General features: G+C 66.3%; 51 protein-coding genes (2 of these 51 only partly in view). 39 read left to right on the forward strand and 12 right to left on the reverse strand.

The annotated features are described in order from the left end of the window. Window positions 1-1,158 carry the 5' portion of an RIP metalloprotease RseP gene (gene rseP, locus NET02_RS08285; RefSeq protein WP_284056922.1) on the reverse strand. The gene continues 168 nt to the left of window position 1, outside the view, so only the first 1,158 of its 1,326 coding nucleotides appear in the window; it begins with the start codon at window positions 1,156-1,158; the stop codon falls past the left edge of the window. A 224-nt stretch (window positions 1,159-1,382) separates the two neighbouring features. Here rseP and ald point away from each other — a divergent pair, with 224 nt between their 5' ends. From ald to NET02_RS08300, 3 genes are all read left to right on the forward strand, one after another. Then, complete coding sequence (gene ald / locus NET02_RS08290; protein WP_284056923.1) at window positions 1,383-2,495, forward strand: alanine dehydrogenase; 1,113 nt, start codon at window positions 1,383-1,385, stop codon at window positions 2,493-2,495. Between the two features lie 175 nt (window positions 2,496-2,670). Further along, entirely contained in the window at window positions 2,671-3,615 is a 945-nt protein-coding gene (locus tag NET02_RS08295; protein ID WP_284056924.1) for a tyrosine-type recombinase/integrase, read from the forward strand. A gap of 108 nt (window positions 3,616-3,723) precedes the next feature. Then, window positions 3,724-5,130, forward strand: a complete 1,407-nt coding sequence (locus tag NET02_RS08300; protein WP_284056925.1) for a glycine--tRNA ligase — start codon at window positions 3,724-3,726, stop codon at window positions 5,128-5,130. A gap of 44 nt (window positions 5,131-5,174) precedes the next feature. Here the strand turns inward: NET02_RS08300 and NET02_RS08305 are convergent, their stop codons facing one another. Continuing rightward, window positions 5,175-6,035, reverse strand: coding sequence for a ParB/RepB/Spo0J family partition protein (locus NET02_RS08305; RefSeq protein ID WP_284056926.1), 861 nt, complete (start codon window positions 6,033-6,035; stop codon window positions 5,175-5,177). A gap of 126 nt (window positions 6,036-6,161) precedes the next feature. Between NET02_RS08305 and NET02_RS08310 the strand changes: the two genes are divergently transcribed. Then, window positions 6,162-7,103: a CPBP family intramembrane glutamic endopeptidase gene (locus NET02_RS08310; RefSeq protein ID WP_284056927.1), complete on the forward strand. Its 942-nt coding sequence runs from the start codon at window positions 6,162-6,164 to the stop codon at window positions 7,101-7,103. 81 nt (window positions 7,104-7,184) lie between these two features. Here the strand turns inward: NET02_RS08310 and NET02_RS08315 are convergent, their stop codons facing one another. Both NET02_RS08315 and NET02_RS08320 read right to left on the reverse strand, forming a co-directional pair. Beyond that, window positions 7,185-8,753, reverse strand: a complete 1,569-nt coding sequence (locus NET02_RS08315) for a zf-HC2 domain-containing protein (RefSeq protein ID WP_284056928.1) — start codon at window positions 8,751-8,753, stop codon at window positions 7,185-7,187. Between the two features lie 20 nt (window positions 8,754-8,773). Then, entirely contained in the window at window positions 8,774-9,364 is a 591-nt protein-coding gene (locus NET02_RS08320) for an RNA polymerase sigma factor (RefSeq protein WP_284056929.1), read from the reverse strand. Window positions 9,365-9,608: 244 nt separating this feature from the next. On the opposite strand from NET02_RS08320, the gene NET02_RS08325 reads away from it, so the two are divergent. From NET02_RS08325 to hisIE, 18 genes are all read left to right on the forward strand, one after another. Further along, window positions 9,609-11,501, forward strand: a complete 1,893-nt coding sequence (locus tag NET02_RS08325; RefSeq protein ID WP_284056930.1) for a bifunctional homocysteine S-methyltransferase/methylenetetrahydrofolate reductase — start codon at window positions 9,609-9,611, stop codon at window positions 11,499-11,501. Between the two features lie 134 nt (window positions 11,502-11,635). After that, complete coding sequence (gene rplS, locus NET02_RS08330) at window positions 11,636-12,007, forward strand: 50S ribosomal protein L19 (protein ID WP_284056931.1); 372 nt, start codon at window positions 11,636-11,638, stop codon at window positions 12,005-12,007. A gap of 386 nt (window positions 12,008-12,393) precedes the next feature. Continuing rightward, entirely contained in the window at window positions 12,394-13,074 is a 681-nt protein-coding gene (gene rnhB, locus NET02_RS08335) for a ribonuclease HII (protein WP_284056932.1), read from the forward strand. Continuing rightward, the gene (locus tag NET02_RS08340; protein WP_284056933.1) at window positions 13,071-13,442 is read left to right on the forward strand and encodes a YraN family protein; all 372 of its coding nucleotides are present in this window, start codon (window positions 13,071-13,073) and stop codon (window positions 13,440-13,442) included. The genes rnhB and NET02_RS08340 overlap by 4 nt, the downstream gene beginning before the upstream one ends. A 47-nt stretch (window positions 13,443-13,489) precedes the next feature. Beyond that, entirely contained in the window at window positions 13,490-14,713 is a 1,224-nt protein-coding gene (locus NET02_RS08345; RefSeq protein ID WP_284056934.1) for a M20/M25/M40 family metallo-hydrolase, read from the forward strand. Continuing rightward, a complete protein-coding gene (locus tag NET02_RS08350; protein WP_284056935.1) occupies window positions 14,710-15,219 on the forward strand; it encodes a MogA/MoaB family molybdenum cofactor biosynthesis protein in 510 nt (169 codons plus the stop codon). The genes NET02_RS08345 and NET02_RS08350 overlap by 4 nt, the downstream gene beginning before the upstream one ends. 23 nt (window positions 15,220-15,242) lie before the next feature. Beyond that, a complete protein-coding gene (gene hisS, locus NET02_RS08355) occupies window positions 15,243-16,610 on the forward strand; it encodes a histidine--tRNA ligase (protein ID WP_284056936.1) in 1,368 nt (455 codons plus the stop codon). Window positions 16,611-16,766: 156 nt separating this feature from the next. Continuing rightward, on the forward strand, window positions 16,767-17,462 hold the full coding sequence (locus NET02_RS08360) for a PIG-L deacetylase family protein (RefSeq protein WP_284056937.1): 696 nt from the start codon (window positions 16,767-16,769) through the stop codon (window positions 17,460-17,462). 508 nt (window positions 17,463-17,970) lie between these two features. Further along, window positions 17,971-19,614: an anthranilate synthase component I gene (gene trpE / locus NET02_RS08365; RefSeq protein WP_284056938.1), complete on the forward strand. Its 1,644-nt coding sequence runs from the start codon at window positions 17,971-17,973 to the stop codon at window positions 19,612-19,614. After that, window positions 19,611-20,234, forward strand: a complete 624-nt coding sequence (locus NET02_RS08370; RefSeq protein ID WP_284056939.1) for an anthranilate synthase component II — start codon at window positions 19,611-19,613, stop codon at window positions 20,232-20,234. Before trpE ends, NET02_RS08370 begins: the two co-directional genes overlap by 4 nt. Next, window positions 20,231-21,277: an anthranilate phosphoribosyltransferase gene (gene trpD, locus NET02_RS08375; RefSeq protein WP_284056940.1), complete on the forward strand. Its 1,047-nt coding sequence runs from the start codon at window positions 20,231-20,233 to the stop codon at window positions 21,275-21,277. Before NET02_RS08370 ends, trpD begins: the two co-directional genes overlap by 4 nt. Further along, window positions 21,277-22,080, forward strand: a complete 804-nt coding sequence (gene trpC / locus NET02_RS08380; protein WP_284056941.1) for an indole-3-glycerol phosphate synthase TrpC — start codon at window positions 21,277-21,279, stop codon at window positions 22,078-22,080. The genes trpD and trpC overlap by 1 nt, the downstream gene beginning before the upstream one ends. Continuing rightward, on the forward strand, window positions 22,071-22,799 hold the full coding sequence (locus tag NET02_RS08385) for a phosphoribosylanthranilate isomerase (protein WP_284056942.1): 729 nt from the start codon (window positions 22,071-22,073) through the stop codon (window positions 22,797-22,799). The genes trpC and NET02_RS08385 overlap by 10 nt, the downstream gene beginning before the upstream one ends. Next, window positions 22,796-24,016, forward strand: a complete 1,221-nt coding sequence (gene trpB, locus NET02_RS08390) for a tryptophan synthase subunit beta (protein ID WP_284056943.1) — start codon at window positions 22,796-22,798, stop codon at window positions 24,014-24,016. The genes NET02_RS08385 and trpB overlap by 4 nt, the downstream gene beginning before the upstream one ends. Then, the gene (gene trpA, locus NET02_RS08395; RefSeq protein WP_284056944.1) at window positions 24,013-24,834 is read left to right on the forward strand and encodes a tryptophan synthase subunit alpha; all 822 of its coding nucleotides are present in this window, start codon (window positions 24,013-24,015) and stop codon (window positions 24,832-24,834) included. The genes trpB and trpA overlap by 4 nt, the downstream gene beginning before the upstream one ends. Before the next feature lie 24 nt (window positions 24,835-24,858). Then, on the forward strand, window positions 24,859-25,230 hold the full coding sequence (gene aroH / locus NET02_RS08400) for a chorismate mutase (RefSeq protein ID WP_284056945.1): 372 nt from the start codon (window positions 24,859-24,861) through the stop codon (window positions 25,228-25,230). A gap of 33 nt (window positions 25,231-25,263) precedes the next feature. Next, window positions 25,264-26,328: a 3-deoxy-7-phosphoheptulonate synthase gene (aroF, locus tag NET02_RS08405; RefSeq protein WP_284056946.1), complete on the forward strand. Its 1,065-nt coding sequence runs from the start codon at window positions 25,264-25,266 to the stop codon at window positions 26,326-26,328. Window positions 26,329-26,341: 13 nt separating this feature from the next. Continuing rightward, complete coding sequence (gene hisIE / locus NET02_RS08410; protein ID WP_284056947.1) at window positions 26,342-27,016, forward strand: bifunctional phosphoribosyl-AMP cyclohydrolase/phosphoribosyl-ATP diphosphatase HisIE; 675 nt, start codon at window positions 26,342-26,344, stop codon at window positions 27,014-27,016. Here the strand turns inward: hisIE and rimM are convergent. Genes rimM through rpsP form a run of 3 tightly spaced genes read right to left on the reverse strand, consistent with a single transcriptional unit; the run spans window position 26,995 to window position 28,225 of the window. Beyond that, window positions 26,995-27,552 (reverse strand): ribosome maturation factor RimM, encoded by a 558-nt coding sequence (gene rimM, locus NET02_RS08415; RefSeq protein ID WP_284056948.1) that lies wholly within the window; start codon window positions 27,550-27,552, stop codon window positions 26,995-26,997. The genes hisIE and rimM overlap by 22 nt on opposite strands. Next, window positions 27,509-27,865, reverse strand: coding sequence for a KH domain-containing protein (locus NET02_RS08420; protein WP_284056949.1), 357 nt, complete (start codon window positions 27,863-27,865; stop codon window positions 27,509-27,511). The genes rimM and NET02_RS08420 overlap by 44 nt, the downstream gene beginning before the upstream one ends. 15 nt (window positions 27,866-27,880) lie before the next feature. After that, window positions 27,881-28,225, reverse strand: coding sequence for a 30S ribosomal protein S16 (rpsP, locus tag NET02_RS08425; protein WP_284056950.1), 345 nt, complete (start codon window positions 28,223-28,225; stop codon window positions 27,881-27,883). Between the two features lie 278 nt (window positions 28,226-28,503). Between rpsP and moaA the strand changes: the two genes are divergently transcribed. The 3 genes from moaA (at window position 28,504) to NET02_RS08440 (ending at window position 32,233) form a co-directional block, all read left to right on the forward strand. Continuing rightward, window positions 28,504-29,553 carry a GTP 3',8-cyclase MoaA gene (gene moaA, locus NET02_RS08430; RefSeq protein ID WP_284056951.1) on the forward strand — a complete coding sequence of 350 codons (1,050 nt, stop codon included), beginning with the start codon at window positions 28,504-28,506 and terminating at the stop codon, window positions 29,551-29,553. A 289-nt stretch (window positions 29,554-29,842) separates the two neighbouring features. Next, window positions 29,843-31,036, forward strand: coding sequence for a M24 family metallopeptidase (locus tag NET02_RS08435; protein WP_284056952.1), 1,194 nt, complete (start codon window positions 29,843-29,845; stop codon window positions 31,034-31,036). Window positions 31,037-31,045: 9 nt separating this feature from the next. Further along, window positions 31,046-32,233 carry a M20 family metallopeptidase gene (locus NET02_RS08440; protein ID WP_284056953.1) on the forward strand — a complete coding sequence of 396 codons (1,188 nt, stop codon included), beginning with the start codon at window positions 31,046-31,048 and terminating at the stop codon, window positions 32,231-32,233. Here NET02_RS08440 and NET02_RS08445 read toward each other — a convergent pair. Continuing rightward, complete coding sequence (locus NET02_RS08445) at window positions 32,202-32,579, reverse strand: winged helix-turn-helix transcriptional regulator (RefSeq protein WP_284056954.1); 378 nt, start codon at window positions 32,577-32,579, stop codon at window positions 32,202-32,204. The two genes, NET02_RS08440 and NET02_RS08445, sit on opposite strands and share 32 nt — an antisense overlap. A gap of 298 nt (window positions 32,580-32,877) precedes the next feature. Here NET02_RS08445 and NET02_RS08450 point away from each other — a divergent pair, with 298 nt between their 5' ends. The 5 genes from NET02_RS08450 (at window position 32,878) to NET02_RS08470 (ending at window position 42,315) form a co-directional block, all read left to right on the forward strand. Further along, complete coding sequence (locus NET02_RS08450) at window positions 32,878-34,329, forward strand: O-antigen ligase family protein (RefSeq protein ID WP_284056955.1); 1,452 nt, start codon at window positions 32,878-32,880, stop codon at window positions 34,327-34,329. A 62-nt stretch (window positions 34,330-34,391) separates the two neighbouring features. Beyond that, a complete protein-coding gene (locus NET02_RS08455) occupies window positions 34,392-36,131 on the forward strand; it encodes a CocE/NonD family hydrolase (protein WP_284056956.1) in 1,740 nt (579 codons plus the stop codon). A 147-nt stretch (window positions 36,132-36,278) separates the two neighbouring features. After that, a complete protein-coding gene (locus tag NET02_RS08460; protein WP_284056957.1) occupies window positions 36,279-37,373 on the forward strand; it encodes a pyridoxal-phosphate-dependent aminotransferase family protein in 1,095 nt (364 codons plus the stop codon). Between the two features lie 769 nt (window positions 37,374-38,142). Further along, window positions 38,143-39,492: a 30S ribosomal protein S1 gene (rpsA, locus tag NET02_RS08465; protein ID WP_284056958.1), complete on the forward strand. Its 1,350-nt coding sequence runs from the start codon at window positions 38,143-38,145 to the stop codon at window positions 39,490-39,492. 369 nt (window positions 39,493-39,861) lie between these two features. After that, complete coding sequence (locus NET02_RS08470) at window positions 39,862-42,315, forward strand: ATP-dependent Clp protease ATP-binding subunit (RefSeq protein WP_284056959.1); 2,454 nt, start codon at window positions 39,862-39,864, stop codon at window positions 42,313-42,315. 115 nt (window positions 42,316-42,430) lie between these two features. On the opposite strand, the gene NET02_RS08475 is transcribed toward NET02_RS08470, so the two are convergent. Further along, window positions 42,431-43,111: a hypothetical protein gene (locus NET02_RS08475; protein ID WP_284056960.1), complete on the reverse strand. Its 681-nt coding sequence runs from the start codon at window positions 43,109-43,111 to the stop codon at window positions 42,431-42,433. Window positions 43,112-43,324: 213 nt separating this feature from the next. Between NET02_RS08475 and radA the strand changes: the two genes are divergently transcribed. Further along, entirely contained in the window at window positions 43,325-44,746 is a 1,422-nt protein-coding gene (gene radA, locus NET02_RS08480) for a DNA repair protein RadA (protein ID WP_284056961.1), read from the forward strand. On the opposite strand, the gene murG is transcribed toward radA, so the two are convergent. Beyond that, the gene (gene murG, locus NET02_RS08485; protein ID WP_284056962.1) at window positions 44,694-45,851 is read right to left on the reverse strand and encodes an undecaprenyldiphospho-muramoylpentapeptide beta-N-acetylglucosaminyltransferase; all 1,158 of its coding nucleotides are present in this window, start codon (window positions 45,849-45,851) and stop codon (window positions 44,694-44,696) included. The genes radA and murG overlap by 53 nt on opposite strands. A 298-nt stretch (window positions 45,852-46,149) precedes the next feature. On the opposite strand from murG, the gene lspA reads away from it, so the two are divergent. The 3 genes from lspA to NET02_RS08500 are packed head-to-tail and all read left to right on the forward strand — an operon-like array spanning window position 46,150 to window position 48,964. Continuing rightward, window positions 46,150-46,692, forward strand: a complete 543-nt coding sequence (lspA, locus tag NET02_RS08490) for a signal peptidase II (RefSeq protein ID WP_284056963.1) — start codon at window positions 46,150-46,152, stop codon at window positions 46,690-46,692. Between the two features lie 30 nt (window positions 46,693-46,722). Then, on the forward strand, window positions 46,723-47,682 hold the full coding sequence (locus NET02_RS08495) for an RluA family pseudouridine synthase (RefSeq protein ID WP_284056964.1): 960 nt from the start codon (window positions 46,723-46,725) through the stop codon (window positions 47,680-47,682). Beyond that, complete coding sequence (locus NET02_RS08500) at window positions 47,657-48,964, forward strand: glycerate kinase type-2 family protein (RefSeq protein ID WP_284056965.1); 1,308 nt, start codon at window positions 47,657-47,659, stop codon at window positions 48,962-48,964. Before NET02_RS08495 ends, NET02_RS08500 begins: the two co-directional genes overlap by 26 nt. Window positions 48,965-49,011: 47 nt before the next feature. On the opposite strand, the gene NET02_RS08505 is transcribed toward NET02_RS08500, so the two are convergent. Then, window positions 49,012-50,790, reverse strand: coding sequence for a TolB family protein (locus tag NET02_RS08505; RefSeq protein ID WP_430981075.1), 1,779 nt, complete (start codon window positions 50,788-50,790; stop codon window positions 49,012-49,014). A gap of 97 nt (window positions 50,791-50,887) precedes the next feature. On the opposite strand from NET02_RS08505, the gene NET02_RS08510 reads away from it, so the two are divergent. Further along, window positions 50,888-51,820 carry a nucleoside hydrolase gene (locus NET02_RS08510; protein WP_284056967.1) on the forward strand — a complete coding sequence of 311 codons (933 nt, stop codon included), beginning with the start codon at window positions 50,888-50,890 and terminating at the stop codon, window positions 51,818-51,820. A 111-nt stretch (window positions 51,821-51,931) separates the two neighbouring features. Continuing rightward, window positions 51,932-52,522 (forward strand): hypothetical protein, encoded by a 591-nt coding sequence (locus NET02_RS08515; protein ID WP_284056968.1) that lies wholly within the window; start codon window positions 51,932-51,934, stop codon window positions 52,520-52,522. A 58-nt stretch (window positions 52,523-52,580) separates the two neighbouring features. Here NET02_RS08515 and NET02_RS08520 read toward each other — a convergent pair whose 3' ends face one another. After that, complete coding sequence (locus NET02_RS08520; RefSeq protein WP_284056969.1) at window positions 52,581-53,561, reverse strand: polyprenyl synthetase family protein; 981 nt, start codon at window positions 53,559-53,561, stop codon at window positions 52,581-52,583. Between the two features lie 290 nt (window positions 53,562-53,851). On the opposite strand from NET02_RS08520, the gene NET02_RS08525 reads away from it, so the two are divergent. From NET02_RS08525 to NET02_RS08535, 3 genes are all read left to right on the forward strand, one after another. After that, on the forward strand, window positions 53,852-55,630 hold the full coding sequence (locus NET02_RS08525; RefSeq protein WP_284056970.1) for a putative glycoside hydrolase: 1,779 nt from the start codon (window positions 53,852-53,854) through the stop codon (window positions 55,628-55,630). Window positions 55,631-55,651: 21 nt separating this feature from the next. Continuing rightward, on the forward strand, window positions 55,652-56,578 hold the full coding sequence (locus tag NET02_RS08530; protein WP_284056971.1) for a decaprenyl-phosphate phosphoribosyltransferase: 927 nt from the start codon (window positions 55,652-55,654) through the stop codon (window positions 56,576-56,578). Window positions 56,579-56,771: 193 nt separating this feature from the next. Next, a protein-coding gene (locus tag NET02_RS08535; RefSeq protein WP_284056972.1) for an Hsp20/alpha crystallin family protein crosses the window boundary here: on the forward strand, window positions 56,772-56,903 show its beginning. It continues 276 nt past the right edge of the window; only the first 132 of its 408 coding nucleotides appear in the window; its start codon is at window positions 56,772-56,774; its stop codon lies beyond the right edge, outside the window.

Below are 56,903 nucleotides of genomic sequence, written 5' to 3' on the forward strand. Positions count from 1 at the left end.
GCCGTCGAGCGCCGGGAAGGGGATCAGGTTGAGCACAGCCAGGTTCAAGGAAAGCAGGACGGTCAGGTTGACGAGCGTGATCCAGATCGGCTCCGGGCTGATCGCCAGAATCTCGGACGTGAGCTGTCCCATGCCGATTGGCCCGGCAATGCCGCTGAGCGAGGCCTCGCCGCGCAGGAGCATCCCGAGCGCTTGGAACATCATGAGCAGCGTGGCGAAGGTCTGCTCGACACCGCGGAGCGGTACTTCCCACCACGGTACCGGCCGCGAGAAGATGTCTTGCCGGATGAGCAACCCGGCGTGGATCTGGCTCTCGGCCGGAACCTCGGCCGGTACCGCCATCTCCACAGTCATCTCCTGGCCATCGCGCACGATAGTTACCGGCACAGTCGTTCCGGCATAGTGCTCGAGCGCGAGCCAGTAGATCGCCGCGTCCTCGATCTGATAGTCGCCGACCCGGCGCAGCTCGTCCCCTGGCTCGAGACCGGCTGCCTGGGCGGGCGAGAGGGCCTCGACCTCCGCTACGCTGATCCGGGCTCGGGCCGCCTCGGTGACCCTGATCCCGGTGCGTCCCTGCCCCGGCGGCGGATCCCTTCGTGGCACGACCACCGTCTCGATCGTTTGCCCCGCTCGGAGCAAGGTAACCGGCATCGGGCGGCCGGCGTGCTGGTCGGTGATTTCGAGCAGTTGCTCCACCGATTCGACCTGCCGGCCAGCGACTTCGACGAACCGGTCGCCAGGCTGCCAGCCAGCTTCGGCGGCAGGTGAGTCGGGAGCGACTTCGGCGACATAGACCCGCAGCTCCGGCTTGCCCTGGGCTGCCACTAGGACCATCATCAGCACCATCGCGAGCAGGAGATTCATGAACGCGCCGGCGGCGAAGAATACGGCACGTTGGGGACGAGATTTCGTCTGCAGGCTCCCAGGCTCGAGGCTACGGCTATCCTCGCCGACAACGCGCACGAAGCCGCCGATCGGGATCAAATTGATCGAGTAGAGAACATCCCCCCGCCTGATACCGATGACTCGCGGCGGCAGGCCGATGCCGAACTCGAGAACCTTGATTCCGAACAAACGGGCGGCTAGGAAGTGGCCCAGCTCATGTACCAGGATGAGGATGGCCAGGATCGGGATAATGTAGAGCGCGGTTGCTGTCACCGGTTCGCCTCGAAGTCCTCCTTGTTCGCCACCGGCCTCGGCAGCGGTTCCCTAACTGTAGCGAGCTGGTTAAGACACGTCAATGTCGACAGTACAATTCGGTGGCTCTTGCCACTAGCTGGGGCATGCCGGACAATAACTCCCGGTGTGCCGAGTGAGGCGTATGGACAGCCTCCCGGGTTCCGATTATTATGTGCGTGTCGTACGATAGAGGAGTGACCGGCATGATTGTCGGAGTGCCGAAAGAGGTCAAGGACGCAGAGAACCGCGTGTCCACCACGCCGCATGGCGTTCGAGAGTACGTGCGGCACGGGCACCAGGTGCTCGTCGAATCGGGGGCGGGCGCGGGCAGCGGCTTCACGGATGACGAGTACCGCGCCGCCGGGGCGACTATTGTTGAATCAGCCGCGGATGTATGGTCGCAGGCCGATATGGTCGTAAAAGTGAAGGAGCCGATCGAGCCTGAGTACCCTCTGCTGCGACCCGGCTTGATCCTGTACACCTATCTGCATCTGGCAGCGGATGAAACGTTGACCCGCATCCTGATGGAGAAGGAGGTGACTGCGATCGCCTATGAGACGGTGCAGCTCGCCGACGGTTCCTTGCCGCTGCTGGCTCCGATGAGCGAAGTCGCCGGCCGGCTGGCGGTCCAGGTCGGGGCCTTCTATTTGATGAGATCCAACGGTGGGCGCGGTGTCTTGCTCGGTGGTGTCGCCGGCGTGCTACCGGCGAACGTGGCCGTGCTGGGTGGTGGAATCGTCGGAACGAACGCGGCTCAGATGGCGCTCGGACTGGGAGCGAACGTGACACTGCTCGACATCAATGTGGATCGCTTGCGCTATCTCGATCACGTGCTCCATGGTCGCTTCCACACCTTGATGTCGAATCAACAGAACATCGCTGATGTCGTTTGCCAGGCGGATCTGGTGATCGGCGGGGTACTGATTCCGGGTGCCCGTGCACCGAAGCTGGTGACGCGCCAGATGGTCGCAGCGATGCGGCCGGGGGCGGTGGTGGTAGACGTCTCGATCGACCAGGGGGGGTGTATCGAGACCGCCCGTCCGACGACGCACAGTGACCCGGTCTATGCAGAGCACGGAGTGATCCACTACTGCGTCACCAATATGCCGGGCGCGGTGCCGCGTACGAGCACCTTCGCGCTGAGCAACGCGACGCTGCCCTACGGGCTGAAGCTGGCGGATCTGGGCTTCGTTGAGGCAGTCCGTCGTGATCCGGCGCTTGCCAAGGGGGTCAACGTTTTCCGTGGCCAGATCACGCACCCGTCGGTCGCCGAGGCATTTGGTATTTCGTACGCACCGCTTGACGAAATGCTCTAGAATGTGGGAAGATCGAGAGTCTGGGCAGTGGCTTGGTCTGCTGCATGATCGTAATAGTTCGCATGTTCGGAACCGGTTGTGGCTATTTTGGGTGAGGCGAGGTTGCCCGATGATCGATTTTGCTCAGGAGAAGGAAGGGTGCGGTCGACCGTAGGGGGGTAGCTGGAGGGGACGGATGCGAGAGCACATCGACACATTCCTGGTCTCGGTCGGTAAGGAGCGTGGCCTGTCTGCCAACACGGTTGCTGCCTACCGCAACGACCTCGAGCAGTTCGCTACGTTCCTCGGAAGCGCGTACGGCCTGGGTTCCTGGGCTGACCTCTCGCCAGCGGAGCTGGGCGACTTCATTGCTTACCTGCGCCAGCGGCAGTATGCCGAGACGACAGTCGCCCGCAAGCTGGCAGCGGTGAAGTCTTTCTGCCAGTTCCTCAAGGAGCAGGGCATTCTGGCGATCAACCCGGCTGATCGGCTGCCGTCGCCGAAGGTCGGGCGCTTTACCCCGCGAGCCATCACCCCTGAGGAAGTCACGGCGCTGATCACCGCGGCTTCCAGCGATCCCTCGCCAGAGGGGTTGCGCGATCGGGCGATGCTCGTTACGCTCTACGCGACAGGGATGCGGGTCAGCGAGCTGACCGCGCTCGATGTCAAAGATGTGGATCTGGAGCGGGGACTGGTCCGCGTAAACCGGAACCCGGAGCGACCGCGGTGGGTTCCACTCAACCCGGAGGCCATCGCGACCTTGCAGGAGTATCTGCAGACAGGTCGACCGCTTCTCGTGCAGCGGCCGGATGAGCCGGCGCTCTTCCTGAATCACCGCGGTAGCCGCTTGACGCGGCAGGGATTCTGGCTGATCCTCAAGCAGTACGCGGATCAGGCCGGTGTCCCAGAGGTAACGCCGCACACGCTGCGCCACTCCTTCGCGCTGCACGCGCTCAGCCAGGGATGCGAACTGCGCGAGCTACAGCGTATCCTCGGGCACGTCAGCCCGGCGACGACGCTGGTGTACCAGCAGTTGCTCCAGCAAGCAGCCACCAGCCCAGATGGTCACCTGTCGACCGGTTCCGCCTCGACCTACACCGAGGCGGTATCACAGGGCGTGACTGTCGTCCCTCACGAGTAGCTCGACACCTGTATCATCTTGCTGAGAGCGTCTGTTCCGCCCCTCGTGCCGGACGCCGAGGGGCGGAACGGTGATGCGAACGAACGCGCGCGACGGGAGAGCGCCTCGATGAATGCAGGTCAGCCGGCAACCGTGAGTCTCGATACGATCGCCTCACTGGCGAAGCGCCGTGGGTTCGTCTTTCCTGGTAGCGAGATCTACGGAGGATTGGCGAACACCTGGGATTTCGGCCCGCTCGGCGCCGAGGTGAAGCGCAACATCAAGAATGCCTGGTGGGAGTTCTTCATCCAGCGCCGGGACGATATGGTAGGCCTGGACGGCGGCATTCTGCTGCATCCGCGCGTGTGGGAGGCGTCGGGGCACGTCGAGGAATTCCACGATCCCCTGGTGGACTGTCGCAACTGCAAGAGCCGCTTCCGTGCCGATACCCTCCTCGAGGAGCGGTTGAAGATCTCGGTCGAAGGCCTGTCGCTGGAGGACATGAGCCGGGCGATTCAGGAGCACCAACTTGCCTGCCCGGTCTGTGGCAGGCGTGACTGGACACCAGTACGACAGTTCAACCTGATGTTTCGCACCTTCATCGGCCCGGTGGAGGAACAGAGCACCCGGGTCTACCTGAGGCCCGAGACGGCTCAGGCGATCTTCGTCGACTTCAAGCAGGTTCTGCAGACGAGCCGGGTGAAGATCCCGTTCGGGGTAGGGCAGATCGGGAAGGCGTTCCGGAACGAGATCACGCCGGGGAATTTCATCTTCCGGCTGCTCGAGTTCGAGCAGATGGAGATCGAGTACTTCATCCGGCCGGAATCCTGGCCCGAGACGTTCGAGCACTGGCTCGCTGAGATGGCCAGCTTCCTCAACTGGATCGGTCTCGGGGCCGACCGGATTCGCATGCGGGAGCATGGTCCTGAGGAGCTGTCGCACTATTCCAGAAGAACGGTCGATTTCGAATACTCCTTCCCCTTCGGTTGGAAGGAGCTGTGCGGGCTTGCCTACCGCACCGACTACGACCTGCGTCGGCACCAGGAGTTCAGCGGGGAGGATCTGACTTACTTCGACCAGGAGCGCAACGAGCGCTTCATCCCGCATGTGGTCGAGCCGACCATGGGCGTGGAGCGGCTCTTTCTGGCCCTTCTCGTCGATGCCTACCACGAGGAACCTGCAGTCGACGTGAACGGCAAGCCGTATACGCGGGTCGTGCTTCGCTTTCATCCGCGGATTGCGCCCTACAAGGCGGCGGTGCTACCGCTCATGCGCAAGCCGGAGCTGGTGGAGCGCGCGCGCGATGTGGCAGCCATGCTCCGCCAGCACTTCATGGTCGACTACGATGAGACGCAGAGCATCGGCCGTCGCTACCGGCGTCAAGACGAGATCGGTACGCCGTACTGCATTACCATCGACTACGAAACGCTCGAGGATCGTGCCGTCACGATTCGTGACCGGGATACCATGGAGCAGGTTCGGGTCCCGATAAGCCGGTTGGTCGAGGAACTGGGCCAGCGCCTGGCGGCTTCCTGAAGGCACCGGGCCGGGGATCCTGCTTGCCATTGGGTGCAGGCAGGTTACACGTCGGCTTGGTCTCCGACCAGCCGGCGGTAGAGAGCATCGAGCTCCTCGTCAGAGAAGTAGTGGATGACGAGCCGGCCACCGTGCCTGCCTGGACGCAGTTCGACCCGGGTGCCGAGCGCGCGCTGGAGGTCTTCCTCCAGGCGCTGCACCTCGCCTGGCGGGGGGCGGCGCGGCGGTCGACGAGATGGCGCGCGCTGCCAGCGGCGAACCAGTTCTTCCGTCTGGCGGACGGTCAATCCTTGCTGGATCACGATTGCGAGCGCGGCGAGCTGGTCGGCTGCTTGACTGAGCCCAAGCAGTGCGCGGGCGTGGCCCTCAGTAATCTGCCCGGCCGAGAGCGCTTCTTGTACCGGTGCAGGAGCCTGGAGTAGACGGAGGGTGTTGGCGACGGCTGCGCGGCTCTTGCCGACGCGCTGCGCGATTTCGGCCTGTGTCAATCCGAACTCCTCGATGAGCTCGTGGTAGGCCTGGGCCTCTTCGATCGGGGTAAGGTCAGCGCGCTGCACGTTCTCGATCAGAGCGAGCTCGAGGGTATCACGCGGGCTAGCGTCCCGTACGATAGCCGGGATAGTCCGTAGCCCAGCGAGCCGCGCGGCGCGCCAGCGCCGCTCGCCGGCGACGAGCTGGTAGGGGACCTCACCGCTGGACCGGGCCACGACGACAGGCTGAATGACTCCGTGCGCGCGGATAGAGTCGGCGAGTTCGGCCAACCCCTGCTCGTCGATCCGCTGGCGGGGTTGGCGGGGATTCGGGCCGATGGAGTCGATATCGATCTCCTGAATGCCGTTCGAGCTGGCCGGCCCCTGGATCAGCGCATCGAGTCCTCGGCCTAGTCCACCTCGTCGCTGTGCCATAGCGATCTGCCTGCCTCACCCAGTGGTCCACGCCCAGCCTGAGTCTAGCACGAGCGAGCCGGCTCAACGGCTATACTCCGACGCGTGCCGGCCAACCCGGCTGCCAAAGTAGATGAGGACACGGCGATGTACTGGATCGCGCAGCTCGTCGGGATCGCGCTGATCAGCGCAGTGCTCAGTGCCTGGGCTCGTGGGGCACGAACCGATCGTCTGCTTCGGTTGCTGCTCCTGGCGCTGCTCTGGACGATCGCGCTGGGGCTCGTCGTGGCTGGGTTGGGGATCATGGTTGCTGGCGCGCGATTGCCGCTCGTCCTCGCTCAAGGGGCGGGCTATACCCTCACGATGACCGGCGTCGCGATGTTGCTTGCGCTGGTGGCGCCGGTGCGCCGGCTACTCGCGCGGTTTCTCCCTTTCGATGCGGAGTCGGTTCCCGACCAGGTCGGCCTCGCGGTCTTGCTGGCGCTGATCGCCGGGAACCTGGCGGGATTGATCTGGCTCGCGAGCGATCTGCGCGTGGCACCGGTGTCGGTGGTTCAACTCGTGGGACAGTCGGTCACGCTCGTCGCTGTTGCCGCGCTCGCGGTCGGATTGGGGATCGAGCGAACCTGGGGATCGACGGCCCGCCGGTTAGGGTTCACTCGCCTCACGTGGGTGCAGGCCGGGACCGCGCTCGGCTTCACGGTGGCGCTGTTCGTCATTGCCGGCGCGGCGGGGGCGCTCACGCAGTGGTTACAGCCGGAGCTTGCTCGAGAGATCGAAGATCGGCTCGTGCAGATGACGCAGGATGTCTCTTCGGTGAGCGGAGCGCTTGCCGTGAGCATTGCGGCCGGGGTCGGGGAGGAGACGCTGTTCAGGGGCGCCATTCAACCGCGCTACGGTATCCTCTTGACATCGGCGCTCTTCACCCTGGTGCACGTTCAGTACGGTCTCTCGATCATCACGGCGGGGGTCTTCGCCATCAGCTTGCTGCTCGGGCTCGAGCGCCGCTACCTGGGGACGACTGCCTGCATTCTGACGCACGCCACCTACAACGCCGTGGCGATTCTGCTCCAGAATCTCGCTCCCTAACGGGCTGGGCGAGCGCGGCGTGAGGGGTTTTGGACGCTGCGCAATAGGCCGGTTCGCTGGAGGCGGACGGAGAACTCGGGATTAGGGCGTAGGCGTCTCGGTTGCCTCCAGCGGGATGGCGCCGTCCTCTGACCCGCTGGTGGTATCTGAGAGCTTCTCGGTTGCCGGAAACTGCTCCCAGGTCCCGCTCTCGAGCAGCATGTAGACGAAGCCACGATCGCTCAGCAGCAGGATACCGTGCTCGAACTCCTGAATCCGCGCGCCCTCTGCCATCAGGTGCGCCTCGGGTTCGATTGCGTAGCCCAGTGTCTGCTGAAGTGCCTGATCACGCCAGGCTGCGCCGAAGTAGCCCCCTGGGGACCAGAGGTTCGGCTCGACCTGCTGGGCGGTTGGCCAGGTGTCGGGCGTCCACGTATCGGGCACCGGGAACCACGTGCCATCGGCGACCAGAACGTAGATCGTGGCAGTATCGAACCGCTCGATCATCAGGCCCCGCTGGAAGTCCATCTCGGTAGCGCTCACGGTGTAGGCATGGCCAAGCGGCTGCCCGAGCTTCTGCTGAACCGGCTCGCTGCCCCAGTAGACCTGGCCGAAGGCGCCGGTGACCGGGATCGGCTCTGGCGTCACCGGCACTGGCGTGGCGGTGAGCTCCGGCGTCGGGGTCGCTTCGGGCACCGGAGTGGCCTGAGGCGTCGGAGTCGGCTCAGGCGCTGGGGTCGGTTCTGGCGTCGACGTTGGTTCCGGCGTCGGGGTCGCTGCTGGCGTGGGGCTCGGTGCCGGCGGTGGCGGAGGCGTGGTAGCGGTCGCGGTCGAAGCGACAGGCTGCTGTGTCGGCTGCCGGGTTTGGGGCGGTGTGCTTAGGGCTGGGGCAGACGTCGGCGTCGGCGCCGGCGGCGGTGTTGGCTCCACCTGAGCTTGCGCGGGGCTCGGGGTCGGCGATGGTGGGGCTGGCGTCTCCGTGGGGACCGGTGGCGGAGTCGGAGTGTTGTGGCCAGCGATCACACTCGTCGTGTGGAAGCGCAGCACCCAGTCCTGGCCGAGCGGGTGTCCCCACTGGTCCTGGGCACTAGCCAGAATCGCTACCGTGTACACGGTGTCGGGGAGGAGCGAGACTTGCTGCGTCTCGTCCGCTCCGATGATCAAGGTCGTTCCGCGCCAGCTAATCGGAAGTCGATCGCGCTCGGCGGCCGGCGCGATGCGCAGATTCTCGATGACCGACTGGTGATCCATCGGCTTGTTGAAGGTGATCTCGATAGGCTGGTAGATCGGCCAGAGTTGACCGTCTCTCGGTGAAGAGCCTGCGACGGCTGGCGGGAGGGCGCGCTGGTAGCCGAGGCTGAGCAGGAGCGCGAGGATCACGAGCACGGCGACACTGAGCGCTGCGGTACTGAAGCTCAGCCGGGGACGAAGATTCCAGAAGGGACGCCTTCCGGTCTCCGCTCGGGGGCGCTCGATGGTCTCGTGCCAAACTTGCTGGCGGAGCTGTGGGGGCGGCTCAGCCGGCGGCAGATAGCGTAGTCCGTCGCGGAGTTGTCGATATTCTTCGAGCAGGTTCCGACAATGCGAACACTCTGCGAGATGCTGTTGGAGCTGTGCCTCCTCGGTTGGGGTCAGCTCCCCGTCCATGTAGGCCGAGATCAGTGGCCTCATGGACTCGCACTCGCGGGACTTCATGGTGGTGCCGTTTCCTCCACCGCTCGATAGATACGCCGGAACTCTTCCCGTGCTCGAAAGAGTACCGACTTCACCGCCGACCGCGACAGGCCCATTATCTGCCCGATCTCCTCACAGGACAGCCCTTCGTATTCCCGAAGGATGAGGGCGAGCCGGTGCCGCGGGTTCATCTGGGTCAGCACTCGCTGAACCAGCTCTTGCGTCTCAGTGCGGATCGCCTCGCGTTCCGGATCTTCCAGATGCCCGTTGAGATGGAGATCCGGTTGCCCTTGCCCCTCCCATGGTAGCCAGCGAATGCGCTTTCGCCGGCGCAGAACATCGAGACACGCGTTCGCGGCAATCCGATGCAGCCAGGCTGAGACATTCAGATCGTCCGACGTCTGGGGCAAAGCCCGGTAAGCTCGAATAAAGCACTCTTGTGTCAGGTCGCTCGCGTCCTCGGCATTTCCCATCATGCGATAGATGAACTGGTAGATCGGCCGTTCATAGCGGAGAAAGATCGCCTCGAACGCGGCTTGGTCGCCCTCCTTTGCGCGATTCACCCAGCCGATCTCTTCGGCGGCGGACAAGGCGGCCGAGCCGTCCATGCCACGTCCTCCACTTTCCTTAAACGTGCAACGATGTCAATGGTTCTGCGGTTCTATGCAGCGTCGTCTCGCTTCAGCATCAGCCTACTCGATCGAACCGGAGTTGTCAATAGATCACTGTACGTACGCCCCAGTTCGGCTTTCCGATGGACTCGCTGGCCGCCCGAACGAGGGTGCTAGAATCGGGAGAGACGCCGATCGTCGATGGAGGCGGCGGCCACGCTCGCATTCCGGAGGTGAAGACATGGCGCACCCGTTTCTCGAGCGGCTGTCCCGCGGCCCGATTCTCTGCGATGGTGCGATGGGGACACAACTGTACGAGCGTGGCGTTCCGCTGGACGCATGTTTCGATGAAGTCAACCTGTCCAACCCCAGCCTGGTGGTCGAGATTCATCGCGACTATATCCTGGCCGGTGCTGAGATCATCGAGACGAATAGCTTCGGCGCCAACCGATTCAAGCTCGAGCCACACGGATTTTCTCACCTGGTGCGACAAATTAACCGGCAGGCAGCGCGCAACGCCCGCGAGGCGCGAGAGATTACTGGCCAGCCGGTGCTCATCGCCGGTTCAATCGGCCCAACCGGACGCACATTGGCCCCGATCGGAACGACGCCTCCGGAGGTGGTGCGCGACGCATACCGCGAGCAGATCAGCGCGCTGCTGGAAGGCGGCGTCGACCTGTTGATTATCGAGACCATCTTCCAACTCGAAGAGATGCGCCAGGCCGTCTTGGCTGCCTGGGATGTGTGTGACTTGCCGATCGTTGCCCAGATGACCTTCGCCTCGGACGGCCGGACTATCCATGGGCATACGCCGGAGGAGGTCATTCACACCCTGATGGAGCTGGGAGTGACCGTTGCCGGGGTCAACTGCAGTGTCGGGCCGCGGCCGACACTCGAAGTGCTCAAGCACATGCTCAGCGAATCCGGCGGCGCGATTCCGCTCGCTGGTCAGCCGAACGCAGGTTGGCCCCGGCATCTCGGCAACCGGGTCATCTTCACCGCCTCCCCCGACTACTTCGCCGACTACGCGCGCGAAGCCATCACGCTGGGCGTCAGCGTCGTCGGTGGCTGTTGCGGCACCACGCCGGCCCATATCCAGGCGATGCGCAAGGCGCTCGATGTACTGGAGATTCCAGATATCCGGCGCCCTGCCGTGATCGAGGTTCGGACGCGCCGGCCGCGTGAATTGCTTGCAGCGGAAGGGCCAACCAGGCTGGCCCAGAAGCTAGGGAAGGAGTTCGTCGTCAGCGTCGAGATCGATCCCCCGAAGGGCCTGAATCCCCACAAGGCGCTGGCTGGTGCCCAGCTCCTCAAGGGAGCCGGCGTCGAGTTCATAAACGTGGCTGACAGCCCGATGGCACGCGTGCGAATGAGCGCGCTCGCTCTCTGCGCGTTGATTCAACAGCACGTCGAGGTCGAGACGATCCTTCACTTCACCACCCGTGATCGGAACCTCATGGGTTTGCAGTCGGATCTCATCGGCGCGCATGCGCTCGGTGTGCGCAACATTATCGCGCTTACTGGCGACCCGCCGACGCTGGGGAACTATCCCCAGGCTACGGCGGTCTACGACGTGGACTCGATTGGCCTCGTCAAGATCATCAAGCAGTTCAACCAGGGGATGGATGTAGGTGGAGCCTCGATTGGCCAGATGGCCAGCTTCACTGTGGCGGTGGCCTGCGATCCGACACGGCCCAACCTGGACGAGGAGATCGAGCGGCTGCACCGGAAGATCGAAGCCGGTGCCGATCTCGTGATGACTCAACCAGTGTTCGCGCTGAGCGTTTGGACTGACTTCCTGCGCCGCTACGAAGAGCGGTACGGCCCAATCCCAGTTCCGGTGCTGCTCGGCATCTTGCCCCTTCAGAGTCACCGGCACGCTGAATTCCTGCACAACGAGGTGCCAGGCATCACGCTGACCGAGGAGGCCCGCGAGCGCATGCGCCTGGCCGGCCCGGAGGGGCGGCGAGAAGGGGTGCGGATGGCGCAGGAATTGCTGCTCGAGGCGCGCGAGGCCGTTCACGGGATATACATCATGCCCTCCTTCGGGCGCTACGAAGTTGCGGCCGAGGTTCTGGAGATCCTGCCGGATCGCCGGCTCCTGGCGGCAGTGCCGGGAGGGCAGCCCTCGTGAGCGTAGCGGAGCGCTGAACTTTAGGCCCGGTGCATCGTGAAGAGGTCGTTCTGCTATACTGCTAGGGTGTTTGCGCCTGCGTACCGGCAGGCCGGGGTCAGTCGCGAGCGAGAGCGTGGAGTGGGGAGTGGCTCATGGTCGACGTCGTGCGGAGCATCGCTGAGGAGTACACGCGAGCGGATATCCCACCGTTCAGCCCTGGCGATACGGTGCGGGTGCACTATCGCGTTGTCGAGGGAAACAATGTCCGCATCCAGCCCTTCGAGGGGGTAGTGATCCGCAGGCGTGGCGGTGGGACCGACGCCACCTTCACCGTGCGCCGGATCGCCGCCCATGGAGTCGGCGTCGAGCGGACATTCCCTCTGTACAGCCCGCTGATCGAGAAGATCGAGGTGATCCGGCACGGGAAGGTCCGCCGGGCGCGCCTCTACTATCTCCGAACTCGGACTGGTAAGGCGGCCCGGATCAAGGAGCGTCGCCGGCCAGCCGGCAGCTACCTGCGCTAGCTCTGCCCACGACTGTCCCGCGATTTGGTCATCACGAGCTCGCTTGCAGTTCCCCGCTGTTGGGGTCAGTCCGCTGTGGTCCCCGCTTCAGGCCTTGCCGGGGGGTGAAGCCTTCCGATCTGGGCGGGAGCGGGGACGGCTACTTCTGGTCGTCCTCTGAAGCCCTCCAGGCGCTTTGCGCGTCCCAGCGCGGTCCGCGCGGTCGGGCACTGTTGGCGTCTTCAGAACCCCCTCCAGCACGGCTGATCGATAGGCAATCGCTGGCCTCGCGTCTGTACCTCCCTGTGATACCGCGCTAGGATAGGGAGCCGGAGAGCCTGGCTACCGTCTCGATGGCCGGGCGAGTTGCGGACACGGGAGGGATGGCAATCGCGGGGGCTAGGAACGTGCGCGCTACAACGGCGGAGTCTCCGCAGCCGGATCCCGAGCTGGAGGCTGCATTCTGGCATCGGGGTAAACAGCGCGTGGTCGGGCTAGACGAGGTCGGTCGCGGCTGCCTGGCTGGCCCGGTGGTCGCCGCCGCCTGCGTGCTTCCGCCTGGCTTCGTCCCACCGATGCCGGTGCGTGACTCCAAGCAGCTTACCCGCGCGCAGCGCGAGCTCCTGGCCCGGGTGATCCTTGAGCACGCAGTGGCTGTCTCGGTCGGCGCAGCTTCGCACCGCGAAGTGGATCGCCTCAACGTCAGGCGCGCGACCGCGCTGGCGATGGCGCGGGCACTCCGTCGTCTCGGCGAGTGGGATCATGTGATCTACGACGGTTTACCGATGCCAGAATTCTCCTCGCCGCGCTTCACCGCAGTGGTCAACGGCGATGAGCGCTGCCTCTCGATCGCCTGTGCCGCGATCGTCGCGAAGGTGACTCGCGATCGGCTGATGGCGCGCCTAGCGCGTCGCTTTCCGTTCTATGGCTGGGAGCGCAACGCCGGCTATGGTACGGCCGAGCACCTGGCTGCCCTGGAGGCGCACGGCGTATCTCCCTTCCACCGGCGATCTTTCTCCCCTGTGGGGCTGTCTCTCAATGGCACCCATCCCCGCGAGACCTGTAGTGACCAGGATCTCGAGCGGTGAACCGCCAGCGCCACCTCGGGCGGCGGGGCGAGGAGCATGCCGCGCGGTGGTTGCAGGAGCGTGGCTGGGTCATTCTGGATCGCAACTGGCGGGGATCGGCCGGCGAGCTCGACGTCGTCGCCCTCGACGGAGAGGTGCTGGTCGGGGTCGAGGTGAAGCTCCGTCGGGGCGAGGAGTTCGGTGCCGCCGAGGAGGCAATCACGCCGTCGAAGCTCACTCGGCTGCTCCAGACCACTTCCGAGTACCTCTTGCACCATGCTGAGCACAGTGAGCGCCTGTGGCGGGTAGACTTGCTAGCGATTACGCTGGACGCGCGGGGCAGAGTGCAGCGCGTGATTCACGTCGAGAACGCGGTAACCGGCGAATGAGCGAACACGGCGAGTGCCGGAACGCAGCGTGAGAGCGGAGCCAGGCGGTGAGGCTGAGCGAGGAGATCCGACAACGGCTCGTGGCCGCTGTGGCAGAGCATGCCGACGCGATGATCGGCTTCGCCCAGCGGGCGGTGCAAACCCGGAGCTTGCCCGGCGAAGAGGAAGCGATGGCCCGGCTTCTGCGATCGGAGATGGAGCGCCTGGGCTATGACGAGGTCTGGGTCGACCGGGTGGGCAACGTGATCGGCTTGCTACGGGGCAGTGGCGGCGGCAAGTCAGTGCAATTCAACTCGCACATCGACCATGTGCACGAAGGAGATCCGGCTCTCTGGCCGTACCCTCCATACGCTGGCGTCATCGAGGGAGGAGTGCTTTACGGCCGTGCGGCGAGCGACGTGAAGGGCGCCCTGGCGGCGCAAGTCTACTTGGGGCCAGTGCTGCGCACTGCGGGGCTGCGACCTCGTGGTGACATTTTCATCACCGGAGTTGTGCTGGAGGAACTCGGCGGGTTCGGCACCGCCACGCTGTGCCAGGAGCTTCGAACCGACTACGCAGTGTTGGGCGAGGCTACCAACCTGGAGGTCCGGCGCGGGCATCGTGGACGCATTCTGGTCGAGGTTCGCTTCACCGGAAGATCGGTGCACGCCAGCGCGCCTGAGCGGGGAGCGAATCCCCACTACGCCCTGGCTCGCTTTCTTCGGGCGCTCGAGGAGCTGCCGATGCGGAGCCACCCTGACCTGGGGCGCTCGACTGTGGCCCCGACGCTGATCGCGACCGATCAGACCAGCAGCAACGTGACGCCTGGGGTGCTGGCACTCTCGCTCGACTGGCGCAATGTCCCCGGCGAGGAGCCGGAGGATGTCGTGGACCGGGTGCGCGAGCTTGCCCAGGCGAGCTTGACTCCCGGAGTGACAGCCGAGGTGCGGGCAGTTGGACGCCGGGTTCGCAGCTACACTGGCCTGGAGGCGGAGATGCCACCGACACGCGGGTTCGTGCTTCCGGGGGAGCACCCGCTGGTGCGCGCAGCGGCCACGACACTGGGCGAAGTCTTCCAGCGCCAGGTGCCGGTGGGGCTGTGGCAGTTCGCGACCGACGGTGGACACCTCGCGCGGGCCGGCATCGCGACCATCGGTTTCGCGCCGGCAGAGGAGCGGTTCGCGCACACCGTAAACGATCAGGTAAGCCTGCACCAGTTGCGACAGGCGCTTCTCGGCAACGCGGCGCTCGCGCTCGCGCTGCCTGACGCCGAAGAAGGGAGCCCTCGATGAGCGCGTCCGCCGAAGCTCACCGCGCCGCGGCCCCGCAGCAGGTGCGCTGCGCGGTCGTGACCGTCAGCGATACCCGGACGCCGGAGACGGATGCCAGTGGCGCGCTTATCCGGGAGGCGCTCGAGCGGCATGGGCACACCGTGGTGGCATACCAGATCGTGCCGGATGAGCCGGAGCGGATCGGCCCGTTGCTCGACGAGCTGGCTGGGCGCGGCGACTGCGACGCGATTCTGATCAACGGCGGCACCGGCATCGCCCGGCGAGACACGACGTACGAGGTGGTGGCGGCGCGGCTGGAGAAGCGGCTGGACGGCTTCGGCGAGCTCTTCAGGATGCTCAGTTACCAGGAGATCGGGCCGGCGGCGATGCTCTCGCGGGCGACGGCTGGGGTGTATCGCGACCGGATCGTAGCCCTGATGCCAGGATCGCCGAACGCGGTACGACTCGCGATGGAGAGGCTGCTGCTGCCCGAGCTGGCCCACCTGGTCTACGAGATGAGGAAGTAACGCGCAGGCGAGGAGTCGGCACCATGACGCGCGAGGCCAGGGCTGAGACGTCGCGCTCACCCCAAGTGCTGCGGGGGATGCGCGATTTCTTGCCGCAACAGATGCTGCTGCGACAGGAGATCGTCGACCGCTTCAAGGCAGTGTTCGAGCGCTTCGGCTTCGAGCCGATCGACACCCCGCTGCTCGAGTACTACGAGGTCCTGGCGGGGAAGTACGGCGAAGAGGGCGAGAAGCTGATGTACCACTTCCAGGACCACGGTGGTCGGGAGGTGGGCCTGCGCTACGATCTGACCGTGCCCCTGGCACGCTTTGTGGCCGCGCACCGGCACGAGCTGACGTTCCCGTTCAAGCGCTACCACATCGGCCCGGTCTTCCGCGCGGAGAGGCCGCAGCGCGGCCGCTACCGGCAGTTCTGGCAGTGCGACGTCGACACGGTCGGCACTCGATCGATGCTGGCCGACGCCGAGGTGCTCCTGGTCTGGATCGAGGCGCTCGCTTCCGTCAACATCCCGAATGTCGTCGTTCAGGTCAACCATCGGAAACTGTTACAGGCGCTGGCGTCGCACGCGGGCGTGCCAGCCGAGCAGGCGCTCACTGTCTACCGAGCGATCGACAAGCTGGAGAAGATTGGCCCAGAGGGGGTTCGGGAGGAGCTTCTTCGCCACGGTGTGTCCGAGCCGGCTGCCCAGGGAGTGCTGGGCCTGGTGCAGCTCCGCGGTGAGCCAGGTCCGGTTCTCGCCGAAGTGCGCCAGCGCCTTGCCGGTGACCCGCAGGCGATGGAGGCGGTGGCCGAGCTCGAGGAACTCTTCCGCTACCTAGGTCTCCTCGGAGCTGACCCCCGGCGCTACGCGCTGAACCTGGCGCTAGCCCGCGGCCTCGACTACTACACTGGTCCTGTCTTCGAAGCGGTGGTTGAGGAACCGGCGATCGGTTCGCTCGGGGGCGCGGGCCGCTACGACGGGCTGATCGGCATGTTCCTGGGCGAGGATATTCCGGCGACCGGCGGCTCGCTCGGGCTCGAGCGAGTCGTCGAGGTGGTTCAGGAGCTGCAACTGCTCCATGCCCCGTCGACCGTGACCCAGGCGTTGGTGACGGTGTTCGACGACGAGAGCTGGGGTGTCGCGCTCGGGTTGGTCCAGGAGCTGCGCGCAGGCGGGGTCGCGGCCGAGGTCTACCTGGGAGAGCGGCGCGACTTGCGCCGGCAAGTCCAGTACGCGGATCGCAAGGGAGTGCCGCTGGTGCTGTTCTGTGGTCCCGACGAGCTAGCGGCCGGCGTGGTCACGATTCGCGAGCTGGCCAGCGGCGAGCAGCACCGGGTCGCCCGGGCTGACCTCGTGAGCGAAGTGCGGCGTCTCCTCGCTGCACGCGACCCTCGTTCGGCGAGCACTTGAGGCGCTCCACCACTGGTTTCGGAGCCTGGTGCCGGGTAGATCGACCCTCCACGAGTTCGGCCATGTGCCTTCCTGGCAACTTGACGCTGGCGGAAGGCTGGCGCAGAGTAGCCGGGTGCGTGCAGGCGCGAGCATCTGCGAGAAAGAGGACGAGGCATGAGTAGCGAGCCGATGAACCGGGTGATGGTTGTGGTGGCGCATCCGGACGACATGGAGTTCAGTTGCGGTGGCACAGTTGCGAAGTTCGCTCGCGAGGGGCGCCATATCGTCCTCGTCCAGTGCACGTCCGGCGACAAGGGCACTAACCGGCGGGATCTGACACCGGAGCAACTGGCCCGGCTGCGCGAGGAGGAGGAGCGCGAAGCCTGTCGTCGCCTGGGCGTGGCGGAGGTAGTCTTCCTGGGTCTCCCGGACGGCGAGCTCGTGCCCGATCTGGCCTTTCGCGAGAAGATCGTCCGGCAGATCCGCCAGCACCGGCCGGATATCGTCATCACGCATGACCCGTTCCGGCCCTATGCGCTGCACCCGGACCACCGAGCCGTCGGCATCACGACGGTCGACGCGGTCTACCCCACGGCCCGCGACCCGTTGTACTTCCCCGAGCACCTGAAAGAAGGGCTCGAGCCGCACAAGGTGGCCGAACTCTGGCTGTTCGGAGCTGAGTATCCGGATCTGTACATCGACATCTCGGAAACGCTCGATGCCAAGGTGCACGCGCTACGGGCGCACGTGAGCCAGGTGGGCGAGGCGAAGGATCTGGAAGAGCGTATCCGCGAGCGAACCGCGGAGGTAGGAGCCAGCCAGGGCATCCCCTACGCCGAGGCGTTCAAAGTGATCAAAATGCGGCGCTAGCGACGGGTCCGGCCCTTACTCGCGTCCGTTTCGCCATATTCGGCGCGACACGTGCCGGGTGCGGAGGACGCCGTGTCAGCGTTCTCCATCGATCGGTGGTGCTGGGAGATCTTCAGCATTTCCAGGGCTTGACAGTGGTTCGGCCAGTCGCTACAGTATGAATCTAGGGACAACCCGATAGCGCCAACGACGACGAACGGAGCGAGTACGCGCCGGAGCGGGGCTCAGCGAGCCGGCGGGTGGTGAGAAGCCGGCGCCAGCGCGGGCGCGGAATGGATCCGGGAGTTGCGCCCCGAACGCGACAAGCTAGTAGGCGGCGCCGGAGACTCCACCGTTACCTGGGAGCTGGGTATCGGATCGGGCAGTGGCCTGGTCCCGTACTCGTAGAGGTGGGATGCCCGCGTGAGCGGCATCCAACCAGGGTGGCACCGCGGAGTGAATTGAACCTCCGTCCCTGCTGGGACGGAGGTTTTGTTTTGGCTCTTGGCTCGCGAGAGGATTGCGCAGCATGGCGGAAGCGGTGGCCGCGCATCGAAGACATCGGACCTCGACGCCTCCGACTGCGGCCCGGTATCGCCCCACGCTGGCGGAGGTGGCCGCGCTGTCGGCTCGCGGTAACCTGATCCCGATCTACCGGGAAATCGTGGCCGACCTGGAGACGCCAGTCTCCGCCTTCCTCAAGGTCGCTCGCGGTCGCTATGCCTTCCTCCTGGAAAGCGTCGAAGGCGGGGAGCGGCTCGCACGCTACTCCTTCATCGGCGCCGACCCGTTCCTGACGCTGGAACTCCGCGACGGCCAGGCGGTCGCTCGCTTCCACGGCCATCGCGAGTCGGCTGAGGTGACCGGTCCACCGGTGGCGTTCGGTGGGCTCGACTATTATGGGTACCCCGCGAGCGAGCGCCGGTTCACCTTCGATGACCCGCTGGTCGCGCTGCGCCAGTACCTGGAGCCGTACCAGACCGTCTCACTGCCCAGCATGCCTCGCTTCCTGGGGGGCGCGGTCGGTTATCTCAGCTACGAGGCTGTCCGCTACTTCGAGCGCTTGCCGGTTGCCCCGGTCGATCCGCTAGGCTTCCCTGACGGCTTCTTCATGTTCGTCGACTCGATGCTGGTCTTCGACCATCTGGAGCGAACGATCAAGGTCGTCAGCCACGTCCACGTCGACGAGCGGACGCCGCTCGAGCAGTCCTACGGTGAAGCCGTGGATCGTATCGAGCGACTGGTGGCCCGTTTGAACGGCCCACTTCGGACGCCGCTCGGGCGAGAGCCGATCGACGAGCGTCCGTTGCCGGACCGCCTGGTTCCGAACGTCGATCAGGCGACATACGAGGCAATGGTCGGCCGGGCTAAGGAGTACATCGCAGCCGGCGACATCATTCAGGTCGTTCTGTCCCAGCGGCAGGCGCTGCACACTGGGGCTCACCCGTTCACCGTGTACCGCGCGCTGCGCCGGGTGAATCCCTCGCCCTATATGTTCTTCCTCCAGCTCGGCGATGACCACCTGATCGGCTCGTCGCCGGAGATGCTGGTCCGGCTCGACGGCGACACGCTGCTGATGCACCCGATCGCTGGCACGCGGAGGCGTGGCCGCACCGACGAGGAGGACGAGGCGCTGGCCAACGAACTGGCGAACGACGAGAAGGAACGGGCCGAGCACATCATGCTGGTCGACCTCGGCCGCAACGACATCGGCAGGGTTTCTCGACCCGGCACGGTCCGTGTGCCCAAGCTGATGGAGATCGAGCGCTACAGCCACGTGATGCACCTGGTGAGTCACGTCACCGGGATACTGCACCCCGATCTCACCGGGTTGGACGCGCTTCGCGCGTGCTTCCCGGCGGGCACGGTTAGCGGCGCGCCGAAGATCCGCGCTATGCAGATCATCGCCGAGCTCGAGCCGGAGCGACGCGGCCCCTACTCAGGGGCGGTCGGCTACGTCGACTTCGGTGGCAATCTGGATACCGCGATCACGCTGCGCACGATCGTGATGCGCGGTCAGACGGCATATCTCCAGGCCGGCGCCGGCATCGTCGCCGACAGCGTGCCGGAGCTGGAGCACAAGGAGTGCCATCACAAGATGCGGGCGCTGGTGCGCGCGATCGAGCTGGCGGAGGAGATAGAGCGAGAGCTCCGGGAGGGCGGCACACCATGATCCTCTTGATCGACAACTACGACTCATTTACCTACAACCTCTTCCAGTACTTGACCGAGCTGGGAGCCGACGTGGTCGTCCGGCGGAACGACGCGATCACCGTCACGGAAGCCGAAGCGCTGGAACCTGACGGCATCGTGATCTCGCCGGGGCCATGCACCCCGCGCGAGGCCGGGGTGTCGGTTCCTCTGATCCGCGAGCTCGCCGGCCAGGTGCCGATCCTGGGGGTCTGTCTCGGTCACCAGGCGATCGCGGAGGCGTTCGGCGGTCGCGTGGTACGAGCGCCCAGCCTGATGCATGGCAAGACCTCGCTGATCTACCACGACGGGCAGGGAGTCTTCGCCGGGCTGCCCTGCCCGTTCGTCGCCACGCGCTATCACTCGCTGATCGCGGAGGAGGCGAGCCTGCCCGAGGTGTTGGAAATCAGCGCCCGTAGCGAGGACGGGCTGATCATGGGGCTTCGCCACCGCACGGGGGCGATCGAGGGCGTGCAGTTCCACCCTGAGTCGATCCTGACCGAGGTGGGCAAGGACCTTCTGAAGAACTTCCTGCAACTGGTCGAAGCGCGTCGTCAGACCGGACAAGCGTCGGCTCTGGTCGCTACGGGAGGTGAGGGATGATCGTCGACGCGATTCGCAAAGTCGCCGGTGGGGAAGTGTTGACGCAGGCGGAGGCTGCCGAGGCGATGGAAGCGATCATGACCGGCGAGGCGACGCCGGCCCAGATTGCCGCGCTGGTCACTGCCCTGCGCCTGCGCGGCGAGCGCGAGGAGGAGATAGCTGGCTTCGCCCAGACGATGCGCCGCCATGCCGTGCCGGTCGCCCTCTCGCTCCAGGATCCAGTCGTCGACACCTGCGGAACAGGGGGAGACGGCGCCCGGACGTTCAACATCTCGACGGCGGCTGCCTTCGTGGTCGCCGGCGCGGGTGTGCCGGTCGCCAAGCACGGTAATCGGGCAATGTCGAGCCACAGCGGCTCTGCCGACGTGCTCGAGGCGCTCGGCGTGCGGATCGATCTCGGGCCGGACGCGGTCGCCCGCTGTGTTCAAGAAGTCGGTATCGGCTTCATGTTCGCGCCGCGCTTCCACCCGGCCATGCGCCACGCGGCGCCGGTGCGTCGTGAGATCGGCATCCGCACCGTCTTCAATGTTCTGGGGCCGATGACCAACCCCGCAGGGGTGCGGCACCAGCTCATCGGCGTCGCCATGCCCGACCTGGTGGAGACCGTGGCCCGGGTGCTGGCGCTGCTCGGGACAGAGCACGCGCTGGTCGTGTACTCGGGCGACGGTCTCGACGAGCTGAGCCTGGGTGCGCCTAACCGGGTCTATGAGGTCCGTGCCAACGGCTCGACGACCGTGCACCAGTTCACGCTCGACGCCGCCGAGCTGGGCTTAACTCCCGTCGCCTCGGAGGCGGTGCGGGGAGGCTCGGCCGCCGAGAACGCGGCGCTGATTCGCCGGGTGTTGCAGGGCGAGCCGGGTCCTGCGCGCGAGATCACGCTGCTCAACGCGGCGGCAGCGCTCTACGCGGCCGATAGCGCCTCCTCGCTCGGGGAGGGTCTTCTACTGGCGGCACGGTCGATCGACAGCGGCGCCGCGCTCGCCCGGTTGGAGGCCTTGATCGAGCTTTCGAACCGGCTGATCGAGGCCGAGGTGCAGGTCTGATGGCACGAGAGCAGGCGACGTTTCTCGACCGCATCCTCGAGCGGACACGCCAGGATTTGGCCAGGCGCCAGGAGGCTCAGCCGCTCGCCGCACTCGAGCGAGCGCTGGCCGCCCGGCCGCCCTCGGTACCCTTCGCCGCCACGCTGCGCGGCGAGCGTGTCCGGGTGATCGCCGAGGTGAAGCGTGCTTCACCTTCGAAGGGACCGATCGCGCCGGGGGTCTCCGCCGAGGCAGTGGCACGCGACTATCTGGCGGGTGGTGCGGCAGCGATCTCCGTGCTGACCGACGAGCCGTTCTTCCAGGGCTCACTGGCCGATCTGGAGACTGTGAGCCGCCTCGCACACGCCGCGTGGCCACCTCGACCGGTGCTGCGCAAGGACTTCATCGTGGATCCGCACCAGGTGGCGGAGGCGCGCGCCCACGGCGCCGACGCGGTGCTCCTGATCGTGGCCGCGCTCTCAGACGGTAGCCTCCGCGAGCTGATGGCGGCAGTGCGCGACTACGGGCTAGAGGCCCTCGTCGAGGTGCACGACGAGGCGGAGCTCGAGCGAGCGCTCGCAGCGGGGGCCCAGGTTGTCGGGATCAACAACCGTGATCTGCGTACCTTCATTGTCGATCTGTCGGTGAGCGAGCGACTCGCGCCGCTGGTGCCGCGCGATCGGGTCGTCGTGGCGGAGAGCGGCATCCACAGTCGCGCCGATGTCGAGCGCCTGGCGGCCGTGGGGGTGCACGCCGTTCTCGTCGGGGAGTCGCTGATGACCGCGCCGGATCGGCGGGCAGCACTGGAGGCGCTATGCCGGTGAGGCCTGGCATCGTCAAGCTCTGCGGGATGCGCACTCCCGAGGACGCGCTGGCTGCGGCCGCGGCCGGAGCCGACCTGATCGGGCTGGTCTTCGCGCCGAGCAGGCGCCAGGTCTCGCTTAGCCTCGCCTGCGCCATCGTCCAGGAGCTCGAAACGTTACCGGCCCGACCGGCCGTCGTCGGGCTCTTCGTGAACGCGCCGGCCGCCGAGGTGCTCCGGCTCGCCGAGACGGTGCCACTCGACCTGATCCAGCTCTGTGGCGATGAGCCAGCGGCCTACTTGGACAGCTTGGATCGCCCGGTGCTCCGCACCCTTCGTCTTCGCCCCGGCATTACCAGCCGCGAGGCGCGCGCACTGGCGACTACGTACTTCGAGCGGCCGCGCCCGCCGCGCGCCCTCGTGGTGGACGCGCACGTGCCCGGGCACTTCGGCGGCACGGGCACCCTGGCAGACTGGGAGCTTGCGGCGGAACTCGCCACGGAGTTCCCGGTTGTCCTGGCCGGAGGGCTACATCCAGGCAACGTCGCGCAGGCGATCGCCAGGGTGCGCCCGGCTGGGGTGGACGTCTCCAGCGGCATCGAGACCCAAGGGCGCAAGGACCCTGCCAGGATTCGCGCGTTCGTCGCGGCGGCCCGCGCGGCGTTCGGCGCTCTGGATGAGGAAGCTCGCGATCTCTCCCCTGAGCCGCAGCCGACCCTCGCCTGGAAGGAGGAGTTATGACCCTCGAGACGAGTACACGACCGACCTCCCAGTTGCCGGATGAGCGCGGGCGCTTTGGACAGTTCGGCGGCATCTACGCGCCAGTGACGCTGTTGCCGGCCATCGAGGAGTTGATTGAAGCCTATAACGAGGCGCGCCAGGATCCAGCCTTCCAGGCCGAGTTCGAGCGGCTGCTCCGGCACTACGTGGGCCGTCCGACGCCGCTCTACCACGCGGCCAAGCTAAGCCGGGAGGTCGGTGGGGCGCAGATCTACCTGAAGCGGGAGGATCTGGCACACACCGGCGCGCACAAGATCAACAACGCGGTCGGCCAGGGGTTGCTCGCCAAGCGGATGGGCAAACCGCGCGTGATCGCCGAGACGGGGGCGGGCCAGCACGGCGTCGCGACGGCGACGGTCTGCGCCATGCTCGGCCTCGAGTGTGTGGTCTATATGGGCGAGCTCGATATCCAGCGCCAATCCCTCAATGTCTTCCGCATGAAACTGCTGGGCGCCGAGGTAAAGGCCGTTACCTCGGGCAGCCGCACGCTCAAGGACGCGATGAACGAGGCGATCCGGGACTGGGTAACCAATGTCCGCACCACGTACTACCTCATCGGCTCAGTCGCCGGCATGCACCCCTATCCGATGATGGTGCGTGACTTCCAGTCGGTGATCGGGCGAGAGACACGGCAGCAAGCCCTGGAGCTGTGCGGCCGTCTGCCTGACGCGATCGTTGCCTGCGTCGGAGGCGGCTCGAACGCGATGGGGATCTTTTACCCCTTCCTGGAGGATTCGGAGGTCGAGCTGCACGGGGCCGAAGCGGCCGGCGAGGGGATCGAGACCGGCCGGCACGCCGCCAGCCTGACAGCGGGGCGCGTCGGGGTGCTCCACGGCTCCCGCTCGTATGTGTTGCAGGACGATGATGGGCAGATTCTGGAGGCGCACAGCATCTCGGCCGGGTTGGACTACCCGGGTGTCGGGCCGGAGCACAGCTACCTGAAGGAGATCGGCCGCGCGACGTACCACCCGATTACGGACCGCGAGGCGCTGGAGGCGTTCCAGCTCCTCTGTCGCACCGAGGGGATCATCCCGGCCCTGGAGCCGGCGCACGCGGTGGCGCTGGCGGTTCGCCTGGCCGCGGAGCGCAGCCCAGACGACATTATCGTGGTCAATCTCTCTGGTCGTGGAGACAAGGACATGCACACCGTCGCGCAGGCGCTGGGGGTGACCTTATGAGCGGAGTGCGACAGAGCCGTATCGCGGAGACGTTCGACCGGCTTCGGAGCCGGCGCGAGATCGGGATCTTCCCCTACTTGACCGTGGGCTTTCCGGAGCGCGAGAGCACGCTCCAGCTCGTGCCGGCGCTGGTGGAAGGTGGAGCAGCGGCGATCGAGCTGGGTATTCCCTTCTCCGATCCTCTGGCCGACGGGGTAACGGTTCAACGCGCGAGCCAGATCGCGCTCGGCAACGGGGTGACGGTGCGCTTCTGCCTCGAGACCGCGGCCAGCCTGCGCCGGTCGGGCGTTGACGTGCCGCTCGTCTTCATGGGATACTTCAACCCACTGCTCCAGTTCGGGCTGGAGCGGTTCGTGTCTGCTTGTGCTGAGATCGGCGTAGACGGGCTGATTATCCCTGATCTGCCGCCGATCGAGAGCGACGAGCTGGCCGCGATCTGCCACCAGTACGGGCGTGATCTGATCTTCATGGTCGCACCGACGAGCACCGATGCGCATCTGCAAGCCGTCGCTCGCCAGGCGAGCGGGTTCGTGTACTGTGTCTCGCTGACCGGCGTGACCGGAGCTCGCGACCGGCTCGATGCGGGCGTCGGTGCCTTTCTCGCGCGCGTGCGGCGTCATATCGATCTTCCGTTGACGCTCGGTTTCGGCATCGCCCGTCCAGAGCACGTGCAGGAAGCGGCTTCAGTCGCCGATGCTGTGGCCGTCGGCAGCGCTTTGCTCGAGCGGATCAGTCAGGCTACGCCTGATCGGCAGGTCGAAGCGGCGCGATCGTTCATCGAGTGGCTGCGCTCACCGTTGCTATCGAGCGCGGGGTGAGACGATCACTAGGAGGGGAAGGGCATGGGCTGGTGCCGGGGCATCCGCGGGGCGACCACGGTGGAGCGAAACGACGCGACCGACATGCTGGAAGCGACGCGGGAACTACTCACGGCACTAGTCGAAGCCAACGGCATTCAACCCGACGATGTGGCCAGCATCATCTTCACGACCACGCCGGATCTCACCGCGACCTTCCCGGCCGTGGCGGCCCGCGAGCTCGGCTGGGTACACGTGCCGCTCCTGTGTGCTCACGAGATGGACGTGCCGGGGGCGCTGCGGGGCGTGATCCGGGTATTGATGCACGTGAACACGGACAAGTCGGCTCGCGAGATCAAGCACGTCTACCTGCGCGGCGCGCGCGAACTGAGGCCCGAGTGGGCGTTCGACGGTTAGCGTCCGGGGAGACCGGTTAGGGAGGGGGCATCGATGATCGTCGTCATGGAGCCTGGCGCGACGCAAGAGCAGATCGAGACAGTCGTCAAGCGCGTGGCCGAGTTCGGTTTCGGTACCAAGATCGTCGTCGGTGCCGAGCGCTCGATCGTGGGCGTGCTGGGAGCACCACTGCCGGATACGCTCAAGGAGGCGCTCGAGCTCCTCCCCGGCGTCGAAGAAGTGGTCCGGATCACCAAGCGGTACAAGCTGGTCAGCCGGGACTTTCACCCGATCGATACCGTCGTCCACGTCCGCGATGTCGCCATCGGAGGGAACGAGGTGGCGGTCATCGCTGGGCCGTGCTCGGTCGAGAGCGAAGAGCAGATCATCGAGACGGCGCGGGCAGTAAAGGCGGCTGGCGCCCGGCTGCTGCGTGGCGGCGCGTACAAGCCGCGCACCTCTCCGTACGAGTTCCGCGGCCTCGGCGAGACGGGACTGAAGTATCTCGCCAAGGCGCGCGAGGAAACCGGATTGCCGATCGTCACCGAGGTGCTGAGCCCGCAGGATGTCGACCTGGTGGCCGAGTACGCCGACGTGCTGCAGGTGGGCGCTCGCAACTGCCAGAACTACCTGCTCCTGGAGGCCGTGGGAAAGGCGAAGAAGCCGGTCTTGCTCAAGCGCGGGATGTCCGTCCAGATCGAGGAGTGGCTGCTCGCGGCCGAGTACGTGATGGCCCAGGGGAACGAGCAGGTCATCCTCTGCGAGCGCGGCATCCGCACATTCGAGACGTTCACGCGCAACACGCTCGACCTAGCGGCTGTGCCAGTCGTCAAGCGGCTGAGCCATCTGCCGATCATCGTCGACCCCAGCCACGGCACCGGGCGCTGGTACCTGGTACCCTCGATGATGCTGGCCGCGGTCGCTGCCGGAGCCGACGGGTTGATCGTCGAGGTTCATCCGAACCCTGACCATGCCCTCTCTGACGGCGCGCAGTCGCTGACCTTCGAGAACTTCGCGACGGTGATGCCGCGGTTGGCAGCGGTCGCCCAGGCGGTCGGCCGTTCATTGCCGTTGCCCCAGGTGCCGGAGGCTGAGACTGCGCTCTCCCCGGCCGATTAGGTTGGTGCACTCGATGGCAAGCTCTATCGATGACGTGCTGGCCCAGATTCGTTTCGACGAGCGGGGCCTGGTGCCTGCCATCGTGCAGGACGCCGCGACTGGCCAGGTTCGTATGCTCGGGTATGCCAACGCGGAGGCGATCGAGCGAACGCTCGCGACCGGCCTGGTGCACTTCTGGAGCCGTAGCCGGGAGCGCCTCTGGATGAAGGGCGAGACGTCGGGCCACATCCTCGAGCTGGTCGAGCTTCGCCCTGATTGCGACGGCGATGCGCTACTCATTCGGGTGCGCCCGCGTGGGCCGACCTGCCACCTGGGGCGGGAGAGCTGCTTCGACTCCGAGCCGCTGGCCCGCGGTTCGGTTCCCCAGCCAGCGACCGTGCAGGTGATCGAGGACGTCGCGAGCGTGATCGCCGCGCGCCGGCGCGAGCCGCGCGCTGGCTCGTACACCAGCTACCTCTTCCAGGAGGGCATCGACAAGATCGCCAAGAAGATCGGGGAGGAATCGGCCGAAGTCATCATCGCGGCTAAGAACGCCGACGCTAGCGCGCTCGCGAACGAAGCCGCGGATCTGCTCTATCACCTCGTCGTCTTGCTGGAGGCAGCGGGGGTCGACAGAACGCAGGTTTGGTCCGTCTTGCGCGAGCGGCGAGGCCGGACGCAGCCGGATCAGGGCTCCGTGTCCTCGTAGTAGAGCGGGGGGCGCACAGTCATCCGGCCCCGCTCGAGATCGACGTCCAGAATGACTGAGCGGAGCGCGGGGAGCAGGGTCTCGCCACGGCTGCCGCGAACGACGTAGACATCGTTGGCGCCGGTCTCGATGATCTCGACTAGCTCGCCGAGCGACTCGCCGGCCTCGTTGAACACCTCGAGGCCCAGAAGCTGGAACTGGTAGTACTCGTCCTCTCCGAGCGGGGCAGCCTGTTCCAGGTCGATGCGCACGATTTGGCCACGCAACTCCTCGGCTGCCTCGCGCGTTGCGATCCCCTCCAGCCGAAGCACGGCGATGTCGCCCTGGAGCCGCGCGCCGAGGAGACGTCTGGGGCTCTCTTCGCCCTCGAGATAGACGCGCTCGAGCCGGGGAATCCGCTCCGGGAAGTGTGTCCAGATGCGCAGGCGCACATCCCCACGCAAGCCGGATGCGCCCACGATCCGACCGATCGAGAGCTGCGTCGTCTGGCTCTCACGCTTCGGTGGCAGGTTGCTGCTCCGGCTCGATCTGGTCATCGATCGTCAAGCTGGCGTGTACCCCGTAACGAATAGCGGTGATGCTCAAGAGGGTTCGCATGGCCCGCGCGATGCGTCCCTCACGACCGATCACCTTGCCGAGCTGATCAGGCGCTACCGAGAGACGGATGATCACTGCCCGGCCGCGGCGGCGCGATCTGATCTGGATGGCGTCGGGTCGCTCAACGAGCTGGCTGGCCAGGTACCGGATCAGGCCGCTCAGCTCGCTCACCGCTCGCTGCGGATCGGCGGCGCGGTCGGGAGGACGGCCGGGACGCCGCTGGTAGGGCCGGGCCGGGCCTGTGCCGGACATGGCCCGTACCTCGTGCTAGAGCGACTGCTCGGCAGCAGCCTCGGACGGCGCCGCCGACGCAGCCGGCCCCGACGACTTCTGTGAAGACGCCGGCTTGTTGGCCGCCTCCGGCTGGCGGCCGGGCAACACACCGGCCTTCACGAGGATCGAGCGCACAGTCTCGGTCGGCTGGGCACCGTGCTCCAGCCAGTAGCGCGCGCGCTCAGCGTTCACCTGGATCGTCGCCGGCTCGGTTCGTGGATTGTAGTAGCCGACTGCCTCGATAAAGCGGCCATCGCGTGGCCAGCTCGCCTCCGCCGCCACGATGCGGTAGTGTGGCTGGCCCTTCCTTCCCATCCGCCGCAGTCGCAGCTTGATCATCGTCTCCCGACTCCAACCCCTCGTGTGATCCCGACACGCTCATTGTCTCGGTGCGCGAAACAGGGGCGCTCCAGTAGACTCCAGGTGCGCAAACGCAACGGGAGCGCCCGCAACTCTGAACTGTAGCAGAGTATTCGAACCGACGTCAAACGACTTCCGGCATCTGTTGCGCGTGGCGCGACACTATGCTATCGTGAGGATAGCAAAGCGATCCCTGCGACCGGGGTAGGCGAGAACGCGCTGAGCTTCGATGCGCCGGTCCGAAAGGAGTAGCGCTGATGGCAGCCCAAGTGCTGGTGCAGCCGGAGATCCAGGACGACCGCGCGGTACCCCGGGCCGGAGAGCGCATTACTCGCGACGCCTACGGTCGCCCGATTACCTACCTGCGCGTTTCCCTCACCGACCGCTGCAACCTGCGCTGCGTCTACTGCATGCCGGCCCACGGGGCGAAGTTCGCGCCGCGCGAGGAGCTGCTGACCGACGAGGAGTTGCTGACCGTCATCCGGGCGGCCGCCAAAATCGGATTCAGCAAGATCCGCTTGACTGGCGGCGAGCCGACCATCCGGCCCCACGTGGTCGACCTCGTGCGCGAGATCGCCCGCATCCCCGGCATCGAAGATATCTCGATGACCACGAACGGGCTGTTGCTGGAGCGCATGGCGCACGACCTCAAGGCGGCCGGTCTCAGGCGTATCAACATCAGCATCGATACCCTCGATCCGATCCGCTACAAGGTGATGACCCGCGGGGGCAAGATCGAAAAGGTCTGGGCCGGGATCGCGGCGGCCGAGGACGCGGGTCTCACGCCGATCAAGCTGAACGCCGTGGTGGTGCGCGGCATGAACGACCACGAGGTGCCGGATCTCGCCGCGCTGACCATCGATCGTCCCTGGCAGATGCGCTTCATCGAGGTGATGCCTCTCGAGGGGGTCGCTGACGTCCACGACACTGGGCTGGTGACCACCGCGGAGACGATCGAGCTGATCGAACGAGTCCACGGCAAACTGATCAGGCTGGAGGCGCCACTCGGCGACCCAGCACGGGTCTACCAGATCCCGGGCGCGCAGGGGACGCTCGGGTTCATCAGCCCGGTGAGCGAGCCGTTCTGCGCCTTCTGCAACCGCATCCGCTTGACAGCCGATGGCAAGCTGCGCCTCTGCCTGCTCCGCAACGACGAGGTGGACGTGCGCGAGATCCTGCGCTCCGGCGGCACGGAGGACGATCTGATCGAGCAGATCCGGTTCGGTGTCTGGCGCAAGCCGTGGGGCCACGGGCTGCGCGAGGGCGACCGGAACACCGGCCGGGGCATGAGCCAGATCGGCGGTTGATTTGGCCGCTGCTGGCTGAGGCGCTCTCCTAGTCGGCACGTCTGCTCTCCCGCCGCAGTCCTCCACGCTCTTTCCGTTTCGGGCAACCGTCAGGCCCGGCAAACCCGTGGGCGCGGCGACAAGCCTCCTCTCGTCCCGTGCGTGCCACTCGCCTTCCTGCAATTGACCGTGCCGAGCCAGCCTGCTAGCCTGCGGCACGAAGGCTGCCGGCCTCTGCCGGAACGTCATCCTGCGAGCGGGAGGAGTGGCCGGCGAGTTGCCCGGGGTGTCGTGGCGAGGGGAAGGCGGCATGAGCGCGACCAATCTGGTGCGTGAGAAGCTTGTCCAAGCGACCCAAGTGCTGCAGGAGCTCGACCTCGATCTCTGGTTGCTGATGGCGCGGGAGAGCGACGTGATCGGCGACCCCAGCTTGCCGCTGGTGGTCGGCACCAGCGTGACCTGGGAGTCGGCCTTCCTGGTCTCCCGGACGGGCGAGCACACCGCGATCGTCGGCACCGGGGACGTGGAGAACATTCGGCAGACGGGTGCCTGGGACAACGTGGTCGGCTACGTGGAAGGAGTCAGCCGGCCGCTGCTCGAGGCGCTCGAGCGGTACGACCCTCGAACCATCGCGCTCAACTACTCTCGCGACGACGTGCTGGCCGACGGGCTTACCCACGGGCTGTATCTGCTGCTCCAGGATATCCTGGAGCCGACACCGTACTGGTCACGCATTCGTAGCGGGGAGGACGTCGCCAGGCGCGTGCGCAGCCGCAAGTCGGCAGAAGAGCAGCGGCGCCTGCGCCAGGCTGTCGCGACCACGCTCGAGATCTGGGACGCCCTGCGGGCCTGGCTGCGGCCGGGCTTAACCGAGCGGGAGATCGCGGCCTTCATGCACCGGCAGGTGCGTGAGCGAGGGTTGGAGACAGCCTGGGATCCGCATTACTGTCCCACGGTCACCGCCGGCCCGGACTCCCTGGTCGGCCACGTTGGTCCCACCGACATCGCCATCCAGCGTGGACAGCTCCTGGCGATCGACTTCGGCGTGCGGCAGGAGGACTACTGTTCCGACATGCAGCGGACGTTCTATTTCCTGGCCGAGGGTGAGACAGCCGCGCCGGAACCGGTGCTGAGGGCGTTCGATCTGGTCTCGGGCGCCATCCAGGCGGCCGCCGAGGCGCTGCGCCCGGGCGTGATGGGTTGGGAGGTCGACCAGGTGGCCCGCGAGATATTCGCGCGGGCCGGAGCCGAAGAGTGGAAGTTCGGCCTCGGACACCAGGTCGGGAGAGCCGTCCACGACGGTGGCTGCCTGCTCGGGCCGCGGTGGGAGCGCTATGGACGGAGGCCCTACGATCGGGTCGAGCCGGATCAGGTCTACACCCTGGAACTCGGGGTGAGCGTGCCCGGCTACGGTCGGGTCAGTCTCGAGGAAGAGGTGATCGTCCATGCGAGCGGCTGCGAGTTCTTGGCGCCGCCACAGCGCGAGCCGATCCTGATCGGATGAGGACAACGGATGGAACCGATGGTGCCCCCGAAGGTAGGTGAGCTGGCGGGGCGCGTGGGCGCTCGGGCCCAAACTCGTGTCGAAGCGTACCTGCGCGATTTGACGCGGCTGGTCAACCTGGACAGCGGCACCTTCAATGTCCCGCTGGTGAACCAGGTCGGCTGCGAGCTCGCCGTGATGCTAGAGCGGGGCGGCTGGCGAGTCGAGCGCTACCCGGCCACCGGCTTCGGCGACCACCTCGTAGCGACACTGCCTGGGGACGGGCGGCGGCGCGTGATGCTCCTCGGACACTTCGACACGGTGTATCCGGCCGGCACGGCGGCGACCCGCCCGCTGGCCGTGCGCGAGGGCCGGGTCTACGGGCCCGGCGTGCTGGATATGAAGGGCGGGCTGGTGCTGGGCATCCACGCGGTGGAGCTGCTCGCCGGCTTCCCCGACCTGGCTCGGCCGGATCTCGTCTTCGTCCTGAACAGCGACGAGGAAGTCGGCTCCCCCACCTCGCGCCAGCTCATCGAGGAGACAGCGCGGGCGGCCGATGCCGTCTACGTGCTGGAACCGGGGCGCGAGCCGGGCGGGGTGCTCGCGACACGCAAGGGTGTGGGCATGTATTCGGTCACGGTACACGGCCGGGCCGCGCACGCCGGCGCGGCACCGCAGGACGGGCGCAGCGCCGTCCTGGAGCTGGCCTACAAGACGGTGCACTGGCACCAGCTCAACGACTTCGAGAAAGGCACCACCGTCAACGTCACCGTGGTGCGGGGCGGGACGCGGAGGAACGTCGTCCCTAAGCTCGCCATGGCCGAGATCGATGTCCGAGTGCCCAGCCACGAAGAGGCCACCCGGGTCGACCAGGCGATCCGCGAGATCGCCGCGCGTTCCTGGGTGCCGGATACCAGGGCCGAGGTGAGCGGCGGGCTGAACCGGCCGCCGATGCAGAAGCTGGACGGCACGCATTCCCTCTTGAGGTTGGCTGAGGCGATCGTGCAAGCGATGGGGCTGGAGTTCGCTGAGCTCGCGAGCGGTGGTGGGAGCGATGGAAACTTCACGGCGCTCATCGGGGTGCCGACGCTGGATGGCCTCGGACCGATCGGGCGAGGAGCGCACAGCTCCGCGGAGTACATCGACCTGGAGAGTCTCCCGACCAGGCTCACCTTGCTGGCGCTGCTCATCGCGCTCGCGCCGCCGCGCTCCGAGTAAGCTCCTCTTTCTGCCTGCCCGCTGGCTCAGCGACGAGCCAGGCCCGGCCGTAGGCGCGCATGTCGCGGATGAGCGGCACCAGCGCCTGGCCCTTGGCCGTCAGCTCGTAGCGCGGGCGAGCCGACGCCGGCTCGGACAAGCGTTGGATGATGCCCTGCTGCTCGAGCTGTTTCAGCCTGGTCGAGAGGGTCTTGGGGCTAATCCCGCTGACCGAGTGCTGCAACTGGGAGAAACGCTTCGGGCCCTTAGACAGATCGCGGATGATCAGCGGTGTCCATACGTCGCAGATGATCGATGCCGTCTGGGCCAGCGGGCAGTGGTCCAACGAATCGCGCGGTGGCCTCATGAGCGGCTGACCTCCATGAGCGTGTCCTGTCTTGCCTGAGCAAGCCGGGGTGCTTGCCCGTCACGGCCATCGCTAGCGCAAGGATAGCATGCACGTGCTCAGTGTAGATTGACAGAAGGCTTGCCGGGTTACGTTCCGGCTTGGGTGGCGCCCAGGGGATGGTATTGCTGGCGAGCGACGGTATGCTCTCCAAGGCGGAGTGGAGCGTGCTGGTCGAGCGGTCGGACGATCGATGAGGGGCGAGCGGGCTGAATTGGCGCCCAGTTCAGAGTTGCCGCGGCGGGCTTGGGAGATCCGCTTGCCGGTCTGGCCGGTGTCGACGGCTCCGGTGCCGGGGTGGTTGGTGACTGGGGCTGGGGCGGTGACCGCCGTTGCCGGGGGCGGGCTAGTTGGCTTGGTGGCGGCGTGGCTCGGTCCGGTTCCGGCCGCTGGCCTGCTCGGCGCGCTGGTGGCGGGGATCGCGATCGTCACCGACGCGCGAGCCGGTCTCTGGGTCGTGCTCGCCATCTGCGCGCTGCTCCCGTTCGCGGTCATCCCGGTCAAAGTCGTGTTGACGCCGGCGCTTCTCGAGACCGCGAGCGCAGCGGTGCTGGGCGTCTGGCTGCTCTCGACGCTGCTCCGGCGCGACCGGCTCCTGCCGGTTCACACTGCTGGGCTGTGGGTAGCCCTGCTCCTGGTGGTGACGCTGTTCGCGTTCGTGCTCGGGCTCGGGCGCGGGTATACCACGCAGACCTACCACGACTACATGAAGTTCATCTTCGGGGTGCTGCTGTTCTACGTAGTCTGGAGCACGACGCAGACGATCGACGACGCGCGCCGGCTGCTGACCGTGCTGCTCGTCGTCACCGGGCTGGCCGCACTCGGCGGGCTCGTCCTCTACATCGCCGGCCCGCAGGTCACGTTGCTGGCGCTGGCGAGGCTGATCCCCTACGGCTATCCGAGCGACCGGATCGTCCGCTACATCGAGGATGACCCGGCCAAGCCGATGCGGCTGACCAGTACCTCCGTCGACCCCAACTCGTTCGCCGGATTAGTAGCGGTCGTGCTAGTGCTGGCCGTCGTGCAGGGGATCGCCCGCCGGCCGGTGTTGCCGCGCTGGCTCTGCTGGGGCGTCGCTGCGGTGCTTGCCCCGGCGCTGCTTCTGACCTACTCGCGCGCCGGTTGGCTCGGCGCGGCGGCGGGCATTGGGCTCGCTGCCGTCCTGCGCTATCGCTGGATGCTTGTCCCCGGCGTCGCTGGCCTGGCAGGCGCTCTGGCGCTGGGTCTGGGCGAGGTCTTCTTCCAGCGGCTGTGGCTGGGCTTCACGCTGCAGGACCCGGCGACCAGGATGCGACTGGAGGAGTACCGCACTGCACTCGCGATCATCCGCGAATATCCCCTATTCGGCGTCGGCTTCGGCGACGGGCCGACGATCGCGCTCTGGACGGGCGTGTCGAGCATCTACCTGATGGTGGCCGAGCGGATGGGGTTGCTCGGCCTGGCCGCGTTCTTGCTCGCGGTGGGATCGATCGCGCTGGCCGGCCTGAGGGCCTGGCGCCAGGCCGCTGACCGGCCAGCGGGAGATCTGCTTCTGGCGCTCGGCGGCGCGCAGTGCGCGGCGCTCTTCATCGGGCTCTTCGATCACTATTTCTTCAACATCAGCTTCCCGCACATGGCCACGGTCTTCTGGACCATCCACGCGCTGATCCTGGCCGTGAGCCAGCAGGTGCGCCCCCTATCGCGGCTAGTCTCTCCGCCACGGCGGGCTTGACAGTCCCGAGCGCCAGCGATAGCGTCGATCCCGAAACCAGTGGCAACCAGGGAGGTGAGGCCATGTCGCTGGACGCGGTCTATCGGCGCCACCTCGACATCACGGTGGAGTACGACGTCCCCGCCCGCATGCGAGACGGCACGACGCTCTACGCCGACCTCTACCGCCCGACTCGTGGCGGGCCGTTCCCGGTGCTGCTGATGAGACTCCCGTACGACAAGACCCAGGCGGAGAACCTCACGTATCACCACCCGGCGTGGTACGCGCGCCAGGGCTTCATGGTGGTCGTCCAGGACACGCGTGGGCGCTGGCGCTCGGAGGGCGACTTCTATCCGTTCGCCTTCGAGGCCGAGGACGGGTACGACACGGTCGAGTGGGCCGCATCGCTGCCCGGCTCCAACGGACGAGTCGGCATGTACGGCTTCTCGTACGTCGGCGCGACACAGCTCCTGGCAGCGACCCAGCGGCCGCCCAGCCTGCGCGCGATCTGTCCCGGGCTCACCGCTTCCCAGTACTACGACGGCTGGACGTACAACGGCGGCGCGTTCGCGCTCGCCTTCTGCGCCTCCTGGGCCACGCAACTAGCCATCGATACTGCCAAGCGGCGCGGTGACGACACCGCGACTGCCCAGCTCGCCGCCGCGTTCATGCAGGCTCCTGCCTGGTACAGCTCCCTGCCGCTAAAGGAGTATCCACCGTTGGCCGCTACTGGCCTCGCTCCGTACTTCTTCGATTGGCTCGAGCACTCGAGTTACGACGAGTACTGGCGCCGCTGGAGCATCGACGAGGACTACTCGCAGATCACCGTGGCCGCCCTGCACATCGGAGGCTGGTACGACATCTTCATCCATGGGACGGTGAAGAACTTCGCTGGCCTGCGCCGTGAGGCGGGCGACGAGAACGCGCGGCGGATGCAGAAGCTCCTGGTCGGCCCCTGGTACCACCTCCCGTGGGGACAGGTGACCGGCTGCGTCGACTTCGGGCCCGAGGCCCGCAACATCGTCGATCTGTGGCAACTGCGCTGGCTGAAACAATTCCTGATGGACGAGGACACCGGTGTCCTGGACTCGCCGGTGACCGTCTTCGTCATGGGGATCAATGAGTGGCGCGACTTCGACGACTGGCCGCCACCCGGGGTCGTCGAACGAGACTTCTACCTGCACAGTGCCGGCGCGGCCAACTCGATCAACGGGAACGGCCGGCTGAATCTCGATCCGCCCGGCGGCGAACCGCCGGACGTCTATACCTACGACCCGCTCTTCCCGACGCCCAGCGCTGGGGGCCGATCCTGCTGCTTCGCGACGATTGCCCCGATGGGCCCGGCTGACCAGGCGGCCGTGGAGATCTCCAACGGTGTCCTGGTCTACACCTCGGCGCCGCTCGAACGAGACCTTATGGTGGTGGGGCCAGTGCGCGCCACGCTCTACGCCGCCTCCTCGGCCCACGACACCGACTTCACCGTCAAGCTCTGCGACGTCGGCCCGGCTGGGCAGTCGATCAACATCGCGCAGGGGATCGTCCGCGCGCGCTTCCGGGAGTCGCTCAGCCAGCCCAGCCTGATCACACCGGGAGAGGTGCACGAGTACCGGATCGACCTCGGCCCGACGGCGCACGTCTTCCGTCGGGGGCACCAGATCCGCGTGCAGGTGTCGAGCAGCGATTTTCCGCACTGGGATCGCAACCTGAACACCGGTGGCGAGCTGGGTGCCGAGGGCGCGGCCGCGGCGCGCGTGGCGACGCAGATCGTCCTCCACCAGCACGACTACGCCTCTCGGATTACGTTGCCGGTGCTGGAAGAGTAGCGGCCGGCGGCTCGACAGGCTGGTTGAGCGTCTCGCCGAGCGCGCGTTGCCGATCGCCGATCGCAACGAGGTACACTAGGCCGGGCGGGAGCGGCTCCACTCCGCTCCCGCGCTGCGCTGGACTCGTGTTCGGGTGATGGAGCGCGTATGCGGGTGACTGACCTCCGGATCGCTGGTCCGACCCCGATTCCCCCGGCTGTCATGCAGGCGATGCAGCGTCCGATGATCTACCATCGCGGCGCAACCTTTCGCGGATTCTTCAAGGGACTGCTCAGGCAACTCGAGCGTGTCCACCAGACAGACGGGAGCGTGCTCGTCCTGCCAGGGACTGGATCGGCGGGGTGGGAGATCGTGCTGGTGAACACGCTCTGCCCAGGCGACCGCGTGCTGGCGGTCGTCGCTGGCGACTTCGGAGAGCGCTGGGCGAGCGTGGCCGCGCGGTTCGGCTTGCGGGTGGAGCGCGTCGAGGTTCCCTGGGGCCGCGCGGCGACAGCGGAGATCGTCGGGCGGGCGCTGGCGGCGAACCCGGACGTCAAGGCGGTGCTCTACACCTACAACGAGACCTCGACCGGAGTGGCGAACCCGCTGCCGGAGGTGGGCGAGCTGGTCAGGCAACACGGCGCGCTCCTGCTCGTCGACGGGGTCAGCGCCGTGGCCGGCATGCCGTTGGAGATGGACGCCTGGGGGGTCGACCTCATCTTCAGCGGGTCGCAGAAGGCCTGGATGTGCCCGCCGGGCCTGGTCATCGTCGGCGTCGGCCCGCGGGCCTGGGCGGCCAGCGAGCGAGCTGGCTTCCCCCGGGCGTTCTGGGATCTCAGCGAGTACCGCGCGCAGGCGGAGACGGGCGACCTGCCGTCGACTGCGCCGCTGACGCTGCTCTATGCGCTCCAGGCCGCCTGCGACCTCATCGAGGCCGAGGGGCTGGAGCAGGTCTTCGCGCGCCACCGCTTGCTCGCCGAGCTCGTCAGGGACGGCGCCACCCGGCTGGGCTACCAGTTGCTCGCCGAGCCGCCGTACGCCTCGCCGACGGTGACGGCGCTGCTGCCGCCCGATGGCCTCGCCGCCGATACGGTCGTGCGGGAGTTGCGGGAGCGTCACGGTATCGAGGTGAACGGCGGCCAGGGGCGGCTACGGGGGAAGATCGTGCGCGTGGGCCACATGGGATGGGTGCACGAGCCGGAGCTCCACCGCCTGCTGGCGGCGTTGGAAGACGTCAGCGCCGCGAGGCGGGAACCTCGCTGACCGGCTTTCCATCCAGCATCAACGGGCGGCCAGGCGATTCGAGACTTCGCGGCCGGCTCGTCCCCACAGCGAGCCGTGGCGGGAGCCGGGCCGCGCCCGCGACCCTGCGAGCGCGCCGGCTCGCAGCGAGCCCGGAGGGCAGCGGACTGCCCATTAGGCGCGATCCAGTGGCTGCTCGGAGTGTGCCCGCGCGGCTCTCACTCCGCCTGCGGCACACATGTCTTGCCGTCACCGTGTCGAGCAGGGTGGCATCGGCTGAGACATCGCCGCTGCCGTCCGCGTCCCAGTAGACCTCGACATCGAACGGGTCCCCAAGCGTGGTGTCGCCCGTGCCGCTCGAAACGAGACCGCACACGTGGATGAGCGGCGAGACCGCCTGGTCGTTCGCGTCCGTGCTCGCCGCCGCCACCTCGTCATCGCTCGAGCAGCCGCCGAACGACGCGCTAGCCGTGAGGGTCGAGGAACGACTCGAGCACTAAGCCGAAGCCGGCTCGGGAAGGGACGAGGGTGTCACCGGGTAGGGGCGACCCCCTGTGGTCGCCCGGTGATTGCCCAAACACTAGGGGGCGTCGGGGAGACGAGGGGCAAGCACGGGGGCCTGCCTCTACAGGTGATCGTTCGCCGGGGCGGCCCCGAGGATGCGTCATAGGCCGCTTGCCCTCGCGCAGGGGCGCTATTATACTTATCGAGTGTCCTTGCTAGCCGTTTTCCCGCGTCTCTCGACGAGCCCGGGAGGGGGTTAGCGAAACTGAGGCACCGAGGAAGGTTCATGGTGGAGCAGATCGACGACGTGCAGACCGGCCGGCAAGCGCGCCCGTTCGGGCAGGATCCCGTGGAGGACGGGCAGTCCGCCCTGCAGGAGCTTCTGAGCGACCCGGCCCACGATTACCGGGTGTTCAAGTACGGCGATGTGGTCGAGGGCCAGGTCATGGCCATCGGCCGGGACGAGATCCTGGTCGACATCGGCGGCAAGTCGGAAGGGGTCATTCCGAGTCGCGAATTCTCGACGCTGTCGCCGGAGGAGCTGGCGCGGCTGCAGCCGGGTGACCGAATCCTGGTGTTCGTGATGCAGTCCGAAGACCAGGCCGGCCAGGCTGTCCTTTCGATCGACCGGGCTCGGCAGGAGAAGAGCTGGCGGCGGTTGCAAGAGGTCTACGAAGCTGGCGAGATCATCGAGGCCGAGGTCGTCAACTACAACAAGGGTGGCCTGCTGGTCAACCTCGAAGGGGTGCGTGGCTTCGTCCCAGCTTCGCAGGTCATTGCGATTCGCGGTGGTGACGAGAGCACCAAGCAGGCCGACATGGCCCGGATGATCGGCTCCAGACTGAAGCTGAAGATCATCGAGATCAACCGGCATCGGAACCGGTTGATCCTCTCTGAGCGGCAGGCCGTGCAGGAGCAGCGCGATGCGGTCAAGGCTCAGCTCATCGAGACGCTGCGCGAGGGCGAGGTCCGGCGCGGCCGGGTGACGAGCATCGCCGATTTCGGAGCCTTCGTGGATATCGGCGGAGCTGATGGTCTCGTCCACCTCTCCGAGCTCTCATGGAGCCGAGTGAAGCACCCGAGCGAGGTGCTCCAGGTGGGTGACGAGGTCGATGTCTATGTCCTCTCCGTCAACCCCGAGCAAAAGAAGATCGCGCTGAGCATCCGTCGGACTCAGCCAGAGCCCTGGTCACGCGTGGCTAGCGCGTACAACGTCGGGCAACTGGTGCGGGGCACGGTGACGCAGCTTGCCAACTTCGGAGCGTTCGCCCGGCTGGAAGACGGTATCGAGGGCTTGATCCACGTGTCCGAGCTGGCCGGCTGGCGCGTTGAGCACCCGCGCGAGGTGCTCAACGAGGGTGACGAAGTTATTGTCAGGATTATCCGGATCGACCCAGCGAGGAGGCGCATCGGGCTGAGCTTGCGCCAGGCGCTGGAGGCCGCCGACGAAGAGATCGAAGCAGCACTGGGGCCGGAGGGCGTGGCGATCAAGCAACAGTTGCTCGATCGAGGTATCACGCCGTATCCTGAAGAAGGAGACTCCGAGCCGGAAGACGAACCGACGGCCGAGCTCGATGAGGAAAAAGCGGAGGCCGAATCGGAGACACCTCCGGCCGATAATGGTGAGGGCGCGTAGCCCGCGATCCCGCCAGACCCCCGCACACGAACAAGGTGCCTGGTTGTCGTGCTCCCAGGCACGGCCAGGCGAGAAGGCCCCCAGCCGGCAGCGCCGTGTGGGGGCCTGAGGTTCCTTGCAGGACTGTCAGGTCCCGCCGGCCCGATCCACGCCCAGGACCGGCAGCCAGCACATCCGGATTGGCCTCGCGCCTTCCGGTACCGAAGTCCTCAGGGAAACCCGGCGATCGGTACCGATGGAAGATAGGACGGATCGCTGCCGTTTCAGTAGACTAGAAGGTGTCACGCAGGGCATGGGCATCGGAACTGACCCGACCGGGAGTCGAACGAGACAGAGACTGATCGAGGGTTGAGGCCCGAGGAGTGCATCATGGCTGATAAGTTCGAAAAGTTCACCGAGCGAGCACGCAAGGTGCTGACGCTGGCCCAGGAAGAGGCCCGGCGGTTCAACCACAACTACATCGGCACCGAGCATTTGCTCCTGGGCCTCGTCCGCGAAGGGGACGGCGTCGCCGCGCGCGTGCTCATGAGCATGGGGGTGCAGCTCCCCAAGGTGCGCAGCGCAGTCGAGTTCATTATCGGACGTGGCGATAGCACTGTCGTCGGGGAGATCGGGCTGACGCCCCGAGCGAAGAAGGTGATCGAGCTGGCGGTAGACGAGGCCCGGCGGCTCAATCACCACTATATCGGCACCGAGCACCTGCTGCTCGGACTCGTACGCGAGGGCGAAGGCATCGCTGCGGGCGTGCTCGAGAGCCTCGGCGTGAGCCTGGAGAAAGTCCGCCAGCAGGTGATCCAGGTGGTCAGCCAGGGGAGCGCCTACCAGCAGCGACCTCAGCAGACGAAGACGCCGTACCTGGACGCGCTCGGGTTCGACCTCACCGAAGCGGCGCGACTCGGCAAGCTGGATCCGGTGATCGGCCGGCAGACCGAGATCGAGCGGGTGATGCAGATCCTGTCACGGCGGACGAAGAACAACCCCGCGTTGATCGGTGAGCCGGGCGTGGGCAAGACGGCGATCGTCGAGGGTCTGGCCCAGCGCATCGTCAGCGGCGATGTGCCCGAGCCGCTGCAGAACAAGCGGCTGGTGGCGCTCGACATCGGCGCGTTGGTTGCCGGTACCAAGTATCGCGGCGAGTTCGAGGAGCGACTGAAGAAGATCGTGGCCGAGGTCAAAGAGTCCGGCGCGATCCTCTTCATCGACGAGCTGCACACACTGGTCGGCGCTGGCGCGGCGGAAGGCGCGGTCGACGCGGCCAATATCCTCAAGCCGGCCCTGTCTCGGGGTGAGGTGCAGACGATCGGCGCGACTACGCTCGACGAGTACCGCAAGTACATCGAGCGAGACGCGGCGCTGGAGCGGCGGTTCCAGCCGGTGATGGTCAACGAGCCGACGGTCGAGGAGACGATCGAGATCCTGCGCGGCATCCGGGAGCGCTACGAGGAGCACCACAAGCTGAAGATCGCCGACGAGGCGCTGACGGCTGCGGCGATCCTGGCCTCGCGATACGTCACCGACCGGTTCTTGCCCGACAAGGCGATCGACCTGGTGGACGAGGCCGCGTCGCGAGTTCGCATGTACCGGTCGGCCTCGCCGCCGACGCTGAAGGAAGCCCGCCGCGGGCTGGAATCGCTGCGGCGCGAGCTCGACGCCGCCGTGACCGGCCAGGAGTTCGAGCTTGCCGCCGAGCTCCGCGAGCGCGAGCGCCAGCTCGTCCAGCGCATCGCTGATCTCGAGCAGCATTGGCGCGAGGAGCAAGGGCAGGACGAGCCTGTCGTCACGGACGAGGACATCGCCCAGGTCGTCTCGATGTGGACGGGTATCCCGTTGACCCGGCTGGCGACTGAGGAGAGCGAGCGCTTGCTCCACATGGAAGAGGCGCTGCACGAGCGGATTATCGGGCAAGACGAGGCGATCGCGACACTCGCCAAGGCCGTGCGGCGCGCTCGCGCTGGTCTGAAGGATCCACGGCGGCCGATCGGGAGCTTCATCTTCCTAGGGCCGACCGGCGTCGGGAAGACGCTGCTGGCCCGGGCGCTGGCTGAGTTCATGTTCGGCAGCGAGGACGCGCTGATCAAGATCGACATGAGCGAATTCATGGAGCGGCATACGGTCTCACGGCTGGTGGGCGCGCCACCGGGCTACATCGGCTACGAGGAGGGTGGCCAGCTCACCGAGGCCGTGCGGCGGAAGAGCTACTCGGTCATCCTGCTCGACGAGATCGAGAAGGCGCACCCCGAGGCGTTCAACATGCTGCTCCAAATCATGGAGGACGGAAGCCTGACCGATGCCAAGGGGCGGCGAGTCGACTTCCGTAACACCATCCTGATCATGACCTCGAATATCGGCGCCGAGATGATCCAGCGCGAGGGCACGCTAGGGTTCGCCACGGCCGAGAACCAGGAGAAGCGGCTGCAGCACGAGTACCAGGCCATGAAGGACAAGGTGCTCGGGCAGCTCAAGCAGACCTTCCGCCCAGAGTTCCTGAACCGGATCGACGCGGTGATCGTGTTCCACCCGCTGTCGCCCGAGCATGTCCGCCAGATCGTATCCCTGGAGCTCAAGCGCGTGCGCAAGCAGCTCGCCGAGCAGCAGATCAGCCTGGAGGTTACCGAAGCGGCCATGGATCTGCTGGCCAAGCGCGGGTACGACCGGCAGTTCGGCGCGCGCCCGCTGCGGCGGATCATCCAGAACCTGATCGAGGACCCGCTCGCCGAGGGGCTCCTGCAAGGACGCTTCAAGCCGGGCAGCACCGTGGTGATCGATGTGCGCGACGACCTGCTCGCGATCGAGCCGGCCGAAGCGCTGACCACCGTGTCCTGAGCGATCGCCGGCAACCGGACGGCCCACCGCGGAACCGCGGTGGGCCGTTTTCTTCATCCCTGCTACTGTCTTCCGTGCTCGTCGGCCGTGCCTCGAAGGCAAGGCATTGCTGTGATCAATGCAGGTCAGGCTGGAGACCAGGATCGAGCAGGCGCTCGCTGCTTAGCAGGCGTGTGGCCAGCCAGACGGCTTGCACGGCTGCGCGGCATTGCTCGAGGGTTGCCGGAGCCTGGAACGTGACCTGAAGGTGGGGGGCTTGGGATCGCACCGAGGCGAAGACAGGTAGCAGCCCGTCTTGCCGTAGCACGTCGGCGAGCTCGCGAAGGCGTTCGAGGTGCAACTCGGACGGAGCGGCGAGCAATAGTCCCGGCTCGCGCCGGTGTACCCAGGTGGACGGCAGCAGGCGAGCCGCGCGACGGCCCACAGGAACTCGGAGATCGAACGCATCGCCTTCGGCAGCGGGTGCTGCGCGGAGGCTCACCCAGAAGGTCAACAGATCCGTTGCTCCCCCGAGAGCACGTACCAGCCAGAGGGGCGGGATCTCACGCGGCAGGAGGAAGAGCGAGGCGTCGATCCGGCGTGCTGGCCCCTCGGGCAACTGGGCCGTTGCTGTGAACCCGTACCCGGTGGCAGCCAGGCGCGGTTCGGCATAGCGCTGGCCGAGCGCGAGCCGGAGCCATTCGGCACGAGATCGAACCAGCCGATCCTTCTGCTCCCGCCCGAGGAGGTAGCTGGCCATCAGGGCAACCAAGAGCAGGATCGCTGCCCTTGTCAGGGCGTCGGGAATTCCCACCATCGTCTCGCTCTACTCCGGGGCCGCACTGGCAGCCTCCTCCGTCACGACACACAACGATGGTACGCGGCGCGCCGGGGGCGATCCGAGCCAACCCATCGAGCTTCCCACGCTCATACAGCACGTCTGCTCAGCGAGGCTGGCAGCGGTGTTGCGCTGCTGGTACAATGCGAACAACAGTTCGTATCTCAGCCAATCACCGGAGGATGACGGACGATGACACGCGGGCGCGGGAGGGGCCGGACGATCTGGGTCTGCCAGCAGTGTGGCTTCGAGAGTCCTGGATACTACGGGCGTTGTCCCTCGTGCGATACCTGGGGCAGCATGGTCGAGACCTTCCTGCCTGGCAAGCCGTCTGGCTCGCAGCGTGCGAGCAGCGGCGCGGCTGCGCGCCCGCGGCCACTCACGGAGGTGTCGAGTGCCGCCGAGACACGCCACCAGATCGCGATCGGGGAGCTCAACCGGGTACTGGGCGGCGGGCTCGTACCTGGCTCGCTGGTGCTCCTCGGCGGCGACCCTGGGATCGGCAAGTCGACGTTGCTCCTGCAGGCAGCCGATGCATTGACGACGAGCGCCGGCTCGGTGCTGTATGTGGCCGCCGAGGAGTCGGCCGAGCAGGTGAAGCTGCGTGCCGACCGAATCGGGGTAAGCGGGCATGGGCTCTTCATTCTCCCGGAGACGAGCCTGGATGCGGCGCTGGAGGCGGCCGAGGAACTGCGGCCAGCGGTACTGGTCGTAGATTCGATCCAGACGGTGTATGTGGAGGCGCTGGAATCGTCCCCCGGGAGCATCAGCCAGGTACGGGAATGCACCTCGCGGCTCATGCAGTACGCCAAGCGAGCGCGGGTTCCGGTGTTCATCGTCGGCCACGTGACGAAGGAGGGGGTGATCGCCGGGCCCCGCGTGGTCGAGCACATGGTCGATGCGGTGCTCTACCTGGAAGGGGAGCGTTTCCAGCAGTACCGCATCCTGCGGGCAGTCAAAAACCGTTTCGGATCGACCGATGAGGTCGGCGTCTTCGAGATGGTCGAAGCTGGCCTGCGAGAAATCCTGAACCCGTCGGAGGCGTTCTTGGGAGAGCGCGCGCGCAATACGCCAGGATCAGCGGTCGTGGTCACCCTGGAGGGAACGCGTCCCATCCTCATCGAGGTGCAGGCGCTCACCAGCCCAGCCGGTTACAGCATGCCACGGCGCACCGTGACCGGTTTCGACGTGAACCGGCTGCAGATGTTGCTGGCGGTGCTGGGCAAGCGGGCTGGGGTCCGGCTCGGAGACCACGATGTGTTCGTGAATATTACCGGCGGACTGCGAGTGGCCGAGCCGGCGATCGACCTCGGCGTCGCCGTGGCTATCGTCTCGAGCGCGCGGGACGTGCCCGTCGATGCCGAGACGGTGCTGATCGGCGAAGTCGGGCTCTCCGGAGAGCTGCGCAGCGTCAGCGGCCTGGAACGGCGGCTGCAGGAAGCGGCGCGGCTCGGCTTCCGTCGCGCGGTGGTACCGCAGCGGCGCGGCAACGGCTCGATCTCCGTGCCGAATATCGAACTGGTCTGGACCAGGACCATTGCCGAAGCGGTCGAGCGGTCGCTCAGCGCGCCAATGTCCGCTCGGACACCGGCCGGCGAGCCAGCTCCAGAATGAGATCCGCCAGCCGGTCGGCCGCGTCGAGCCGGGCTTGCTGCCGTGCCGCTGCCGCCATCCGTAGACGCTGGCTCTCGTCATCCAGTATCTGGCCAATGACGTCGAGCAGCCGTGCCTCGCTCAGTTCCCGCTGGGGCAGTAGCACGGCAGCGCCAGCCTCGCTCAGAATGCGAGCGTTCAGCGTCTGCTCATCGCCACTCGCGCCAGGCAAAGGGATCAGGACCGCCGGCTTGCCGAGAGCTGCCAGCTCGGCGATCGTCCCCGCTCCGGCACGCCCGACGACCAGCCACGCCGCGGCGTAGACGTCGGCCAGCTCCTCACCCAGAAACTCTCGCACCACGTAGCGCGCCGCGAGCTCGGCTGGCAGCGAAGACCGTCGATCCAGCAGGCGAGGATAGTCGCCGTTCATCGAGGCCGGCCCGCACTGGTGGATGACCTGGGTGCGCTCGAGCAGGCGAGGGAGCGCTCGCTCGACAACCAGGTTGATCGCGTGCGCGCCGAGCGCCCCTCCTGTGATGTAGACGATCGGCAGGTCTGGCGCGAGTCCGAATTCCTGGTAGACCTTCGCCGCGTGTCCGTCCAGCAGCTCTGGCCTGACAGGGTTGCCGGTGACCACCACCTTGCCCCGTCGTGTACGCAGCGCGCGCTCGCTGGTCACATACGAGAGCGCGATGACATCGGCGAAACGCGCATTGATCCGAGTCGCGAGCCCGGCGGTGGCCGTCTGCTCATGGATCAGCACCGGATAGCCTGCCGCGAAGCCACCGATGACTGCCGGCACGCTCACGAAGCCGCCGGTGCCGAAGACGACGTGTGGGCGAAAGGCTCGGATGTGGCGGTAGGCCTGTATGATCCCCAGCGGGACACGGATCGCGTCGACGAGCGTGTGGGCCGACAGGTAGCGGCGAAGCTTCCCGGTGGAGACCGCGCGGAAGGGTATGCCAGCCCCGCTCGCTACCTGGCGCTCGAGGCCTGCGTGCGAGCCGATCCACAGGGCCTCGACCGGCACGCGCCGGTAGAGCGCGCGCAGCACCGCAACTCCCGGTTGGGTGTGACCGCCGGTGCCGCCACCGCCGATGACCAGACGTAGAGCCTCTTCTGCCATCTCACCTCACCTGCGCCGGTCCACAGGCGCATACCCGTGATAGTAGTCACGCTGACCTTCGAGCGCCAAGGAAATTCGAGGGACATGTCCCTGGCCACGCGCATGGGGATTCCGGATGTCGGACTTCGCCGGTCGCAGCCGGGCACCCTCGGTTGAGCGGATCGGGTTTCCGCTACAATTGTCCTTTAGAGCTGAGGCGAGCGGTGAGGCCACGTGGCCTAAGATCGGGCTTTGCCTCGCTCGCTTCATCTGAACGAGTGAACGAGCCTGCACATCGGTTGACTGCGTGAGGTGCGATGTGACCGAGCCGCTGGCCCAACCGGCCAGATCGAGCGCCCAGCCAACTTGGCGTCCAATCGCGCTGGTCGGCCTCATAGCGGCGTTGGTGCTCGTGGTTGACCAGATATCCAAGACGCTGGTGGTGGCCACGCTGGGGCCTAGCGCTGGAGGGAGGACGCTCGAGCTGATACCTGGCGTGCTCTGGTTGCTTTACGTGGAGAACACCGGCGCGGCATTCGGGCTGTTCCAGGGACGCAACCCGGTGCTCGCCGCGGTCGCGCTCGTCATCGTGCTCCTTCTCGCGATCTGGTTTCGCGCACTGGCCGCGGCGACGCCCTGGGGTGCGCTGGCGCTGGGCTTGCAAATCGGTGGAGCACTGGGGAACGTGGTCGACCGTCTCCGCCACGGCTTCGTGATCGATTTCATCGACGTGCCGTTCTGGCCTACCTTCAACCTCGCCGACAGCGCGATCACGATCGGCGTAGCGATTCTGCTCGTGGTGCTCGTGCGGAGCGATGCGCAGCGAGCAAGCCAGGCGGAGCAGCAGGACGGGAGAAGGTAGCGCGCCGCGCGGCAGCGTGCAACGAGCGATATGAGTGACGCAGTTCGTCTGGTGCTCGACGTTTCGGAGAGGGAGCATGGCGAGCGGCTCGACCGGCTGATCGCCGCCCGCGTCACCGGAGTAAGCCGGAGCTTCGCCCAGACGCTCATGAAGTCCGGCGATGTCCTGGTCAATGGCCAGCCCGCCAAACCGGCCCACCGGGTGCGCGCCGGCGACCAGATCGTGGTGATGTTGCCGCCGGTCGAGCCGCCTGAGGAGCTGGAACCGGTCTATCTCCCAATCCCGGTCCTCTACGAAGACGAGGACATCATCGTCTTCGATAAGCCGGCAGGAGTGGTCACCCACCCGGCCCCGGGACACGAGCAGGACACGCTCGTGAACGCGCTCAAAGCGATTCGCCCCGACTTGCGGCTCCGACCGAGCGATCGGCCGGGGATCGTGCACCGGCTGGACAAGGACACATCCGGCTTGATCGTCGTCGCCAAGCACGAGGACGCTCGCTTGTCGCTCCTCAAGCAGTGGCAGGGCCGCTCCGTCGTCAAGCGTTATTTGGCTCTGGTTCACGGCGTCGTCGAGCCAGACGAGGGAACCGTCGACGCCCCGATCAGTCGAGACCCACGGGATCGCAAGCGGATGGCAGTCGTGCCCGGTGGACGGCCGGCGGTGACGCACTTCCGCGTGCGTGAACGTTTCCGCTGTGCCACGCTGCTCGAGCTGACGCTCGTGACAGGCAGAACGCATCAGATCCGCGTGCACATGGCATTTATCGGCCATCCAGTCGTGGGGGACGAGGTGTATGGGCGGCGCGGGTTCGTCGTGCCGGTGCCACGGCAGTTCCTGCACGCGACCTACCTCAAGTTCATGCTGCCCAGTACTGGAAAAGCGATCGAGCTGGAGACGCCGCTCCCGCATGACCTGCAGGAGGTACTCGACGGGCTGCGCGCCAGAGAGGATCGCACTCTGAGTGGAGCCGGCACAGGCCCGCGCTGATGTCGAACAGATCTTCTCGACGGTTATCGCTGAACTCCGCGCCGAGCGGTTGGTAGAGCGAGCCCTGCAGCTCGAGGCTGGCGCGATCCAGATCCAGGGGGAACGCTACTCGCTACCACCGGGCGCTCGACTGGTCGTTGTGGCGATCGGCAAGGCGGCGATCGGGATGGCCGCCGGCGCCGAGCGGGCGCTGAACTGCCGGATCGACCGGGGCCTAGTCGTCACCAAGCGGGGCTTCGCGGTTCACGCTGGCCTCACCCATTTCGAGGTGCGAGAAGCGAGCCATCCGGTTCCTGACGAGAGTAGCCTGGCGGCCGGTCAGGCGGTGCTGGCAGCGGTCAGCGGTCTCGAGCGGGACGATCTAGTGCTCACGCTGATTTCCGGTGGAGGCTCAGCGCTGGTGGAAGCGCTCCGGCCCGGCATCACGCTCGACGATCTGGCCAGCACGACACAGCTCTTGTTGCGAGCCGGTGCCGATATCTGGCTGCTCAATGCAGTGCGACAGCGACTCAGCCTGATCAAGGCAGGAGGGCTGGCTCGCGCCGCTGCTCCGGCACGAGTCGTAAACCTGCTGATCTCCGATGTGCTCGGGAGCCCGCTGCCGGTCATCGCCAGCGGGCCGAGCGTCGATCCAGGGCCCGTACTGGCAGATCCGGGTGACACGATCAGAGGGCTGGGGATCTGGGAAGAGTTGCCTGTGGCAGTGCGCCGCGCGCTGGAGCAGCCGTGGCAGCCGGATCCGGTGCGCAACGTTGCCCAGAATGTCGTGCTGGCCGATGCTCGTCGACTGGCGGAGTTGGCGAAGCGTGCCGCGGAGCGGCGAGGGTACCAGAGCGTCGTACTCGGCGATCGGTTCGTCGGCGAGGCACGGGAGTTCGCCCGCTTCTGGTGTACGCTGGCCCGGCACATCCACGAGCGGGGTGAGCCGTGGCACCCGCCGGTCTGTCTCATCGGCACCGGCGAGCTGACCGTGACGGTACGTGGCCAGGGAGCTGGTGGCCGCAACACCGAGATGGCGCTAGCCGCGGCGCTGGAGCTGGACGGTGTGTCGGGCGTCGCGGTCGCCAGCCTCGCCTCGGACGGAGACGACGGAATCTCCGGGGCGGCTGGTGGGGTAGTGACCGGCCAGACAGCGGGCGCGATCAGGAGGGCCGGCCTCGACCCGAAGCAGCTCCTGCGGGAGAACGACAGCGCCCGGGGGTTAGCAGCCGCGGAGGCACTCCTGGTCACCGGCCCGACCGGAACCAACGTCAACGACCTCTATCTCGCGATGATCCGGTAGGTTATGCACCGCAGACAGGGTTTCGCTGGCGCTTCGCGCGAACGGGACTACTTCGTGAGCAGCGTGGTATCGGTCGGCGGACGGGGCAGCCAGCCCATGCGCTGGAGCGCCTCCCGGCCGAGCAGCCCCAGCAACACCTGCGAGTCGTCGTCCTGGGCATTGGGGTTGTACTCGAAGCGGGCGCGCTCGAAGTACTGTACCGTGCGGCCGTTTTCGGTGAACTCCTCGCTGATCGGGTAGCCGAAGATCTCCACTCCGCCGTGGCTCTCCCAAAACTCCTTGAAGCCGAATGCCAGGGAATGGCCGGTCTCCGGGAAATACCGTCTCTCGGCGGTGCTCTCGAACGGCGGTACTGGCTGGAATGCGCGATCGCTGGTCAGCTCGACNTCCACTCCGCCGTGGCTCTCCCAAAACTCCTTGAAGCCGAATGCCAGGGAATGGCCGGTCTCCGGGAAATACCGTCTCTCGGCGGTGCTCTCGAACGGCGGTACTGGCTGGAATGCGCGATCGCTGGTCAGCTCGACGCCAAGGCGTCCCAGCGTGATCCGCTGTCCCTCGGGTGCCGAGGCGCGGTACTCGAAGCGCGCGCGCTCGAAGTACTGGACCACTACCTGCTCGCCGGTGTTGGGGTCGGTGATCGAGAACTCCTCGGTCAGGGGATACCCGAAGATTCGCTCACCACCGTTGGCTTGCCAGAACGCCTTGAATCCAGCGGAGATGAAGTGTTGGGTTTCGGGAAAGTAGACACGCTCGGCCGAGGGAACAGCCGGTGGCTCCTGTGGGTCGGTCGGCAGGCGCTGGACGATGCTGAGCGCCTGTACGCGCCCCTGGCCGCTCGCCATCTGGCTGATCCAGCCGATCAGCGCGTCCGAGACGCAGGGCATCACCGCCTGCTGGGTGCGAGCCACGGCGAACTCCTGCTGGTGCTCGATGTCGTAGGCGTACACATCCGGTAGGCCGCTGCGCCAATCTTCCCAGACGATCAAGTTGCCGTGCATCGCCGCCTTGCCGACCAGGTGATCCTCGACCAGGATGCGCTCCTCTCCCGAAGGACGGTGGTGCAGGACGAGCTGCGGCGGGCCACCGCTCCTGAGCAAGCGCCGGAACACGATCCAATCGCCGGAAATCACCGGGTCGACTTCGTCCTCGGGCGTGGAGGTGACTGGCGTCACCCGGTTGTTCCCAGCGTCCCAGGCGTAGATATCCCAGTCGCCATCGCGAAAGTCTTGCCAGACGACGGTATCGCCGCTCACCGAGGGATGTGCCTGGTTCTCTTGATCGTTGGTGATCTGGATCACCTGCTCTGACTCGAGCCGGCGGGCAAAGATATCCCAGTGCCCGTTGCGTCGCCCGCGCCAGGCGACGAGGTCGCCGTCGATCACCGGCTCACGCACTTCACCAGGCTGGTTCGTCACGACCAGTGGAGTGCCTCGGGAGAGGTCGACTCCGACGATTCTCCGCTGCTTCGGGTCGGCACCACTGACCCAGATGATCGTCGTCCCGGAGATCGCTGGCTCCTGCCGGGTACCAGGGCTGCGATCGGGGCGGAACTCGCGTCCATCATCCAGGTCGTACGCGTAGATTTCGGGGGTGCCGCTGCGGTGGTCTTCCCAGACCAGGATCGATCCGGAGGCCACGAGGTTACGCTGCTGGAAACCGACGGATGAGGTCATCGCCGGCTCGAGGCGATACGGCAGGGGCGTGCTGGTAGCCGAAGCGAAGGAGGCGGGCTGGAGCACTGCCGCAACAGTGATCAGGCAGAGGATTTCAGCAATTCGACGCAGGCGCACGCTCTCCTCAGGACCACACAACTCAGGCCCGCTCATCGGTATCGCAGTATAGCATCCGCTCTGGCGTCGCCTTGCGATGGGTGTATGCTACCTGCGCAGAACGAGAGCCAGTGCGCTGGAGAGGCGGACCGCGATGAGGTCGAAGAGCCCCGCACCAGTCATCCTCGATGTGGATACCGGCGTCGATGATGCGTTGGCGATCGCGCTTGCCTGTCGGCTCCCTGAATTCGACGTCATCGGGGTGACGACGGTTGCCGGCAACGTCGATCAGCAGCGAGCGACCGAGAACACGCGGCGCGTTCTTCACTTCCTCGGGGCCGGCGATGTGCCGGTCGCGCCCGGCCTCACCGCGCCGCTGGTCCGGCCGCATCGCGACGCGATGGCCTACCACGGACCGAACGGTCTGGGAGGACTCGAGCTCCCGCCGTCACCTGGTCGGATGGTTGGCGCCCACGCGCCGGAGTTCATCATCCAAGCAGCCCGGGAACATGCGGGCGAGCTTATTCTGGTTTGTCTGGCGCCGCTCAGCAATCTGGCCGTGGCGCTGTTGCTCGAGCCCGAACTGCCGCGACTTCTGCAGCGGGTCGTGATCATGGGTGGCGCGTTTACCGTCGCCGGAAACGTCACGCCTTGGGCGGAGTTCAACGTCTTCGTCGATCCGGAGGCGGCGGCTCTCGTAGCGAGGAGCCAGCTCCCGATCACTTTCGTCGGTCTCGACGTCACCACGCAGGTACGCTTCACACGGCAACAGTGGGAGCGGTGTCGTGGCCTCGATCATCCTGAGCCGCGCCTGATCTCCGGCGTCTCGTCCTGGGCATTCGAGCATCGGCAGCTCGAGAGTTACGCGCTGCACGATCCGCTTGCCGTGGCAGTCGCTGCCTACCCCGACCTGATCAGGTGCGAGCGGACAGCGGTGAGCGTCGATACTGGCCTATGGAGCACGGCCGGACAGACGACGATGGTTCGGAGCAACAGCGCGGCATCCGAGCATCTGGTTGCTCTGGAAGTGGATGTGCATCGCTTCGGCGCGCTCTTCGCTGGAGCGCTCGGGGTGCCGATGGTCTGAAGCGCTGTTGACGACCCGGGTGAGAGGCGTAGTACATAATTCACCGAGGCACGTGCTGACAGCGGGGCGCTGCACTCGGTCGAGAGCGGGATGACAGCATGGAGGCGTGACGTGTCCAGTGAGCTGGAGATCCGTGAGGAGCCGTCGCTTCAAGATGTCGATCTCCTGGCCCGGCTGACCCAGTACTTCGATTCGATCATGCAGCACCTGCGCGCGGGTCACGGCTGGTTTATCTTCAATGCGGGCGGCTCGCGCGGAACCCGCATCGTCACCTTCATGTTGGGGCGGCTATCGGAGTACCAACCGCTCATCACGTACTACTACATCCCATGGCGGGACTTTGCCTTGAACGCCTACATGGTCGAGGTGGAGCTGCAGGCGATGTCCGAGCGGACGCTGCCGCTCCAGGGGCGCGCGAAGCGGGAGTACGATATCGCGACACGCATCTCTCGAGACAGCATGGCCCGAATGATCATCTCCGACCTGTTGATCATCGCGGGAGTCGCGCCGCACCACCGGCACGAGTTGCAGTTCCTGGATCAGGCGGTCGAGCGGCGGTATGTTCAGAAGCTTTCGACGATCCTGATTACGCCCGCTCAGCCCCACGAGCTGGCGGCACAGTTCGAAGAGCTCGCGCCGGGCGAGCGTGTCTGGGATCGCTTCTTCACCAGGATGTACGAGCGCAGTCTCATCGCGATGTGATGCCTGGCTATCGGCTCCTGGACGGTGTTGGGAATTGGAAGTGCCCACCGGGGGGCACTCAATAGTGACGCTCCACGGCATGCTCAGCTAGCGCCGCGAGCATGTCGCGTGTCTCACCTTCGGGAATCGCTTCCAGGGCTTCGCGAGCCTGCTCGACGTACTGCCAGGCTAGCTCGATCGCCTGCTCGATGGCGCCGGATCGCCGGATCGCTAAGACGGCGGCAGCAACCTCGTGGTCGCCGGGCGCGCTCTCTGTCAAAACATGCTCCACGAGCGCCAGGCTGCTCGCGTCTCCGAGACGATTCTGAAGGAACAGCATCGTCGGAAGCGTCACTGTGCCCTGGCGCAGGTCGTGCCCGGCAGGTTTGCCGATATGGTCAGTAGATTCGCGCAGATCGAGCACATCGTCCACGATCTGGAAGGCCATACCGAGGTGCCCGCCGTAGCGGCGGAGCGCGTCGATCTCCTTGTCAGTCGCGTCTCCGAGGATCGCTCCGATCTCAGCCGAGCCGGCGAAGAGCGCGGCGGTCTTGCCGTAGATACGGCGCTGATAGTCGTCGAGGCTCACATCCGCTCGGCGGGCGGCGAAGATCTCGCGGAGCTGGCCATCGCAGATACTGCCGAGGCAGTTCGCGAAGACGGCCAGCACTCGCGGGTTCATGGTGGAAGCTGCGAGCATGGCTGAACGGGCGAACATGTAATCCCCCACCATGATGACGACCTCCGGTGGGAGAACCGAATTGAGCGTCGGCTGCCCTCGTCGTAGCTCGGCATGATCTATCGAGTCGTCGTGGATCAGTGAGGCGGTGTGCAAGAGCTCGATTCCTGCCGCGGCGGGGACCAGGCGGTCCAGGTCGTAGTTGAAGGCCCGGGCAGCGAGGAGCACCAAGAGTGGCCGGAGACGCTTTCCCCCGGCACCGATCAAGCCTCGAAGAATATCCCCGACGAGGGGATATTCCAGCGCTGTCTCCTCGAGAAGGCGGTCTTCGACCCGCTTGAGGTCGGGCCGCATCGCCTCCAGGACGGTACCGAAGTCCAAGTAGCCTCCAGCCTTCCCATGCCACGGAACCGATATGCTACGTTTCCACGCGCCGGTCTACCGGCCAGGGGGATTATAGGTGAACAGCTTCACAGAGGCCACAGGCGGGTGACTCCGCGCAGTCAAACGCGCGCGAGCAGCTCACCTCGCCGGATCCTTCGCGGCTTCAGAGCTCCGCTTGCGCCGTCCGGAGGCGCCCGCTTGTCAGTATGGCATACTGCAGCCCAACGGTGTGTGCCCTATCACTTCTCTGCAATCGGTGAGATAGGTCTGCGGGATGGGGAGGTGGCGTGCGGACTGAACCATCACCATTCGGGTTGCGCCGGAGACGTCGCTGGCACTGGCTGAGCTGGAAGCTCAGCCTGGCAATGTTAGGTCTGCCGCTCATCGTGCTGCTGGCAACCACCGGTTACGTTGTGCTTATCCGTGATGAGCGATTGCACGTGACGGTCCTCGATGCCTACACGGAGCAGCCGCTCGCTGGCGTGCACGTGCGAGCCGGGCAGGCGGAAGCCGTCACCGATGAGGCGGGTGAAGCGCGCATCGAGGCTTCAGGTTCCGCGAGTCTCGTGTTCGAGAAAGAAGACTATGATCCGGTCACGCTGGAGATTGCTCCTGACCAGCGATCCGCACGTGTCCGAATGCGTCCGAATGTGGTCCGTGGGGTCGTCACTCGTCGAGATAACGGGGAACCATTAGCCGGCGTCACCGTGAAAGCCCTTTCCGGCGACCAGGTGGTGACTCAGACGACTACCGATTCGAACGGCTCCTATGCGCTGCGTGGAGTTCCAGAGGGGGCGACGCTGGCCTTCGAGCACGACGAGTTTGCCGATGTTCGGATCGATCTGAGCAGGCAGACAGCCGTCTCGGTCGCTTTGAGGCCGGACGTTGTCACCGGGCAGGTGACCGATCCGGACGGTCAGCCGATCCAGGGAGCCACCGTTGCTATCGGGAACGCGATCGCGACGACGGACGAGATGGGCACGTTTCGCCTGACCGGGGCACCGGAGCAGGGTGAGATCGTCGTCAAAGCACCGGGGTACCGCGCAGCGGTGGTGCCTCTGAGCGCCGAGATGCGCGTGGCAGCGCAGCTCGAGCCGATCAGCGTCCGGGCCATCTACATCAACGCGGCAGTGGCAGCGAATCCGGAGGCCTGGGCCGAGCGGCTGGCGCTGGTCGAGCGAACCGAGGTCAACGCCGTCGTCGTCGACCTCAAGGACAGCACCGGGCGCGTGTTTTACGACAGCCAGGTGCAGCTCGCTCAGGAGATCGGCGCCGTTTTGCCCATCCTGGACCCGAAGGCGATCGTTGAGGAGCTACACCGGCGAGACATCTACGCGATCGCCCGCATCGTGGTGTTCGAAGATCCGATCCTGGCAGAGGCCAAGCCCGAATGGGCCATCAAAGATGCGGCAACGGGCGATTTGTGGCGAACATGGAACGGCTTGGCTTGGGTCAATGCACATCGCTCGGAGGTATGGGACTACAACATCGCGCTGGCCCTCGAAGCGGCGAGCTTCGGCTTCGATGAGATCCAGCTCGACTACATCCGCTTCCCGAGTGACGGACCGCTCGACCGGGCCGAATACGGGGTTGAGCACAATCGTGAGACACGCACGCAGGCGATCGGCGAGTTCCTGGAGCGCGCTCGCCTAGCCCTCGCCCCGACGCGGGCCTACCTGGGTGCGGATATCTTCGGACTCACTCTCTGGGAGCTGGGAGACAGCGGCATCGGCCAGGTCCTCGAAGTCGTGGCTGAACGGGTCGATTACATCTGTCCGATGATCTACCCTTCGCACTTCTATCCCGGGTCGATGGGCTTCGAGATCCCGAACGATCACCCATATGAAGTGATCCTCTGGAGCTTGCAGAACGGGGCAGAGCGGATCCCGCAGCATGTTCGCAAGCTGCGGCCCTGGCTGCAGGACTTCTCGTACGGCCCAGGGATCGAGTACGGCCCGAACGAGGTACGCGCGCAGATCCAGGCGGTGGAGGATGCCGGCTTAGATTCCTGGATGATCTGGAACGCAGACAACGTGTACCATGAAGAGGCGCTGCACGCGAGCTAGCTGGCTTTGGATGGCGGTGAGATGGCCGATCTCGAACGCAGCCGAGTCCTGTCTCTCGAGGCAACGGCGGCGCGCTGGGTCGATCTGCTGGTCTCGCTCAGGCCCCGCCAGTGGATCAAAAACGCGGTGGTCTTCGCACCACTTGTCTTCGGCGGCCTCTTGACCGACTGGCACGCGCTGCTGCGAGCTACGGTGGCGATGCTCGCGTTCTGCGCTGCTGGGAGTGCCCTCTACCTCTTCAACGACTGGCACGATGCCGAAGCCGACCGCCAGCATCCCCTGAAACGCTATCGCCCGATCGCGGCTGGCCGGATCGGCGCGAGCACCGTTCGCCTCTCGATCGGCATCCTGCTCGTCGTTGCGGTGGTCTCGTCGGTGCTCATCGGCCCCAAGTTGCTGGCTGTGCTCGGCGCCTACGTGATGTTGATCGGCCTCTACACTCTGGTGCTCAAGCACCTGGTGCTGATCGACGTGCTCGCAATCGCCGGGGGATTCGTGCTGCGCGCGGTCGCCGGCGCCGTCGCCGTGCAGGTGCCTCTCTCTCCGTGGCTCTACGTCTGCACGGTACTGCTCGCGCTCTTCCTCGGGTTCGCGAAGCGGCGCCACGAGATGGTGCTTCTGGAGCAGCAGGCGGCCAATCACCGCCGGAATCTCGACGACTACACTGTCCCGCTGCTCGACGCGCTCCTCACCGTGACTGCGGCCGCCACGCTGATGGCATATTCGCTCTACACCTTCTCCGCTCCGAACCTGCCGGACAACCACGCGATGATGATGACGATCCCCTTCGTGATATACGGCATGTTTCGCTACCTCTACCTCGTGTATCGTCGCGAGCAGGGGGGAGTGCCAGAGCAGGTGCTCCTTACGGACTTGCCGCTCCTTACCGCCATCGGCCTCTGGGGCTTGACCGCCATCATCCTGCTCTACGGCTGGAAGCTGCTATAACACGACGCAAATTTGCTCCACGTCCTGTGGAAACATGTAGCGTGACCTGCTATACTCGGGGCGTGGCCAGCGGGGGTCTGCCGGCCGTGCCGGCATCACGTCTCGAAGCCGCTGGTGGAGGGTGCGGGAGGACACGGCCATGTTGATCATCCGACGTCGCGGCCGGCACGAAACGGGGCGGATTCAACAAGAGATGGCTGAGGTTTTCCAGTCGTGGGTGATCGGATTTCGCCCGCTGCTCCGTTCACAGGCCGGTGTTTGGCGCCCACCCACTGAAGTCTTCGAGGACGAGCATGGATTGGTTGTCCGCGTCGAGGTCGCGGGG

The sequence above is a fragment of the Thermalbibacter longus genome (assembly GCF_023806485.1).
In the GTDB taxonomy this organism is placed as follows: Bacteria; Chloroflexota; Chloroflexia; order Thermomicrobiales; family Thermomicrobiaceae; genus Thermalbibacter; species Thermalbibacter longus.

Coding starts and splice junctions, on each gene's coding strand:
- rplS (WP_284056931.1), top strand. CDS start 11,636: ATGGTCGACGTCGTGCGGAGCATCGCTGAGGAGTACACGCGAGCGGAT.
- NET02_RS08370 (WP_284056939.1), top strand. CDS start 19,611: ATGATCCTCTTGATCGACAACTACGACTCATTTACCTACAACCTCTTC.
- murG (WP_284056962.1), bottom strand. CDS start 45,851: ATGGCAGAAGAGGCTCTACGTCTGGTCATCGGCGGTGGCGGCACCGGC.
- NET02_RS08530 (WP_284056971.1), top strand. CDS start 55,652: ATGGCCGATCTCGAACGCAGCCGAGTCCTGTCTCTCGAGGCAACGGCG.
- NET02_RS08295 (WP_284056924.1), top strand. CDS start 2,671: ATGCGAGAGCACATCGACACATTCCTGGTCTCGGTCGGTAAGGAGCGT.
- rimM (WP_284056948.1), bottom strand. CDS start 27,552: ATGACCAGATCGAGCCGGAGCAGCAACCTGCCACCGAAGCGTGAGAGC.
- rpsA (WP_284056958.1), top strand. CDS start 38,143: ATGGTGGAGCAGATCGACGACGTGCAGACCGGCCGGCAAGCGCGCCCG.
- NET02_RS08350 (WP_284056935.1), top strand. CDS start 14,710: ATGAGCGCGTCCGCCGAAGCTCACCGCGCCGCGGCCCCGCAGCAGGTG.
- NET02_RS08385 (WP_284056942.1), top strand. CDS start 22,071: ATGCCGGTGAGGCCTGGCATCGTCAAGCTCTGCGGGATGCGCACTCCC.
- NET02_RS08475 (WP_284056960.1), bottom strand. CDS start 43,111: ATGGTGGGAATTCCCGACGCCCTGACAAGGGCAGCGATCCTGCTCTTG.
- NET02_RS08460 (WP_284056957.1), top strand. CDS start 36,279: ATGCGGGTGACTGACCTCCGGATCGCTGGTCCGACCCCGATTCCCCCG.
- aroH (WP_284056945.1), top strand. CDS start 24,859: ATGGGCTGGTGCCGGGGCATCCGCGGGGCGACCACGGTGGAGCGAAAC.
- trpB (WP_284056943.1), top strand. CDS start 22,796: ATGACCCTCGAGACGAGTACACGACCGACCTCCCAGTTGCCGGATGAG.
- trpC (WP_284056941.1), top strand. CDS start 21,277: ATGGCACGAGAGCAGGCGACGTTTCTCGACCGCATCCTCGAGCGGACA.
- rpsP (WP_284056950.1), bottom strand. CDS start 28,225: ATGATCAAGCTGCGACTGCGGCGGATGGGAAGGAAGGGCCAGCCACAC.
- NET02_RS08440 (WP_284056953.1), top strand. CDS start 31,046: ATGGAACCGATGGTGCCCCCGAAGGTAGGTGAGCTGGCGGGGCGCGTG.
- NET02_RS08510 (WP_284056967.1), top strand. CDS start 50,888: ATGAGGTCGAAGAGCCCCGCACCAGTCATCCTCGATGTGGATACCGGC.
- NET02_RS08325 (WP_284056930.1), top strand. CDS start 9,609: ATGGCGCACCCGTTTCTCGAGCGGCTGTCCCGCGGCCCGATTCTCTGC.
- trpE (WP_284056938.1), top strand. CDS start 17,971: ATGGCGGAAGCGGTGGCCGCGCATCGAAGACATCGGACCTCGACGCCT.
- NET02_RS08310 (WP_284056927.1), top strand. CDS start 6,162: ATGTACTGGATCGCGCAGCTCGTCGGGATCGCGCTGATCAGCGCAGTG.
- NET02_RS08470 (WP_284056959.1), top strand. CDS start 39,862: ATGGCTGATAAGTTCGAAAAGTTCACCGAGCGAGCACGCAAGGTGCTG.
- NET02_RS08315 (WP_284056928.1), bottom strand. CDS start 8,753: ATGAGGCCACTGATCTCGGCCTACATGGACGGGGAGCTGACCCCAACC.
- trpA (WP_284056944.1), top strand. CDS start 24,013: ATGAGCGGAGTGCGACAGAGCCGTATCGCGGAGACGTTCGACCGGCTT.
- ald (WP_284056923.1), top strand. CDS start 1,383: ATGATTGTCGGAGTGCCGAAAGAGGTCAAGGACGCAGAGAACCGCGTG.
- NET02_RS08455 (WP_284056956.1), top strand. CDS start 34,392: ATGTCGCTGGACGCGGTCTATCGGCGCCACCTCGACATCACGGTGGAG.
- NET02_RS08445 (WP_284056954.1), bottom strand. CDS start 32,579: ATGAGGCCACCGCGCGATTCGTTGGACCACTGCCCGCTGGCCCAGACG.
- aroF (WP_284056946.1), top strand. CDS start 25,264: ATGATCGTCGTCATGGAGCCTGGCGCGACGCAAGAGCAGATCGAGACA.
- radA (WP_284056961.1), top strand. CDS start 43,325: ATGACACGCGGGCGCGGGAGGGGCCGGACGATCTGGGTCTGCCAGCAG.
- hisS (WP_284056936.1), top strand. CDS start 15,243: ATGACGCGCGAGGCCAGGGCTGAGACGTCGCGCTCACCCCAAGTGCTG.
- trpD (WP_284056940.1), top strand. CDS start 20,231: ATGATCGTCGACGCGATTCGCAAAGTCGCCGGTGGGGAAGTGTTGACG.
- NET02_RS08420 (WP_284056949.1), bottom strand. CDS start 27,865: ATGTCCGGCACAGGCCCGGCCCGGCCCTACCAGCGGCGTCCCGGCCGT.
- NET02_RS08495 (WP_284056964.1), top strand. CDS start 46,723: ATGAGTGACGCAGTTCGTCTGGTGCTCGACGTTTCGGAGAGGGAGCAT.
- NET02_RS08300 (WP_284056925.1), top strand. CDS start 3,724: ATGAATGCAGGTCAGCCGGCAACCGTGAGTCTCGATACGATCGCCTCA.
- NET02_RS08305 (WP_284056926.1), bottom strand. CDS start 6,035: ATGGCACAGCGACGAGGTGGACTAGGCCGAGGACTCGATGCGCTGATC.
- moaA (WP_284056951.1), top strand. CDS start 28,504: ATGGCAGCCCAAGTGCTGGTGCAGCCGGAGATCCAGGACGACCGCGCG.
- NET02_RS08320 (WP_284056929.1), bottom strand. CDS start 9,364: ATGGACGGCTCGGCCGCCTTGTCCGCCGCCGAAGAGATCGGCTGGGTG.
- hisIE (WP_284056947.1), top strand. CDS start 26,342: ATGGCAAGCTCTATCGATGACGTGCTGGCCCAGATTCGTTTCGACGAG.
- NET02_RS08435 (WP_284056952.1), top strand. CDS start 29,843: ATGAGCGCGACCAATCTGGTGCGTGAGAAGCTTGTCCAAGCGACCCAA.
- NET02_RS08360 (WP_284056937.1), top strand. CDS start 16,767: ATGAGTAGCGAGCCGATGAACCGGGTGATGGTTGTGGTGGCGCATCCG.